Annotated in this window: 54 protein-coding genes (2 of these 54 cut by a window edge); 7 read left to right on the forward strand and 47 right to left on the reverse strand. The window is 38.8% G+C overall.

The features are described from left to right. The 4 genes from CGC63_RS13460 to CGC63_RS13475 all read right to left on the reverse strand — a co-directional run. A protein-coding gene (locus CGC63_RS13460) for an AAA family ATPase (protein ID WP_004223578.1) crosses the window boundary here: on the reverse strand, positions 1-645 show its 5' portion. 357 nt of this gene lie to the left of the window's left edge; only the first 645 of its 1,002 coding nucleotides appear in the window; its start codon is at positions 643-645; its stop codon lies beyond the left edge, outside the window. A 133-nt stretch (positions 646-778) separates the two neighbouring features. Continuing rightward, positions 779-1,141 (reverse strand): plasmid mobilization protein, encoded by a 363-nt coding sequence (locus CGC63_RS13465; protein WP_003019358.1) that lies wholly within the window; start codon positions 1,139-1,141, stop codon positions 779-781. Continuing rightward, complete coding sequence (locus tag CGC63_RS13470; RefSeq protein ID WP_089438657.1) at positions 1,134-2,219, reverse strand: site-specific integrase; 1,086 nt, start codon at positions 2,217-2,219, stop codon at positions 1,134-1,136. The genes CGC63_RS13465 and CGC63_RS13470 overlap by 8 nt, the downstream gene beginning before the upstream one ends. Positions 2,220-2,233: 14 nt before the next feature. Continuing rightward, the gene (locus tag CGC63_RS13475; protein ID WP_003019365.1) at positions 2,234-2,422 is read right to left on the reverse strand and encodes a hypothetical protein; all 189 of its coding nucleotides are present in this window, start codon (positions 2,420-2,422) and stop codon (positions 2,234-2,236) included. Positions 2,423-2,598: 176 nt separating this feature from the next. On the opposite strand from CGC63_RS13475, the gene CGC63_RS13480 reads away from it, so the two are divergent. Beyond that, a complete protein-coding gene (locus CGC63_RS13480; protein ID WP_003019367.1) occupies positions 2,599-3,030 on the forward strand; it encodes a helix-turn-helix domain-containing protein in 432 nt (143 codons plus the stop codon). 108 nt (positions 3,031-3,138) lie between these two features. On the opposite strand, the gene guaA is transcribed toward CGC63_RS13480, so the two are convergent. The 4 genes from guaA to CGC63_RS13500 all read right to left on the reverse strand — a co-directional run bounded on the left by guaA (position 3,139) and on the right by CGC63_RS13500 (position 8,978). Then, positions 3,139-4,431, reverse strand: coding sequence for a glutamine-hydrolyzing GMP synthase (gene guaA, locus CGC63_RS13485; protein WP_003019369.1), 1,293 nt, complete (start codon positions 4,429-4,431; stop codon positions 3,139-3,141). Positions 4,432-4,563: 132 nt separating this feature from the next. Further along, positions 4,564-5,004, reverse strand: coding sequence for a MarR family winged helix-turn-helix transcriptional regulator (locus CGC63_RS13490; RefSeq protein WP_003019371.1), 441 nt, complete (start codon positions 5,002-5,004; stop codon positions 4,564-4,566). A 5-nt stretch (positions 5,005-5,009) separates the two neighbouring features. After that, positions 5,010-6,815, reverse strand: coding sequence for an aminopeptidase P family protein (locus tag CGC63_RS13495; RefSeq protein ID WP_003019372.1), 1,806 nt, complete (start codon positions 6,813-6,815; stop codon positions 5,010-5,012). A gap of 18 nt (positions 6,816-6,833) precedes the next feature. Then, complete coding sequence (locus tag CGC63_RS13500; RefSeq protein ID WP_003019376.1) at positions 6,834-8,978, reverse strand: Tex family protein; 2,145 nt, start codon at positions 8,976-8,978, stop codon at positions 6,834-6,836. Between the two features lie 180 nt (positions 8,979-9,158). Here CGC63_RS13500 and CGC63_RS13505 point away from each other — a divergent pair, with 180 nt between their 5' ends. Beyond that, a complete protein-coding gene (locus CGC63_RS13505; RefSeq protein ID WP_003019378.1) occupies positions 9,159-9,716 on the forward strand; it encodes a DUF4190 domain-containing protein in 558 nt (185 codons plus the stop codon). Between the two features lie 37 nt (positions 9,717-9,753). Here CGC63_RS13505 and CGC63_RS13510 read toward each other — a convergent pair whose 3' ends face one another. Continuing rightward, positions 9,754-10,179, reverse strand: a complete 426-nt coding sequence (locus tag CGC63_RS13510; protein ID WP_003019380.1) for a DUF2752 domain-containing protein — start codon at positions 10,177-10,179, stop codon at positions 9,754-9,756. A 97-nt stretch (positions 10,180-10,276) separates the two neighbouring features. Here CGC63_RS13510 and CGC63_RS13515 point away from each other — a divergent pair, with 97 nt between their 5' ends. Then, complete coding sequence (locus CGC63_RS13515; protein WP_003019382.1) at positions 10,277-11,050, forward strand: DUF975 family protein; 774 nt, start codon at positions 10,277-10,279, stop codon at positions 11,048-11,050. A gap of 78 nt (positions 11,051-11,128) precedes the next feature. Here the strand turns inward: CGC63_RS13515 and CGC63_RS13520 are convergent, their stop codons facing one another. From CGC63_RS13520 to CGC63_RS13575, 12 genes are all read right to left on the reverse strand, one after another. After that, positions 11,129-12,325, reverse strand: a complete 1,197-nt coding sequence (locus CGC63_RS13520) for a cofactor-independent phosphoglycerate mutase (RefSeq protein ID WP_003019385.1) — start codon at positions 12,323-12,325, stop codon at positions 11,129-11,131. Positions 12,326-12,339: 14 nt separating this feature from the next. Then, positions 12,340-12,783: an ACT domain-containing protein gene (locus CGC63_RS13525; protein ID WP_009246600.1), complete on the reverse strand. Its 444-nt coding sequence runs from the start codon at positions 12,781-12,783 to the stop codon at positions 12,340-12,342. Between the two features lie 76 nt (positions 12,784-12,859). Beyond that, entirely contained in the window at positions 12,860-13,978 is a 1,119-nt protein-coding gene (gene prfB, locus CGC63_RS13530; protein WP_003019388.1) for a peptide chain release factor 2, read from the reverse strand. Positions 13,979-13,990: 12 nt separating this feature from the next. After that, the gene (locus CGC63_RS13535; protein WP_003019390.1) at positions 13,991-14,233 is read right to left on the reverse strand and encodes a hypothetical protein; all 243 of its coding nucleotides are present in this window, start codon (positions 14,231-14,233) and stop codon (positions 13,991-13,993) included. Between the two features lie 102 nt (positions 14,234-14,335). Beyond that, a complete protein-coding gene (gene secA / locus CGC63_RS13540; protein WP_003019391.1) occupies positions 14,336-16,906 on the reverse strand; it encodes a preprotein translocase subunit SecA in 2,571 nt (856 codons plus the stop codon). A 197-nt stretch (positions 16,907-17,103) separates the two neighbouring features. Further along, positions 17,104-22,707 (reverse strand): endo-beta-N-acetylglucosaminidase, encoded by a 5,604-nt coding sequence (locus CGC63_RS13545; protein WP_003019393.1) that lies wholly within the window; start codon positions 22,705-22,707, stop codon positions 17,104-17,106. A 381-nt stretch (positions 22,708-23,088) separates the two neighbouring features. Further along, entirely contained in the window at positions 23,089-23,619 is a 531-nt protein-coding gene (gene hpf, locus CGC63_RS13550; RefSeq protein WP_003019395.1) for a ribosome hibernation-promoting factor, HPF/YfiA family, read from the reverse strand. Between the two features lie 179 nt (positions 23,620-23,798). Beyond that, the gene (locus tag CGC63_RS13555) at positions 23,799-24,080 is read right to left on the reverse strand and encodes a hypothetical protein (protein ID WP_009246604.1); all 282 of its coding nucleotides are present in this window, start codon (positions 24,078-24,080) and stop codon (positions 23,799-23,801) included. 78 nt (positions 24,081-24,158) lie between these two features. Beyond that, positions 24,159-24,917 (reverse strand): 4-hydroxy-tetrahydrodipicolinate reductase, encoded by a 759-nt coding sequence (dapB, locus tag CGC63_RS13560; RefSeq protein WP_009246605.1) that lies wholly within the window; start codon positions 24,915-24,917, stop codon positions 24,159-24,161. 46 nt (positions 24,918-24,963) lie between these two features. Further along, entirely contained in the window at positions 24,964-25,854 is an 891-nt protein-coding gene (gene dapA, locus CGC63_RS13565) for a 4-hydroxy-tetrahydrodipicolinate synthase (protein ID WP_003019401.1), read from the reverse strand. A 59-nt stretch (positions 25,855-25,913) separates the two neighbouring features. Next, the gene (locus tag CGC63_RS13570; protein WP_003019403.1) at positions 25,914-26,405 is read right to left on the reverse strand and encodes a cob(I)yrinic acid a,c-diamide adenosyltransferase; all 492 of its coding nucleotides are present in this window, start codon (positions 26,403-26,405) and stop codon (positions 25,914-25,916) included. 111 nt (positions 26,406-26,516) lie between these two features. After that, positions 26,517-27,143, reverse strand: coding sequence for a single-stranded DNA-binding protein (locus CGC63_RS13575; protein ID WP_003019404.1), 627 nt, complete (start codon positions 27,141-27,143; stop codon positions 26,517-26,519). A gap of 219 nt (positions 27,144-27,362) precedes the next feature. Here CGC63_RS13575 and typA point away from each other — a divergent pair, with 219 nt between their 5' ends. Then, complete coding sequence (typA, locus tag CGC63_RS13580) at positions 27,363-29,192, forward strand: translational GTPase TypA (RefSeq protein ID WP_003019406.1); 1,830 nt, start codon at positions 27,363-27,365, stop codon at positions 29,190-29,192. Between the two features lie 184 nt (positions 29,193-29,376). On the opposite strand, the gene CGC63_RS16015 is transcribed toward typA, so the two are convergent. From CGC63_RS16015 to CGC63_RS13650, 15 genes are all read right to left on the reverse strand, one after another. Continuing rightward, positions 29,377-29,574: a TraX family protein gene (locus CGC63_RS16015; protein WP_081445585.1), complete on the reverse strand. Its 198-nt coding sequence runs from the start codon at positions 29,572-29,574 to the stop codon at positions 29,377-29,379. A 33-nt stretch (positions 29,575-29,607) separates the two neighbouring features. Beyond that, on the reverse strand, positions 29,608-30,765 hold the full coding sequence (locus CGC63_RS13590; RefSeq protein WP_040351006.1) for an IS630 family transposase: 1,158 nt from the start codon (positions 30,763-30,765) through the stop codon (positions 29,608-29,610). A 76-nt stretch (positions 30,766-30,841) separates the two neighbouring features. After that, positions 30,842-31,399, reverse strand: coding sequence for a TraX family protein (locus tag CGC63_RS13595; protein WP_003019410.1), 558 nt, complete (start codon positions 31,397-31,399; stop codon positions 30,842-30,844). Positions 31,400-31,423: 24 nt separating this feature from the next. Beyond that, positions 31,424-32,071 (reverse strand): helix-turn-helix domain-containing protein, encoded by a 648-nt coding sequence (locus tag CGC63_RS13600; protein ID WP_003019412.1) that lies wholly within the window; start codon positions 32,069-32,071, stop codon positions 31,424-31,426. A 67-nt stretch (positions 32,072-32,138) separates the two neighbouring features. Then, positions 32,139-32,996 (reverse strand): carbohydrate ABC transporter permease, encoded by an 858-nt coding sequence (locus CGC63_RS13605; protein WP_003019414.1) that lies wholly within the window; start codon positions 32,994-32,996, stop codon positions 32,139-32,141. Positions 32,997-33,010: 14 nt separating this feature from the next. Beyond that, entirely contained in the window at positions 33,011-34,027 is a 1,017-nt protein-coding gene (locus CGC63_RS13610) for an extracellular solute-binding protein (protein ID WP_003019416.1), read from the reverse strand. 8 nt (positions 34,028-34,035) lie between these two features. Then, positions 34,036-34,320 (reverse strand): hypothetical protein, encoded by a 285-nt coding sequence (locus CGC63_RS15740; RefSeq protein ID WP_003019418.1) that lies wholly within the window; start codon positions 34,318-34,320, stop codon positions 34,036-34,038. A 153-nt stretch (positions 34,321-34,473) separates the two neighbouring features. Then, a complete protein-coding gene (locus tag CGC63_RS13615) occupies positions 34,474-35,625 on the reverse strand; it encodes a polysaccharide deacetylase family protein (RefSeq protein WP_003019419.1) in 1,152 nt (383 codons plus the stop codon). A 103-nt stretch (positions 35,626-35,728) separates the two neighbouring features. Then, positions 35,729-36,772, reverse strand: a complete 1,044-nt coding sequence (locus tag CGC63_RS13620) for a galactose ABC transporter substrate-binding protein (RefSeq protein WP_003019421.1) — start codon at positions 36,770-36,772, stop codon at positions 35,729-35,731. A 13-nt stretch (positions 36,773-36,785) separates the two neighbouring features. Continuing rightward, positions 36,786-37,727, reverse strand: coding sequence for a sugar ABC transporter substrate-binding protein (locus CGC63_RS13625; RefSeq protein ID WP_003019422.1), 942 nt, complete (start codon positions 37,725-37,727; stop codon positions 36,786-36,788). Further along, complete coding sequence (locus CGC63_RS13630) at positions 37,724-39,526, reverse strand: sensor histidine kinase (protein ID WP_242970495.1); 1,803 nt, start codon at positions 39,524-39,526, stop codon at positions 37,724-37,726. The genes CGC63_RS13625 and CGC63_RS13630 overlap by 4 nt, the downstream gene beginning before the upstream one ends. A gap of 22 nt (positions 39,527-39,548) precedes the next feature. Continuing rightward, a complete protein-coding gene (locus tag CGC63_RS13635; protein ID WP_003019426.1) occupies positions 39,549-41,159 on the reverse strand; it encodes a response regulator in 1,611 nt (536 codons plus the stop codon). A 103-nt stretch (positions 41,160-41,262) separates the two neighbouring features. Next, on the reverse strand, positions 41,263-42,918 hold the full coding sequence (locus tag CGC63_RS13640) for a galactose/methyl galactoside ABC transporter permease MglC (protein WP_004220371.1): 1,656 nt from the start codon (positions 42,916-42,918) through the stop codon (positions 41,263-41,265). Positions 42,919-42,936: 18 nt separating this feature from the next. Next, positions 42,937-44,445, reverse strand: a complete 1,509-nt coding sequence (locus tag CGC63_RS13645; protein ID WP_004220373.1) for a sugar ABC transporter ATP-binding protein — start codon at positions 44,443-44,445, stop codon at positions 42,937-42,939. A 150-nt stretch (positions 44,446-44,595) separates the two neighbouring features. Next, positions 44,596-45,900 (reverse strand): substrate-binding domain-containing protein, encoded by a 1,305-nt coding sequence (locus tag CGC63_RS13650; protein WP_040351007.1) that lies wholly within the window; start codon positions 45,898-45,900, stop codon positions 44,596-44,598. A gap of 323 nt (positions 45,901-46,223) precedes the next feature. Here CGC63_RS13650 and CGC63_RS15745 point away from each other — a divergent pair, with 323 nt between their 5' ends. Further along, the gene (locus CGC63_RS15745; protein ID WP_227079051.1) at positions 46,224-46,316 is read left to right on the forward strand and encodes a putative holin-like toxin; all 93 of its coding nucleotides are present in this window, start codon (positions 46,224-46,226) and stop codon (positions 46,314-46,316) included. 145 nt (positions 46,317-46,461) lie between these two features. On the opposite strand, the gene CGC63_RS13655 is transcribed toward CGC63_RS15745, so the two are convergent. The 3 genes from CGC63_RS13655 to CGC63_RS13665 all read right to left on the reverse strand — a co-directional run bounded on the left by CGC63_RS13655 (position 46,462) and on the right by CGC63_RS13665 (position 49,600). After that, on the reverse strand, positions 46,462-48,069 hold the full coding sequence (locus CGC63_RS13655; RefSeq protein WP_004220378.1) for an MBL fold metallo-hydrolase RNA specificity domain-containing protein: 1,608 nt from the start codon (positions 48,067-48,069) through the stop codon (positions 46,462-46,464). A gap of 112 nt (positions 48,070-48,181) precedes the next feature. After that, positions 48,182-48,631 (reverse strand): DUF6147 family protein, encoded by a 450-nt coding sequence (locus CGC63_RS13660; protein ID WP_242970496.1) that lies wholly within the window; start codon positions 48,629-48,631, stop codon positions 48,182-48,184. Positions 48,632-48,682: 51 nt separating this feature from the next. Then, positions 48,683-49,600: a DUF4367 domain-containing protein gene (locus CGC63_RS13665; RefSeq protein ID WP_004220382.1), complete on the reverse strand. Its 918-nt coding sequence runs from the start codon at positions 49,598-49,600 to the stop codon at positions 48,683-48,685. Between the two features lie 86 nt (positions 49,601-49,686). Between CGC63_RS13665 and CGC63_RS13670 the strand changes: the two genes are divergently transcribed. Then, the gene (locus CGC63_RS13670) at positions 49,687-50,760 is read left to right on the forward strand and encodes an undecaprenyldiphospho-muramoylpentapeptide beta-N-acetylglucosaminyltransferase (protein WP_004220384.1); all 1,074 of its coding nucleotides are present in this window, start codon (positions 49,687-49,689) and stop codon (positions 50,758-50,760) included. Here the strand turns inward: CGC63_RS13670 and CGC63_RS13675 are convergent. Together CGC63_RS13675 and CGC63_RS13680 are read right to left on the reverse strand one after the other, a co-directional pair. After that, a complete protein-coding gene (locus CGC63_RS13675; RefSeq protein ID WP_004220386.1) occupies positions 50,755-51,315 on the reverse strand; it encodes an RNA polymerase sigma factor in 561 nt (186 codons plus the stop codon). The two genes, CGC63_RS13670 and CGC63_RS13675, sit on opposite strands and share 6 nt — an antisense overlap. A gap of 22 nt (positions 51,316-51,337) precedes the next feature. Next, positions 51,338-51,751: an HIT family protein gene (locus CGC63_RS13680; protein WP_004220389.1), complete on the reverse strand. Its 414-nt coding sequence runs from the start codon at positions 51,749-51,751 to the stop codon at positions 51,338-51,340. 140 nt (positions 51,752-51,891) lie between these two features. Between CGC63_RS13680 and CGC63_RS13685 the strand changes: the two genes are divergently transcribed. Then, positions 51,892-52,629 carry an ATP-binding protein gene (locus CGC63_RS13685; protein WP_009246618.1) on the forward strand — a complete coding sequence of 246 codons (738 nt, stop codon included), beginning with the start codon at positions 51,892-51,894 and terminating at the stop codon, positions 52,627-52,629. On the opposite strand, the gene CGC63_RS13690 is transcribed toward CGC63_RS13685, so the two are convergent. The 6 genes from CGC63_RS13690 to CGC63_RS13715 form a co-directional block, all read right to left on the reverse strand. After that, positions 52,624-53,259, reverse strand: a complete 636-nt coding sequence (locus CGC63_RS13690; protein ID WP_242970497.1) for a rhomboid family intramembrane serine protease — start codon at positions 53,257-53,259, stop codon at positions 52,624-52,626. The two genes, CGC63_RS13685 and CGC63_RS13690, sit on opposite strands and share 6 nt — an antisense overlap. Before the next feature lie 75 nt (positions 53,260-53,334). Beyond that, on the reverse strand, positions 53,335-54,600 hold the full coding sequence (locus tag CGC63_RS13695) for a DUF6382 domain-containing protein (RefSeq protein WP_154965472.1): 1,266 nt from the start codon (positions 54,598-54,600) through the stop codon (positions 53,335-53,337). Positions 54,601-54,627: 27 nt separating this feature from the next. Then, a complete protein-coding gene (locus tag CGC63_RS13700) occupies positions 54,628-55,044 on the reverse strand; it encodes a hypothetical protein (RefSeq protein WP_004220397.1) in 417 nt (138 codons plus the stop codon). Continuing rightward, the gene (locus CGC63_RS13705) at positions 55,032-55,478 is read right to left on the reverse strand and encodes an A24 family peptidase (protein ID WP_009246621.1); all 447 of its coding nucleotides are present in this window, start codon (positions 55,476-55,478) and stop codon (positions 55,032-55,034) included. The genes CGC63_RS13700 and CGC63_RS13705 overlap by 13 nt, the downstream gene beginning before the upstream one ends. Positions 55,479-55,482: 4 nt before the next feature. After that, a complete protein-coding gene (locus CGC63_RS13710) occupies positions 55,483-56,289 on the reverse strand; it encodes a TadE/TadG family type IV pilus assembly protein (RefSeq protein ID WP_004220400.1) in 807 nt (268 codons plus the stop codon). Between the two features lie 26 nt (positions 56,290-56,315). Beyond that, on the reverse strand, positions 56,316-57,671 hold the 3' portion of the coding sequence (locus CGC63_RS13715) for a DUF5702 domain-containing protein (RefSeq protein WP_004220402.1). 12 nt of this gene lie beyond the right edge of the window; 1,356 of the gene's 1,368 nt are visible here — the last part of the coding sequence; its start codon lies beyond the right edge, outside the window — the gene reads right to left on this strand; the stop codon is at positions 56,316-56,318.

Here is a 57,671-nt window from a genome sequence, read left to right on the forward strand (position 1 = left end):
TCCAACAATCAATACGCTTCTTGCTGCCGCTTGAAAGTCAATAGACCCCAATCCACGATAGGATGATTTTCCATTACTATTCTTATTCATATGACCGATCAGAATAATGGCACATTGATATTTCTCTGCTAATACAGAAATTCTTTTCATCAATGGACGAATCTCATTTGCCCTATGCATATCAACACCAGCCCCTAGAAAGCCTTGAATTGGATCTAATACTACAAGTCTTGCTTTCGTCTGAATAATCGCTTCTTCCAGCCTTGCATCTACCATTGTTAATGGCTGATCCTGGTCATCAATCACTAAGACTCTAGAACAATCTGCCCCTGCCGCTAACAATCTTGGTTTGATTGTATCGCCCAATCCATCTTCAGCTGTTTGATAAATCACATTGATTGGCTTTACACCTGTTTCTTCTTCAGTTATCTCATTTAGTATTGGTTCTCCCTTTGTTAATTTTGCAATGATCTGCAACACCACGGTGGTCTTACCCTCTCCAGGATCTCCCTGAATAATGGTGACCTTCCCGTATGGTATGAAGGGATAAAAGAGCCATTCGATTTCTTCCACTTCAACCTGATCCATGTGGATCAATTTCAGGCATGGTTCTGCCTTTTTTACTTCTCTATAATTATCTTCCATTTCCACCTCCTGCCCAACCGGACAAGTCCCTGGCAAACAGAATTTAACAATTGTTGCAACAACAATTTTGTTATATACTCAAGTTGTTAAGGTGATATATCAGTTATTCTGATGATCAGGGAACTTGCTCAGATTATTTCTGGGCTTTTTCTTTTTTCCTTCTTTCATAGTTTCTTTCTTCTGCAAATGCATTTAATATCTCCAACATTGTTCGAATAGGTGTAAACAACTCTTCATCGGCATCCTCTAATGTAGTTAACCTTTTTAGTTCCTCTTCAATCCCTCGAAGCTGTTTTCTAAACTGTACTAACATCAACGGATTTCCTACTGCTGTGACTTTTTGATGTAAAACACTTTCAATGATATATTCTTGTCTCGTCTGGTATCCACAAATCTTTACTCTTAAATCTAGCTCTTTATTTTCTTCCGGAGACATTCGAAACGCTATGGTCACATTACGCCACCGATTCTTGTTATCCCTATTTTTTTCACTCATCCAGATATTCCTCTCTTTCCTGATTTAGATTTTCCGCCATTTCTGTTTGGATTGTCGGGAATAAATGCGCATATCGATATGTGATTTCCACACTTTCATGCCCTACCCTTTCTCCAATTGCCACCGCAGAATATCCCATATTAATCAACAATGACACGTGAGAATGTCGTAAATCATGGATTCGTATTCTCTTCACTCCTGACAACTTCACACCACGATCCATTTCATGATGAAGATAGCTTTTTGAAATTTGGAATATCCTGTCATTTTCATTTAAACCATACAGCATTCCTATATACGCTTCTAATTCTTCGCTTAAAAATTCCGGCATGGTGATCATACGATTACTCTTCACAGTCTTAGGATCCGTAATAATATCCTTCCCCTCTAATCTTTGATAAGACTTATTGATCCGGATAGTACAAGCCTGAAAATCGAAATCTGCCGGTGTCAGTGCTAACAACTCTCCCATACGCACTCCACACCAATATAAGATTTCAAATGCATAAAAGGAGATTGGCTTATCCGCCACCGCTTCAATGAACTTCATATACTCTTCTTTTGTCCAGAAAAGCATCTCTTTTGTTCTTTCTTTTCCCATAGATCCTGCCTTGCGTGCAGCATTGCTTTTCAAATCATAGAAATTAACTGCATGATTCAAAATTGCACTCAGCTGATTATGGATGGTCTTTAGATAGACCTGTGAATAGCCTTCTCCTTGTTTATTTCGATAGTTCATCATGGTGTTCTGCCACTGTCGAATATCGGAAGGTTTTATTTCCTGCAACTTCTTTTTCGAAAAATATGGGAGAATCTTTTTTTCTACAATATGCTTTTTCGTCAGCCAGGTATTATATTTGATTCTGGATTTGATATCATTCAGATAAAGATCTACAAAATCTTCAAAATACATATCCAGACTCAAATTCTCCTTTAATTTAAACGCTCTTTCCCATTCCTGGGCATCACATTTGCGTTTAAATCCCCTTTTCGTCTTCTGCTTTCTTACGCCGGTCCAGTCCTTATAATAGGTTCTTACCTCGTAAGTATTTGACTTTTGGTTTTTGATTACTGTCAAAACATCACCTCCTGCTATTTCATTTCGTTCATACCGTAAACTCGTTCTTCAAAATATTTACGGCTGATTTTTCCTTTGACAACAACGAAACCTTTTTGCTCCAATTCAGCATTCAACTGACGGATCAAACGATACGCATAGGAATCAGATACTTCTAATTCTTTTGCTACTTCTTTTGCTGATATAAATAATTTACTAGCCATCTATATCCCTCCTTTCTTTTTTCAGTTCATTATCGAACGGTGTATATGCATCATAACATTTCATTTCCGTACTGTCAATAGAATAATTTCAAAAATGAACGGTTTATTTTTATATTTCATTTTTGAACTGTTTATGCTATACTTTTAAGTAACAATCAGCAAAGGAGTGTTTTCTTATGACAGTAGGTGAGAAAATAAGAAAATTCCGGATCGATCAAGGATATACACAGAAAGAATTGGCAATCATGTCCGGATTGAGCGAATCGGCAATTAGAAATTATGAACTTGGGAATCGTTTCCCATCATCAGAACAATTAGAAAAAATAGCAAACTCATTAAAGATCAGTCCATACGCCATGTCTGATCCAAACTTTGATACTTATGTTAGTGTCATGCACGCATTATTTGCTTTAGAGGATCAATATGGACTGCACGCCTACCGGGATGAATCTGGCGTACCGCAGCTCATGTTTAAAGACAAAGGACATGATTCTTTAAATATGCTGGATCATATTGGAGCATGGGCTGATATGTACCAGAAATTCAGAAATGAAGAGATTACAGAAAAAGAATATTTAGACTGGAAAAGTCAATTCCCAGCTAAATAAAAAGAAATTATTTACAATAATATTAAAAAAGTATTGTCATTTGATTGTCAACGGACATAAAAAGAGCCAAGAAAGCCCGTAAAATAGGCATTTCTTGGCTCTAATATATTATTCAAACTCTATCGTAGCCACCGGCTTCGGAGTAATTTCATAGCATACTCTGCTGACACTTGGAACTTCCGCCGTAATTCTAGCGCAAATTTTTTCCAGAATATCATAATCAATTCTTTCAATGCTTGCAGTCATGGCATCAATGGTATTAACAGCACGAATTACCACCATATATCCCATGCTTCTTGCATTATCTCTTACACCAACAGCTTTAAAATCCGGTACTACAGTAAAATACTGCCATACTTTCTTATCAAGACCTGCTTCTGCAAATTCTTCACGAAGGATAGCATCAGATTCACGAAGTGCTTCCAATCTGTCTCTTGTAATTGCACCAAGACATCTTACACCAAGTCCCGGTCCTGGGAACGGCTGACGGTAAACCATATCATGAGGCAATCCCAGTTCAATACCGCAAGCACGAACTTCATCTTTAAACAACTGTTTCAAAGGTTCTACCAATTCAAACTGTAAGTCTTCCGGCAGACCTCCTACATTATGATGAGACTTCACACATTTAGCTGTTTTTGTACCACTTTCGATAATATCAGGATAAATAGTTCCCTGTCCTAAGAAATCAATGCCTTCCAATTTTCTGGCTTCTTCTTCAAATACACGGATAAATTCACCGCCGATAATTTTACGTTTTTCTTCTGGGTCAGCTACATTTTCCAGTTTTCCTAAAAATCTTTCTGTAGCATCTACATAAATCAGATTTGCGTGAAGCTCGTCTCTAAAGATTTTCACAACGCTTTCAGACTCATTTTTACGCATTAAGCCATGATTTACATGAACACATACAAGCTGCTGTCCAATGGCTTTAATTAACATAGCTGCTACAACAGAAGAATCTACACCGCCGGATAAAGCCAGTAAAACCTTCTTATCCCCTACCTGTTTACGGATAAGTTCTACCTGATCCTCGATAAAATTCTTCATATTCCAGTTTGCTTCTGCCTTACATTCTTCAAATACAAATTGTTTTAATTCTTCCTGATTTGGAAGCTCCTTAAACTGTTTTTCACATTTTGAAGCCGGATAATCAACAGAAATCATTGGGTATCCTAAAGTGTAAAGCTCTGGTCTTATTTCCACTTCTTTTCCATCTACAACTCTGTTTTCTCCACCGTTTAAAATAATACCTTTTACATTATCCAGCGCCTGAAGTTCTTCCACAGTAATATCATGTGGATGAATTTCACTGTAAACTCCCAGCTCTCTGATTTCTCTGGCAACCACTGTATTTTCAGTGCTGCCCAAATCCAGAATTACAATCATATCCTGTTTCATGGTATTCTCTCCTTTTACATTTGAAATCTAAACGTACTTCTATTATACCTCTTAACCTGATAAAAATCATCAGAAACTTACTACTCATCCATCAAATCGTACCAATTCAGCCATATTAGCTCGAATTGATAGTTACACCAAATTTTCTATCATCTTTTTCAAAACGCCAATACAGGTCTGATAATCCTCAGAAGGTATTCCCTCCCTTAGCTTAGTCTCGACACTGCGTATATTCTCCACGACTTCCTTTTGTATCGTCAATGATTTTTCTGTGGGAATGATTTCCTTCATTCTGGCATCTTCTTTAGAACATTCTCTGCAAATAAAACCATTTTTCTCCATAAGCTTTAAAATTTCCGTTGCCGTTGATTTTCGAATATCAAATTCCTTCTCGATATCCTTTTGATATACCGGAGCTTCTAATGCTCTAAGCAGAATAAAATGAAGTACTCTGTTCTGCATATTGGTAAGTCCACATCTCTTCTCTGAAGAAAGAGTAATTTTCCGCTTTAACTGATGAGAAAGTATGTTAATCAATCTCCCTGCATCTTCCTGATGGCTTTTCATATTCATTCCCTTTACTTGATTTCAGCAGTTGCCTCTTTCAACCATTGACGTTCCTCTTCAGAAAGCATCGGTCCCACAATCTCATATACCTTCTGATGATATTCGTTCAGCCATACAAGTTCTGCCTTTGTAAGCATTTCCGGTAAAATTGCTTCTCTTTCATAAGGAACCCATGTCATGTTTTCAAATTCCATGAACTGTCCATATCCATTCTTTTCTGCTTTCTTACAAAGAAGAAGATTTTCTGTACGAATGCCATATTTTCCTTCTAAATACAGTCCCGGTTCATCTGATGTAAGCATACCTTCTTCCAGAGGTGTTGTATTTCCGCGTCTTCCATTAGCACGCATTCTCCAGTTAATATTCTGAGGGCCTTCATGAACATTCAACAAATATCCCACACCATGTCCTGTTCCATGGTTAAAATCCATTGCTCTTTCCCAGAGAGGTCCTCTCGCCAATACGTCTAAATTAGCTCCGCTGCATCCATACTGGAATTTTGCCATAGCAAGGCGAATATGTCCCTGAAGCACCAGCGTAAAGTTTTCTTTCTGTTCCTGTGTCAGCTCTCCTGCCGCAATGGTTCTTGTGATATCTGTTGTTCCCTGCCAATACTGAGCGCCGGAATCAATCAGGAAAAATCCCTTTGGCTCTACCTTTGCATACTCTGTTTCGGTAGGTGCATAATGGCACATTGCCGCATTTGCTTCATAAGCACAGATTGTCTCAAAACTTAAATCCAGACAATCCGGATCTTCTTTTCTAAATTCCAAACTCTTTTCTGCTGCACTGTACTCAGTAATTTCCCCGCTATTTACATGATTTTTAAACCAGTAGATAAATCTGCACATTGCCTTTGCATCTTTGATATGGGCAATTCGAATGTTTTCCATCTCTGTTTCATTTTTACAGCCCTTCATAATTGCTGCAGGATTGCTCTGGAAAATGACTTCTACATTTCCCGGAAGATTTTTATATAAAGTATAGTTGGTGCAGGCATCTTCCAGCATAATTTTGCTGTCATCTGCCAATTCTTTTACGTCCTCATAAATTGCAAAGTAATCATGAAGCACCACACCTGCTTTTTCTAATTCTGCTCTTACCTGTTCAGATACCGCTTCTTCCTGTACATAAAAGTGAACCTGCTCCATAGTTACCATTACATAAGACATCACTACTGGATTATAAATAATATCATTTCCACGAATATTCAAAAGCCACACAATATCATCCATACTGCTGATAATATGCACATTTGCCCCAGCCTCTTTCATGGCATCTCTTACATCCTGAATTTTATCTTCTCTGGATTTTCCCGCATATTTTACATCTAAAGTATATACAGGCTCTTTTGACATTTCCGGTCTGTCTGTCCAGATTTCTCCTGCCAAATCATCCTGATATTCAAATCTGCCTTCTTTTTCCTGTACCAGAGTTTCAAAATCTTTGCCTTCTGCCACATGAATCGTTCTTCCGTCACATCCCAGACAGCCATTCATTGGTAAATTCTCTTTAATAAATTCTTCTACTGTAGGAACTCCTTCCTCTCCCATTTTCATGAGAGTTACTCCTGTACCCTCCAGCTGTTTTGCCGCCTGAATAAAATACCTTCCATCTGTCCACAGGTAAGCATTCTCTCTTGTTACAAGGAGTGTTCCTGCGGAACCGGAAAATCCTGATAACCATGCTCTTACCTTAAAATAAGTTCCTACATACTCTGACTGGTGAAAATCTGCTGTAGGCACCAAATACATATCCATGTTTGCTGCCTGCATTTTTTCCTGCAATTTTGCAATTCGTTCCTGATTAACGTTCATGTTAAGCGCTTCCTTTCTTTATTTGATTCCCTTCATGGTCAGGGAAATTCTCTTTTTCTTCATATCAACACCCAATACCATAACGTCTACTACATCACCTACGCTTACCGCTTCCAACGGATGTTTAATGTAGCGTTCTGTCATCTGGGAAATATGTACAAGCCCATCCTGATGTACACCGATATCCACAAAAGCTCCAAAATCAATTACATTTCGAACGGTTCCTTTTAATACCATTCCTTCTTTTAAATCCTTCATATCCAAGACATCTGTACGAAGAATCGGCTTCGGCATTTCCTCACGTGGGTCACGTCCCGGTTTTGTCAGCTCCTTGACAATATCTCTTAATGTCATTTCACCAACGCCCAGCTTTTCTGCCTGTTGTGCATAGTCTTTTACAAAATATACCTGCTGTCCATTAAAAATATCTTCCGGTTTCATTCCCATACTTTCCAGAAATTTCTCTGCTGCGGGATAACTTTCCGGATGGACACTGGTGGCATCCAGAGGATTTTTGCCTCCGCGGATACGTAGAAAACCTGCACACTGTTCAAAAGCTTTTGGTCCTAATTTTGCAACTTTTAAAAGTTCTTTTCTGTCTTTAAACTCACCGTTTTCTTCTCTATATACAACGATATTTTTAGCAATGGCTTTGCTGATACCAGAGACATATTCCAACAGAGAAACAGATGCTGTATTTAAGTCTACACCGACTTTATTTACACAGTCTTCCACTACTCCAGAAAGGGCTTCGCCCAGTTTTTTCTGGTTCATATCATGCTGATACTGCCCAACTCCGATAGATTTCGGATCGATTTTAACCAACTCTGCCAATGGGTCCTGAAGTCTTCTGGCAATCGATGCCGCACTTCTCTGTCCCACGTCAAAATTCGGGAATTCTTCTGTTGCCAGCTTACTTGCAGAGTATACAGAAGCTCCTGCTTCATTTGTAATTACATACTGAACCTTCTGTGGAATTTCTTTTAAAAGCTCAACAATTACCTGCTCAGACTCTCTGCTGGCAGTTCCGTTTCCTACTGAAAACAGAGTAATGTTATACTTTTCAATCATTTCTTTTAAGGTTTCTTTTGCCGCTGCAATTTTTGCCGGTGTGGTAGGCGCAGTCGGGTAAATAACTGTGGTATCCAGCACCTTACCTGTGACATCTACTACCGCCAACTTACAGCCTGTACGGAAAGCAGGGTCCCAGCCCAATACGACCTGCCCTACGATTGGAGGCTGCATTAAAAGCTGTTCCAGATTTTTCTTAAAGACTTTAATTGCTCCGTCTTCTGCCTTTTCTGTTAAATCATTTCTGATTTCTCTTTCAATCGCCGGCGCAATCAGACGTCTGTAACTGTCTTCCACTGCTGCTTTTAAAACAGGTGTAGTATTTTCATTTTCTTTTGTAATTACCTGTTTTTCCAGATAACGGAGAATGTCTTCTTCCGGTGCAGAAATTTTCACCGTAAGGATTTTTTCCTTTTCTCCTCGGTTAATGGCTAAAACTCTGTGACCTGCCACCTTGGATACCGGCTCTTCATGGTCATAGTACATCTCGTAAACCGTTGTTTCCTCCGGTTTCTTGGCAACGGAAACAAGCATTCCCTTTTTCATTGTCATTTCACGAATACGAATACGGTAATCTGCTTCATCAGAAATACTTTCTGCCACAATATCCATAGCACCTGCAATGGCTTCTTTTACATTTTTTACTTCTTTTTCTTCAGAAACAAAAGCTTCCGCTTCTTTCTCAATGCTGTTCTCTGTCATCTGAAGAAGCACAATATTTGCCAGACCTTCCAGACCTTTTTCCTTGGCAATGGTGGCTCTTGTTCTTCTCTTTGGTCTGTATGGACGGTATAAATCTTCTACCACAACCAATGTCTGAGCTTCTAAAATCTGCTTCTTTAATTCTTCTGTTAATTTGCCCTGTTCTTCAATACTGGAAAGAACCTGTTTTTTCTTATCTTCCAGATTGCGAAGATAAGTAAGGCGTTCAAATAAAGTACGAAGCTGTTCATCATTTAAAGCTCCTGTTGCTTCTTTACGGTAACGGGAAATAAAAGGGATGGTATTCCCCTCATCTATTAAGGAAACAGCAGCTTCTACCTGCCATTTTTCTACATTTAATTCCTGAGTTATAATCTGTATAATATCCATATAACTGTCCTTTCTCTTTTCACTATTATCACCTTACAACCTTATCAATCTGTAAGGAATTTGTCAAGAAATTCATGCTTTGTCCCTTACCAAACTCTTTTTTATGTCTTTTTATTGCCTGACAAAATAATACATGATAAAATAACCCTATGATTATTCAAAAGAAACGAGGTCTAGCCCATGGAAAATCCTTACAATAACGAACAGCCTTATCAGCCTGTTCCTCCACAAGAACCAATTCCGCCCACCCCTTCCCTCTATCAGGGAAACAACGGCTTTGCCACAGCATCTTTGGTAATGGGAATTCTTTCCCTTGTATTTCTTTGCTGTGCTCCGTTTTTACTTTTTATCCTGTCAAGCTTGGGAATTCTTTTTTCCTGCCTGTCAAAGGGTGAGCGTGCCCGCTCCGGCGCTGCAAAAGCAGGTCTTGCGCTCTCTGCCAGCACATTGGCGATTGCCGGTGCCTTTTTGATTTTTTTCTGCTCTGTATTTCTGTTCTCACCGGAAGGAAGCTCTTTTTTAAGAGATTATATTCATATTCTTACAGACGATAATGTAAGTGATGAGGAATTATACAATTTCTTAGATGAATACTTAAATGGTTTTGAAGGAGATGCAGGCACAGACAGCTGGGACTATGAAAATTCTCCTGATTATTATGAGGACTTTGATGAATTTCAGCTTCCTCCTGAGTTCTTCCAGCAGCCTGAAACAGACAATGGCGGTAACTTTATATAAGCTATGTAAAATGTATTTTCACGGGGAATTTACCTGTTTATATCAGGTCAATTCCCCATATTATTTTTACACCATTCTTCAAAATCCATTGTATAAGAATAATAAAAACAGCCCCATATAAATACTTTTCTGTATAGGGTATACTGATACGAAGCCTGCCTTTTGACAAATACTCAACGGTGTGCGAAAGCATGTACCATCCATATAAAACAGCTCCATAAAGCACTACAGGATGATAGAAGAAAGAGCCTATGACATCACCTCTTAGCAGAGCTTTTACTGCTCTTGTTCCGCCGCATCCGGGGCAATAATATCCTGTCCATTTGTGAAAAACACAGGGCGGCAGCGCAAAATCAGCAGGAAAAATCCGTTTTACTGCCAGCAGAATAATGCCTACCAAAAGTAAAAGCCACCCTGCTGCATATATATTTTTTTCTAGTTTAACGTCTCTGTTTTTCTTCATAATTTTATTGTATTCTCCACCTACTATGTTATAATGAAAATATATTTGATAGAATATATTTTACCACATATTTTATCTAAGACAGGAGGTTATTTTCATGAAACATACATCATCACAATTAAAAGCCATTTCCAGAAAAGCGCTGGACGGCAACTGGGGACTTCCTATGGGAGCCAACATAATTTTAGGTGTTATTAGCTTTATAGTAATATTTTTCATCACCTTTTTCACAAACACTACCACAGTTACAGGTACAATAACCAGCGAATTTCTCACCTATGCGGTTTCCTTATTTATCTCCCTGTTTGGTGCGGGAATTACAAAAATGACTTTAAATATCAGCAGAAAACAAGCTTATTCCATGAAAGATATGTTGTATGTTTTTCATCATAATGCAGACCGTTTCTTAATTGTGGGATTAATCATTGCAGGAATTGGCTTTGTCACAGGTTTACCTGTTATGTTTATGTCCATGAACAGTGACATTCCTGTTTCCTTTATTTTGTTTTTCTCTGTGTTTGACCTTATTATCAGTGTAATTATTGACTTGTTTTTAGGTCTCAGTACTTACCTTTTATTAGACCATCCGGAGATGGGTGCTATGGACTCCATGAAAGAAAGTATTCGCCTGATGAAAGGAAATAAAGGCCGCTCCCTTTATATTACTCTCAGCTTTCTTCCTCTGGCATTCCTTTCCGTGCTCACCTGCTACATTGGAATGATATGGCTTATTCCATATATGGATATGACTATGGCAAACTTTTATCGTGATATTATCGGCGAATTAAATACACCGGATAATACACCGACAAGTGAAATTCCAACAATGACCATAGAAGAAAATCCGAATGAAAATAATTCCGGTTTTTAAGAATGACCTATAAAGAAAAGGGCTGATATAGAAAACGCAAATAAAAAGCGTTTGTCTGTATCAGCCCTTTTCTATTTCTTATTCTTCAAATAAAATCTTCAAAAGCTCATGCCCTTTTACCGGTTCGAAATGAGCTCCTGTCTCTTCACTGTAACAATTTCCTGTTTCCTCTGTTTTCCTGCTGTCGTACAACAGATATGGAACAGGATTTGCCGTGTGTGTCTTCACTTTTATAGGAGTTGGATGGTCCGGCAAAATCAAAAGACGATAATCCTCTCCCGACTTCTCCAAGCCTTCTTTTACAAGCTTAATTACCCTTTCATCCAGATATTCAATCGCCTGTATTTTCTTCTCCACACTTCCCTGATGTCCCATTTCATCCGGTGCTTCTACATGAATATAAGCAAAATCATATCCCTCTTTTAAAAGTGCATCAAGGGCAGCCTGAGCCTTTCCCTCATAATTTGTATGAAGTCCTCCGTTTGCCCCTTCCACAGAAATATTTTTCATGCCTGTACCCACAGCAATACCTTTTAACAAATCTACTGCTGATATCATAACACCTTTTTTGTGGAATTTCCCTTCAAAAGAAGACAGTGACGGTTTAGTTCCGGCTCCCCAGAACCAAAGACTGTTCGCCGGATTTAATCCCTTTTCTCTCCTCTTTTGATTGATAGGATGATTCTCTAATATTTTATAACTCTCCTTTTGCATAGCAAGCAAAAGCTCCTCATCAGGCAGATAATTCTTAATTTCCCGTTCTCTGATATCATGAGGAGGTGTCAGTGGTACAACATTTCCATGTTTCCAAATCAGACAATGACGATAACTGGTTCCGGCATAAAACTGAAACTCCTGATTTTCCAGTCCTTCTTTTACTGCCTCCAGCAAAGCAGAAGCTTCCTCTGTACTGATTTCATCTGCACTGTGGTCTAAAAGATGCCTTTCCTCATAATTTTCCTCTTTTTCCGAAAGAGTCACAAGGTTGGCACGAATTGCCACATCTCCTTCCTCCATACTGACTCCGATATTCAGTGCTTCCAAAGGAGAACGGCCTGAATAATAAATCTCCGGATTATATCCCATAATGGATAAATTGGCAGTGTCACTTCCCGGACTCATTCCCTCCGGTACAGTCCTTGCCATTCCGATATCACCTGTCTTTGCCAGTAAATCCATGGCAGGTGTTTTGGCATAAGCCAAAGGTGTCTTTCCCCCAAGCGCCTCTAAGGGTTCATCTGCCATTCCGTCGCCTAACACCACAACATATTTCATACCCTCACTCCTTCTTATTCTCTGCCTAAAATCTTCAAATAATGTACTCCGTTAATATGCTCAATATTGTCCATCATTGCAGCAGCGTCTCCCTCTACTGCGGAAATTGCCACACTCAGCGTAAGACTGGCAATTCCGTTCATGGGAATACTCTGATGTATAGTCAGAATATTTCCGTGAAATTGTGCGATTGCCCGAAGCACCGCTGACAAAAGTCCCGGTTCATCATCCATCTGAATAATAAACGTAATATTATGTCCTTTCGTCTTTTCCTTAAATGGGAAAATATCATCCTTATATTTATAAAAGGAGCTTCTGCTAATTCCCACTGCCTCCACTGCTTCCTGAACAGTATCATATTGCTGAATGTCTAAAAGCCTTTTTGCCTCTACAACCTTCAGTAGTACATCCGGTACGGCTTTTTCTGTTACCACAAAATATCTTCTGTTATCTTTCATCTTTTTCCCTTGTTCTTTCCCAAAATACATTTGTACGTCTTCAAAAGATATTATCACACTTTCAGACAGCAAGCAACTATTTTTCTGTTTTCCCCAAGGCAACCCATTTTAAGTAAGCATTGATAAAGTTATCAATATTTCCGTTCATCACCGCATCTACATTTCCTGTTTCTTCGTTTGTACGATGGTCTTTCACCATGGTATACGGCTGCATAACATAAGAACGAATTTGATTTCCCCATCCGATTTCTGTCAGCTCACCCTGAATACCGGAAAGCTTTTTCTCATTTTCCTGCTGTTTTAAAAGATACAGCTTTGCCTTCAACATCTGCATTGCTTTATCTTTATTCTGGAACTGAGAACGTTCATTCTGACACTGTACCACAATTCCTGTTGGAAGATGCGTGATACGAATAGCAGAAGAAGTTTTATTGATATGCTGACCACCTGCACCACTGGAACGGTAGGTATCAATTCGCAAATCATCGGGATTGATTTCCACATCCACGTCTTCTTCAATATCCGGCATAACATCACAGGAAACAAAAGAAGTCTGACGCTTTCCTGCTGCATTAAAAGGTGAAATTCGAACAAGACGATGTACACCCTTTTCGGACTTCAAGTAACCGTAGGCATTCTCCCCGTTTACCTGAAACGTAACAGATTTAATTCCTGCTTCATCTCCGTCCAAATAATCCAGCACTTCTGTGCTAAATCCCTGTCTGTCTGCCCAGCGCAGATACATACGATATAACATACTTGCCCAGTCGCAAGACTCTGTTCCGCCGGCTCCTGCGTGAAGGGTAACAATGGCATTATCCTTATCGTATTCCCCTGACAATAATGTCTTAATACGAATATGCTCAAAATCCTGTATAAATTCGTCTAACATTTCCTGAATATCAGGGACAATGGAAGGGTCGTTTTCTTCATATCCCATTTCAATCATCAGCTCAATTTCTTCCTTCTGGTTTTGCAGCTTATGATAAATTTCCATATCTCCCTTTAAGGCGCTGAGTTCCTTCATCATCTTCTGGGAACGCTCTGCGTTATCCCAAAATCCCGGAGCTTCCATTTCTCTTTCCAGCTCTTCTACTCTTTTTTCCTTATTCTCTAAATCAAGAGAGTCTCTGACCTCTTTTAAAGGCTCTGTATAACCATTTAATGTATATTTAAACTGATCTAATTCTACCAAAGCTTTTTCCTCCTATTCCTCATCAATTTCTACCGTAACCATATAGATACTCACCTGTGGTTCTACCTTTGCCACAGTTCCCGTCAATGCTTTTAAAGGCTTTTTCAGATTACTGGACATAGCCACCGCAGGTTTAATTGTATAATAATACATCATCCCGGACATGGTAAGGGCCTGATCTTCTTTTAATTCTACTCTATCTCCTTCTTTTACAAGCCCTTCTCTTTCCATGGTGAAATCTACCATCTGTCCCATAGCATTTTACCTCCTTTAATTGCATAGACCGCATTTTTCTATGCAAAAACACAAAGACTGCCGTGGAACTATTTTCCCACAGCAGTCTGTATCGCTGACTTATCAGATTGATTTTCTGCCGCAGCACTGTTTATATTTCTTACCGCTGCCGCATGGACAAGGATCATTTGGGTAGACCTTCTTTTCTACTCTCTGCACCGGTTTTTTCGGACCGGAGTCGTCCTTATTTGTTCCCGTTACCTGAGCAACCTGCTCACGCTCTACTTTTTGCTCAAGTCGTACATGATACAGCAGTCTTACCGTTGTTTCCTGAATTGCCGCAATCATACCGTCAAACATTTCATAAGCCTGCATCTTATATTCTACCTTCGGATCTCTCTGTCCATAAGCCTGAAGTCCAATTCCCTGACGCAGCTGATCCATATCGTCAATATGGTCCATCCATTTCTGGTCGATAACTTTCAGAAGGATAACACGCTCCAGTTCACGCAGCTGCTCTGCCTCCGGAAATTCTGCTTCTTTTTCTTCGTAAAGCTTTACAGCTTCTTCTTTCAGTTCCTGTTTCAGCTGATTTTTCTTTACGCCTTTTACTTTCTCTAAAGTTAAAGGCTTCAGAGGAATAGTCGGAAGAAGCACTGAATTAAATTCGTTTAAATCCCATTCTTCCTGATCCACATCATCAGAAAAGCACATATCTACTGCATGCTCCACTGTATCGGTAATCATTTTATAAATAGAGTCTCGCATATTCGCTCCATCCAGCACCATACGTCTCTCTTTATAAATAATTTCTCTCTGTTCATTATTTACCTGGTCATATTCCAGAAGATTTTTACGGATACCGTAGTTGTTTCCTTCAATCTTTCTCTGTGCTTTTTCAATAGCGCTTGTCAGCATTTTATGCTCAATCTGCTCATTTTCCGCAACACCTAAAGATTTGAACATCGTCATAAGCTTTTCGGAGCCAAACAGACGCATTAAATCGTCCTCCAGAGAAATATAGAAGCATGACTCACCCGGGTCACCCTGACGTCCGGAACGACCTCTTAACTGATTGTCAATACGGCGGGACTCATGACGTTCTGTACCGATAATTTTCAGACCGCCTGCTTCCTTGGAAACATCATCCAGCTTAATATCCGTACCACGACCTGCCATATTTGTAGCAATGGTTACATTTCCTGCTTCACCGGCATGCGCTACGATTTCCGCTTCTTTTTCATGGAATTTCGCATTCAATACCTGATGTTTAATTCCTTCTCTTGTAAGCATACGGCTTAAAAGCTCAGATGTTTCAATAGTAATTGTACCTACCAGTACAGGCTGTTGTTTTGCATGCGCTTCTTTTACAGCCTCTACAACTGCACGGAACTTTTCCTTCTTTGTCATATATACCACGTCTTCTTTATCAATACGTGCTACCGGTCTGTTGGTAGGAATTTCAATAACGTCCATGCCGTAAATATCTCTGAATTCCTGTTCTTCTGTAAGGGCAGTACCTGTCATACCGGATTTCTTCTTATATTTATTAAAGAAGTTCTGGAAAGTAATGGTTGCAAGAGTTTTACTTTCACGTCTTACTTTTACATGCTCTTTTGCTTCGATTGCCTGATGAAGACCATCGGAATAACGGCGTCCCGGCATAATACGTCCGGTAAATTCATCTACGATTAAAACCTCATCATCTTTTACCACATAATCCTGATCTCTGAACATCAGATTGTGAGCACGCAGAGCAAGAATAATATTATGCTGGATTTCCAGATTTTCCGGATCCGCTAAGTTTTCGATGTTGAAGAATTTTTCTACCTTTTTTACACCCTGCTCTGTAAGGTTTACGATTTTATCTTTTTCATTGACAATGAAATCACCTGTTTCTGTAATTTCCTCGCCCATAATTGCTGTCATTCTTGTAACTTCACCGCTGGCTTCACCACGCTCTAACTGTTTTGCCAAAATATCGCATACTTCATAGAGCTTTGTAGATTTTCCGCTCTGTCCTGAAATAATCAGAGGGGTACGTGCCTCGTCAATCAATACAGAGTCGACCTCATCGATGATTGCATAGTGCAAATCTCTCTGAACAAGCTGTTCTTTATAAATAACCATGTTATCACGAAGGTAATCAAATCCCAGCTCGTTGTTTGTTACGTAAGTAATATCGCAGGCATACTGTTCACGTCTTTCATCATTTTTCATGTCATTTAATACAACACCCACGGTAAGACCTAAGAACTCATGTACCTTTCCCATCCACTCAGCATCACGGTGAGCCAGATAGTCATTGACGGTTACAACATGTACGCCTTTTCCTTCCAATGCGTTTAAATATGCAGGAAGTGTGGATACCAAGGTTTTACCTTCACCGGTTCTCATTTCCGCAATACGTCCCTGATGCAGAATGATACCACCGATTAACTGTACACGGTAATGCTCCATACCAAGTACACGCTTTGCAGCTTCTCGTACTGTGGCAAACGCTTCCGGAAGAAGGTCGTCTAAAGTTGCTCCCTCCTGAAGTCTGTCTTTATACTCTTTCGTCTTTCCCCGCAGTTCTTCATCACTTAACGCCTGCATAGTAGGACGCAACGCTTCGATTTTGTCTACAAGGGAAGTAATACGTTTTAATTCTCTTTCACTATGTGTTCCAAAAACCTTTTCAATCAGCTTCATTATGATATACTCCTAAAACTCTCTACTTTTAACATTACTAATCTTTATTGTAACACTTTCCTTCTTTTAACACAAGAACAAAGCGTTTCAGAAGCGAAAAAATCCTTTAAAACAGAAGAACTGCTACTTTACGATTTTCATCATCGAAGTAACAGCTCCTCTCAATTAAGATTTAATCTCTTTTAAATTTTTGTACTTTATTCCATCTTTCCGGATGCGTCTACATAATAGCCGCCAATCCACTGACTGGTTGCCATGCTTCCGTCTGTATTCATGTAATACCAATCATTACCTACAAGTACCCAACCGGTGCACATTGCTCCCCACTGGTCCATATAGTACCAATGACCGTTTACAAATACCCAGCCGGTTGCCATTGCTCCGCTTTCGTTCATATAGTACCACTGACCGTTTACGGATACCCAGCCGGTGCACATTGCTCCCCACTGGTCCATATAATACCACTGACCGTTTACAGATACCCAACCGGTTGCCATCGCTCCGCTTTCGTTCATATAGTACCACTGACCGTTTACGGATACCCAGCCGGTCTGCATTGCTCCCCACTGGTCCATATAATACCACTGACCGTTTACAGATACCCAGCCGGTTGCCATCGCTCCGCTTTCGTTCATGTAATACCACTGGCCATTTACAGATACCCAGCCGGTGCACATTGCTCCCCACTGGTCCATATAATACCACTGATTATTTACAGATACCCAACCGGTCTGCATAATTCCTTCTTCATTAAAGTAATACCATCTTTCGGAAACGACTTTCCAACCGGTTGCTTTCTGACCGTTTTCATAGTAGAACCAACCATTTTCAGTCTCAACCCAGCCTTCTTTTTCTTCTGTCTCTTCACCTACGTTAATTGTCATAGTTGCCAGAACTGTTTCATCCTGTGACATGAATTTTGCAGTATAAGTTCCTGCTTTTTCCGGATTAAACGGATCTTCATAAACGTTTCCGTCTGCATCTGTGATTACAACCTGCATACCTTCCGGTACTTTTGTCATAGCGTCAATGTCATAATCCTCAGCAAGCCATTTCTGGTCTTTTAATGCAGAAGCTGCTGTGCCTCTTACTGTTTTTGCTTCTTTATAACATTTGTCCATGTAATCCTGAATTCTCACTGCATCGCTGCCCTGAGCAAGCTGGATTTCTGTTGGAATATCTTTATAATCAGCAGTAAGTAAAGGAGACTGTCCTGTATATTTTACTCCACTTTCTACTTCTTCCTTTGTGAAAGCTTCTAATTCCAGAATAACAGCTTCACCTTTGCCCTTATTCACAGTTGTATATCTCAAATACTGTGCTTTCACCGCTTTATCCAGAACGTTTTCTGCATTTGGCTTCTCATTGTCAGATACTGTTACCAGTTCTTTGAAATCTTTTCCGTTTTCGGAATACTCCCATTTATATTCGGAAGCAAATTCTTTTTCTTTATAAGTAACAGCTACTTTGGAGATATCTTCAACTTTTCCGAGATTAATCGTTGCAGTTCCTTTGTTATCCAAATAATATCCACCGGACAACTGTGCCTTGTTACCGTCTACCATAACCTTCGGATCTTCATGGCGTCCTGCCATCTCATCTGCAGTAATATCTTTTCCTGTTGAAACATTGTTATATTTGTATAAAGCCTTTGGAGGATTTTTCTTTAAGTTTTCCTCTACTTTATTTACAAATTTACCTTCCGGTGTTTCTTTGCTGAAATCTAATTTGTTTCCGCTTAAATCAACTGCATATACCTTTTCGTATTTACCGTCTTTAGAAACATCCAATTTCTCCAGACCTAAGGAATTCATGTACACAAGAACTAATTTCTCACATCCGCTGATATCAGCTTCTTTCAGGTTCGCAAATCCGCCTGCGCTTAAATCAATAGTTTCAAGCTCTGCACAACCTGACATATTTAATTTTTCCAAAGTTTTTGGTAAGTTCTTACCATTTACTTCTTTTACTTTTGTTCCTGTTAAAACAAGTCCTTTTAAGTTTTCCAGTTTTTCCAGACCTGTAAGGTCTTTTACCTCAAGATTTGTTAAATCAAGCTCGCCGTCATATTTTACAGCTTCTTCTAAAGAAGCAGCTCCTGTCTGTTCTTTAACTGCATTTAAAAGAGCTTCATCAGGAATAACTGTGCTGTCTAACGGTTCAATTTCAACCAACTCTCTGGCTGCTTTATCCAGTTTTACTCTCTCTGTCTGGATTGTCATTTTATCTGTCTGTGCATCGTCTTTTGCAAAAGCGCTTACACTTTCAAGTACCGGTTTAAATGTTTCCCAGCTTTCTTTTGAGTAATGGTCTTTATTTGCTTCATATTCTGCACAAACCTCTAAGATACGTAATTTATCGGCATCTCTTAAAAGTCCGCATTCTGCATCTTTTAATACTTCTCTTGCCGCATCTGCCTGGGCTTTTGTAACATCTTTTCCAATTAAAGCCGCTGCATTGCTGCGTGCTGTTTCAAATGCACCCCATGTAGAAGCAATAAAATCATTTTCATCAAAGTTGCGTTCATACATATTTACCATTTCTACAAGGTCTGACTGGTAAGCCGACAATTCTGAAACTTTTCCGTATTCCAGCGCCAAACGCTCTGTATCCGGTTTCTTTGGTGCATGAATAGTATAGAATACTTTTCCGCCTGCTTCTGTAAGAGGAACTTCTTCTAAAACAACTGTCTGATCTTCTCCTGCCGGTGCAGATGTCAAAATCGGTTTTTCTGCATTCTCATCTGCATACACTTTTACCACTGCATCTTTTGGAAGTCCTGTAATTTCCAATGCACCATAAGGATTTGTCAGATTTACACCACCTGTTCTTGCAAAAACTTTTGCCTCGCCCTGCGGAATTTTCTCACCGTCTTCCGGTGGATATGCAACACTTGTTCTCTGACTGTTTACAATTTCGCCTGTTGATGCGTCCTGTACTGAATACCACAGACGGCCGCCATTTGGATTTAACTTCACATTATCGAAAGCAGCAACACCCATTGCATACTGTTTATACACATTGTCAGGCTGTTCTGCACGAACCTGTGCAATCGGTTCTTTTGCATCCATACTGTCGTATAAGGAAACAACACCCGTTTTCTCATCTACGCTTCCGTTTGGATAAGTTCCTTCAGAATACAGCATGCTTACATTGTCAATAATCACTTTATCCTGCTCACCTTTATTGTTATAAACAGTTACGTTTCTTTCCAGCGGTGACGGAGAAACTGCAACGCTTCCTTCTCCTGCATTTTCGTATAATTGTAATTCATAAATACGAATTGCAGACCAAGGTGTGTTATCGGATTTTGTTACATGAAGCTTAATATAACGTGCTTTGATAGGCTCATTTAAGTTTCTGTCTGTTATATTCTGCTTATTTCCTTTTACTGTATCCGCTTCTTTATATTCTAAGTTTTTCACTCTTTCTGCTGCTTTTTCATCTGTCGGGTCTAAAACTTCCGCTCCGTCATCCCCTGCATAAAGGAGTTCAAAATCAACAGTATTATAGCTGACACCCTCTCCTGCACCTCGGCAGTTTGCATGGTATACAACCCAGCGGCTGATGTCCACTTCTTTTCCTAAGTCAAGGTAAGCGCTTCCGTTTGTGCTTAATCCACACCATTTACTGGAAGGAATAACGCCATCATTAATCTTATCTACCGGTCCGTCTGCCGCACAGGAAACATCTGTAACAGCCGGTGCACGAAGTGCAAGGTTTGTTCCCAAATCTGCTTCCGGTCCATAGCCGTTTGGAACTTCCTCAGGCCACTGAATTTTAATCTGTTTGGATTTACCTTCTACACCGTTTTCACTGATAGAAGTAATTTCAAAGGTAGCTTCTTTTTCTCCTTCCAGCTTTCTGTATTTTGGAATATAAAATGCGTCAGAAGGTGTAGCCCCTACAAACTCTTTTTTTCCGTCAGGTCCGACTCTATGGATAATATCAATAAAAGAGTTTTCTCCTTTTTCCCAGTAAATTCTGGCTTCTGCTGTTGTATCTGTCGGATAAATCACATCGTCTAAAGCAATTTCACCCGGTGCTTCCGGTTTTGATTTATCTGTAACAACACCTAATTTACCAATGCTGATATCATAGTCCTTGACGCCTTTTGCAGACTCCAGCTTCAGAGAAATTGCAATAGCTTTTTCTCCCGCTTTATTTGCCAGCGGAATAGATGCTTCCTGCCATTCTCCGTTTCCTTTTACCTCTACCGGATAAAATTCAAAGTTTTCTTCGTCATAAGTATCGCCAAAGCATAAGCCTACGGATAATTTCACATCTGCATTTTTCTTTGTCTTGTACACAAGTTCAAAAGCAGAATTATCCTGAATGTCAAGCTGTGTACTGTAAAGCTTAATGTGGTTTGGTTTTCCTGCTGTTAAATCTCCGCTGATTTTCATGGAAGCTCCGCCCCAGTAAGCATCTTCGTAATCAATTTTCGGCGTTACCTTAGAAGCGCCTTCTTCTGCGTCTACAATCCAACGCCATGTAGGAAGAACTTCTGTTAAGGAACGGTTGTGCCAACCGTCTTCTTTTCCTGTCACTTTTCCGTTTTCATAGAATTTATATCCATTTCCAGGGTTAAAGTGTGTGACAAAATCTGTTCCGATAATCGGTGTCTGGTCTGCTACCAGATTAGCAAAACCACAGAATTCATCTTCCGGTCTGTTGGTGGAAGATGGATCCAAATCCGGTCCTACCCAAAGTTCCTGATCCTGTACATTCATAAAGTCATCGGAATTTTTAGACTGTGTCAGTGTAGAAGTAGGAGCTAAAATACCCAAAGAAATTTTCAGTTTTCCGTCTTCATCCAGTCTTGCCTGATAATCTCCACCTTTTGCCCCGTCTTCCATCGGAATATATTCCCATGTAGAATGAATATCCCACTTATCTCTGTCAGCGCCATAAGCTACATCAATGGTGCTGTCCACATCTCCTGCACCGGACATATCCAGCCACCATTCATCGGTAATTCTGTCTTCACCGTCCTGCATCCATGACTGAATATCTCCTTGATTTAAAGTGCCTCTACCGTTATACCAACTGATACGGAAATTTTCAGGCGCTTTCTCCTGCATATAAATCAAAAATTCTTTAAATCCCGCAACCCCTGTACCGGACTCTGCATTAAAAATATATCCGTCAAATCCGTAGTACTGAGCAATCTCAATCAGCTTGTCCGCACATGGAAAATTTCCCTGTGCATCCTTTTCTGTCAGTTCACGAACAAACTGACTTCCATAGGCTTCATCTCCCCATGGAATAAAAATTGTTCCGGTTGCCATAACACCGTTTCTGTGAGCAGAGTCAATGTGCTCCGGTGAAGGAATTGCAATTGGACCTTCCGCGGAAGAACCTCCCCAGAAGTTATAAGTATCCACATACTGGAAGTTATTGAAAGCATATACGAAATCTCCGTCGCCTCCCTGTGAAGGAGCTTCACTGGCTCTTGCATTTGACATGGCAAGCGGCATAATTTTCGCATCTCTGGAAGCTAATGGATTGACATTCGGTCCCATGTAACGCTCCTGAAGCGGAATTGCGCTTCGATTATAACGTGCATCCGGGTCATTGTCCGGGCTCCAGTTCTTCAATTCTCCTACCTGAAGACATGTGCCATAAGGCTGCAAAGACTCATTTTGATAATAATATTGGTTCGGAACAGGTAAATCCTCCGGCCAATATCCAAGTCCTGCACCGGCGTAAGTTGTATCTGTGGGTATTACAACCCCTGACACCACGCAAACACCACTTAACATTGTAGCCATGGTCTTTTTCAAGATTTTTTTCTTCATTGTTGTCCCCTTTCTTTATGCTTTTAATATTGGCAACCTTTACTTAACATTTATTTTGTTACCTTTCCTATAATTATACACTTTTAATACCTTTTGGCAATATTTTTCTTTTACCGCTTATTATTTTCATTATAAATACAGAAATTTACACTCTATTTTTATATATTTTTCACAATATTTTTTTGTTTATTTTTTATCTTATGTTCATTATAATTTTTCATGATTTTTTCGCCTTCAAATGTTTCTCTTTTTTCTAGCTAACATTGTATTTTTATTACTTAACATTGTTCTTTATTGTTACCACAATAGAAAGCCTCAAAACACAAAAACCCCAATGGCATTTACTGCCATTGGGGCGTCTTCCTCACCTTATTCTATTCATCAACCAAAATCTGGTTCAATTAATCCGTAAGTATTTCCTTTTCTCTTATAAACTACATTTACTTCCTCTGTCTCTGCATTTAAGAACACGAAGAAATTATGTCCCAGCAATTCCATCTGTACACATGCATCTTCCGGATACATTGGTTTGAAACCAAATTTCTTTGTACGGATAATTTTAATTTCGTTTGTATCTTCCTCGTAATCCTTTTCAACAAATTCAGGCTGAAATCCTGCACTTTGTTTTTTATCAATAATTTTATTTTTGTACTTTCTTAACTGTCTTTCGATAATTTCCTCTACCAAATCGATGGAAACATACATATCACTGCTTACCTGCTCGGAACGGATGATATTTCCTTTTACAGGAATGGTAACCTCGATTTTCTGTCTTTCTTTTTCAACACTTAAAGTAACAATAATCTCTGTGTCAGACGTGAAGTACTTTTCCAGTTTTCCCAGCTTATCCTCTACTGCACTTCTAAGCCCCTGTGTAACCTCAATATTCTTTCCACTTATAATAAACTTCATTATGTCCAACCCCTTTTACGTATATTTTACAAGAGCTTTACCAGTTCTTGTAATGTGCTATTATTATACCAATATTTCTCTCTTTATTCAATAGTTTTTAGAAAATTTACAAAATGATTATATTTTGTATACTCTATACATACAGAAAAAGAGCCTGCTAAAAAACAGACTCTTTCTTTCTATCTTGTTGCGTTTCCGTTTCCGGTTCCCATTGCATTACTGTTCTCTGATGAATTTTCGCTTCCTGTGGCATTGTCCATATTTCGTTCAAGCGTATCTCCCACGCCCTCTACTCCGTCTCGGACATCATCTCCCAATTCTTCCGCACCGTCCTCTAAAGCCTCGCCGGTATCACCTACAACGCCCTTGTCCGTTGTATTCTTATCCGTTGTTGTATCGTTGCCACAGGCAGTTACGCAAAGCATGGTTGATAACAGCAGTCCTAATATCAGTTTTTTCATTTCATGAAACTCCTTTCTATTAAGTTCTGCTGTTAATATCTGCAAATAAAACTGTTTTATACACCATTACAAAACAATTTATTTGTTAATGACATGACTCATATTATATAAGCCTGCCGGTTTTCCGCTTAAAAATTTTGCAGCTTCCACTGCACCTTTTGCAAAGACAGTCTTAGAATAAGCAGTGTGTCGAAATTCAATTACTTCATCAGGACCTGCAAAGATTACTTCGTGGTCACCTACAATCGTTCCGCCACGAACTGCTGAAATTCCGATTTCCTTTTCATCCCTTTTTTCTCTTTTCTGACTTCTGTCATAGACATAATGATATTCATTATCCATTGCCTCATTTAAGCTGTCAGCAAGGGCAAGAGCTGTTCCACTTGGAGCATCCACCTTTAAATTATGATGACGCTCTACAATCTCCATATCAAATCCTGCTGTTGCCAGCACCTTTGCGGCATCCTGCAAAAGCTTTAACAGCGTGTTAATTCCCAAAGACATATTTGCAGAGCGAAGCACTGCTGTTTCCTTGGCTGCTTCATTCACACAGCTTAACTGTTCCTCAGACAAGCCTGTTGTGCACAGAACCAGCGGGAGCTTTTTCTCCACACAATACTTTAATACATTGTCTGTTGCCTTTGGAGAAGAAAAATCAATCATAACATCAGCTTCTTTATCACAGTCAAAAACATTTGTATAAACCGGATAATTATAAATTTTCATATCTGCAACATCAATTCCTGCTGCAATTTCTGCATTTTCGTCTTTCTCTACAAGCTCTGAAATCACACGTCCCATGTGACCGTTACAGCCGTTCATTATTATTCTGACCATCTTTTTTCCTCTTTTCTTTTGCATATTACAAAGCTCTTATGCTAATTTAAGCTAATTCTATACCAAAATCCTTCATAGCTTTCTTCAGAACTTCCTGATGAGCCTCTTCCATTTCTGTCATTGGCATACGCAGAGGACCTACTTCTTTTCCCATAAGGTTTAAAGCTGTTTTTACAGGAATTGGATTTACTTCACAGAAAAGTGCATGAATAAGAGGCAGCGCTTTTAACTGCATATCCCTGCTTTCCTCCACTTTTCCTTCCATGAATTTTGCCACAATATCATGTGTATATTGGGGCGCTACATTGGAAAGTACAGAGATTACACCTTTTCCTCCCAAAGAGAGAATTGGTACAATCTGGTCGTCATTTCCTGAATAAATATCCATCTTTCCCTGTGTCAGAGCCGCAATTTCAGCTACCTGAGAAATATTTCCGGAAGCTTCTTTAATTGCTACAATATTTTCCACATGCTCTGCCAGATAAGCCGCTGTCTTCGGCTCAATATTACATCCTGTGCGGCTTGCTACATTATATAAAATAATCGGAAGCTTTACAGAATTTGCAATTGCTGTATAATGTTCAATCAAACCTTTCTGAGTTGCTTTATTATAATATGGCGTTACTAAAAGCAGTCCGTCTGCCCCATATTTTTCAGCCTCCTGTGAAAGGTAAATCGCTGTCTGTGTACAGTTAGAGCCTGTTCCTGCAATAACAGGAATTCTTTTATTTACTTTATCAATGGTATATTTGATTGCGTCTAAATGTTCCTCATGGGTCAGGGTTGAAGACTCTCCTGTTGTTCCGCAGATAATAATTGCATCCGTTTGTCCTGCAATCTGCTCTTCGAGAATTTCTCCTAATTTCTCAAAGTTTACTTCTCCGTTTTCTTTCATTGGCGTTACAATCGCTACACCCGCACCTGTAAAAATAGACATATTCTTCCTCCTTATTGTCCTGTTCCTATTTCTTTTGTATATGTACTTTGATTTGCAGCTTATTTAATAACTTCCAGTGAAACCACTCTGTCCGCTGCATTTTTCAAAGCTTCTGTCACAACATTTCCTGTCATAATCAGCTCTGTTTCATAATCCTTTGCCTGAATAAGACTTTCGATTTCTTCTTCTGAAACAATGCCAAACTCTAAAGCCCCCAGAATTTCATCGAGAATTAGCATATCACACTCTTCTGTCAGCAATACTTTTCGTGCAAAATTTAAACCGTTTCGGATATTCAGATTTTCCTCTTTCTTTTCTTCATCTGTCAGGTCCTCATAAAACTTATCTTTTTTCTCAAATCGAAACAGACGAACCTCCGGCTCCATTGCATTTAGATAATCTAGTCGAGAAGTGGCTCTCCCTTTTAAAAACTGAATTACAATAGCCCGCTTCCCATAACCTACTGCACGAATTGCCTGACCGATTGCTACACTTGTTTTTCCTTTTCCCGGTCCGCAGTAAATCTGCGTCAATCCCTTTTCTTCATCCATAATTATACACCTCTTACAGACTGCCTTTTCCTTATTTTACTTTATTAAGAGTTGTGTATATATTACTACACCTAAGCAAATATTGCAACCTAACAATCAAACTTGACTATTTTAATCTGCATATTCTAATTTGCTCACAGAAACCTCATAAGCCACTCTCTTTTCTGTCTCATTTTCTCCTAATTTCTTAATATATTCCCTGCTCTGAATTCTGCCCCAAATCAACACATGACCGCCCACCTCAAATGCGGATGCGTAACGGGCATTTCTTCCCCAGCATATACAGGGTATGTAGTCTGATTTTCCGTAAGGACGGTTCACTGCCAATAAAAGGTCTGCGATTTCCCTTCCCAGCGGTGTTTTCCTATATACCGGAGGCTTACAGATATAACCGTCAAGAAAAATCTGATTTGTTTTAATGGAGTCGTCTGCCTCCTCTACAAAAGTCAGCTCTCTTACAAAAACAGAAAGTACCAGTCTGTTTTTCTTCTCTTCGTGGCGATTGTAGGAACGGAACTGTCCCTGCACCATAATGTATTCCCCTTCATAATCCTGTGTAACGTCTACCAGACGTTCTGAAACCATCAAAGGTATTCTGTCCTCGGAGTCGCTGAGTCGCTTCACCAATACGTCTACCAGGTAAAATCCCTCTCCGTATACCTGATGACTGAATGTAAAGCCTGACGCTACCTTTCCCATAATGGACACCTGATTGTTTTCAATAATTTTATCTGCCATGATTTGTTTCCCCTTCCTCTTTCTGGTATCTTGTCTATATCATATCTATTCACCTGCCTGCTGTTTTAGAACCACTTTTTTTAAAATTTTTAAAAAAATCTTTTTCCCCCTTTGTATTTACAGTTAAGTATGATAGAATAAAATCCGGATTTTACTGGAAATATAGGTGTTATTGATTTAAATAATACCTTGACAGCATAAAGAGAAAAGAGGTTAATTATGAAAACAGCAAGAGAAGATATCAGAAACGTGGCGATTATTGCCCATGTTGACCACGGTAAAACAACTCTGGTTGACCAGCTTCTTCGCCAGAGCGGTGTTTTCCGTGAAAATCAGGCAGTACAGGAACGTGTCATGGACTCCAACGATATTGAAAGAGAACGTGGTATTACCATTTTATCCAAAAACACTGCCGTATATTACAAGGATACAAAAATCAACATTATTGATACACCGGGACATGCGGATTTCGGCGGTGAAGTAGAACGTGTATTAAAAATGGTAGACGGCGTTATCCTTTTAGTAGATGCTTTTGAAGGCGCTATGCCTCAGACAAAATTTGTTCTGAAAAAAGCTCTGGAATTAGACCTTCATGTTATTGTATGTATTAACAAGATTGACCGTCCGGAGGCTCGTCCTGATGAAGTAATTGACGAGGTTTTAGAGCTTCTCATGGATTTAGACGCATCTGACGAACAGCTAGACTGCCCGTTCTTATATGCGTCTGCAAAAGCAGGACACGCTGTTCTGGATTTAAGCGATACACCGGAAAGCATGGAACCTTTATTTGAAACAATCTTAAAATACATTCCTGCACCTACCGGTGACCCGGATGCACCTACACAGACCTTAATCAGCACCATTGATTACAACGAATATGTGGGGCGTATCGGTGTAGGTAAAGTGGAAAACGGAAAGCTCTCCGTTAATCAAGAGGTTATGCTGGTAAACCACCATGACCCTGATAAAATGAAAAAAGTAAAAATCAGCAAGCTCTATGAATTTGAAGGCTTAAATAAGGTTGAGGTAAAGGAAGCGGGTATCGGCTCGATCGTTGCCATTTCCGGTATTGCGGACATTCATATCGGAGATACCCTTTGCTCCCCTGAAAATCCGGAGCCAATTCCGTTCCAGAAAATTTCAGAGCCTACCATTTCCATGAACTTTATTGTAAATGACAGTCCGTTCGCAGGACAGGAAGGTAAATTTATCACTTCCCGCCATTTAAGAGAACGTCTGATGCGTGAATTAAACACAGATGTCAGCCTTCGTGTAGAAGACACTGAAAGCACAGATTGCTTTAAGGTTTCCGGACGTGGAGAGCTTCATTTATCTGTTTTAATTGAAAACATGAGACGTGAAGGCTATGAATTTGCCGTAAGTAAAGCAGAAGTTATCTACCACGAGGATGAACGTGGAAGAAAATTAGAGCCTATGGAAATTGCTTATGTGGATGTTCCTGAGGAATTTTCCGGTACAATTATCCAGCGTTTAAGCGAGAGAAAAGGTGAACTTCAGGGTATGAGCCCTGCCAGTGACGGAACGACTCGTCTGGAATTTAACATTCCTTCCAGAGGGCTCATTGGTTTCCGAGGCGAATTTATGACCTCAACCAAAGGTTCCGGTATTTTAAATACTGCATTTGACGGCTATGCTCCATACAAGGGCGATTTACAGTACCGCAAACAGGGCTCTCTCATTGCTTTTGAAACAGGTGAGTCCGTAGCTTATGGTCTCTTCTCTGCACAGGACCGTGGTACACTCTTTATCGGACCGGGCGAAAAAGTATACAGCGGTATGGTTATCGGACAGAGCGGTAAGGCAGAAGATATCGAATTAAACGTATGTAAGACAAAACACCTTACCAATACCCGTTCTTCTTCCGCTGACGAAGCCTTAAAGCTGACTCCGCCTAAGATTTTAAGTCTGGAACAGGCGCTGGAATTTATTGATACAGACGAGCTTCTGGAAATCACACCGGACTCTCTGCGTATCCGTAAGAAAATTTTAGACTCCCGTTTAAGAAAAAGACAGGGCTTTAAAAAATAAATATTTTTCATAAAAGAAACTGCTATTGTGAGATTTTTCTCCATAGCAGTTTTTTATATCATTAACTATTATAATGAAATTTGCTTATAAGTGTTTTTTAGCAATTCAAAATCAAATTTACATTTTAAAAGAAAGTATACCTTTTCCGATATTGTTTAGCTTAAAATTCTCATATTTGCCAATACTATAATATTTTAGTAAGCGTTAATCTCACGAAGTAGAATATACACAAATGAGCGGGATAAAAAATATAGAAGAAATATTTCATTTTTATTCCACGCTTACCATTATACATTGAAATAAACAGTAACGATAATACAGCCGTCAACAAATATATGTCAACAAATCCACTTATTGTGAAATTCAATCCACAAATATACATAACTAGTACAGCGAATAATAAATAATTGCTATATTAAACCGATGCCGCTTCCTCTTCACTGATTTCATCCATTTTATACTTCCAGTGATAAACTACAGGCTCACGGTTTATTTCGTCAAAATACTTGTAAATTCGTTCTTCCAATTCCTGTTTGCTATTAACACGAATTCCATGAAGCATCTGTCTGGTCATCTTACTGAAGAAGCTTTCAATCATATTTAACCATGAGCCATGTTTTGGTGTAAATACAAATTTAAAACGTCCCTTTGGCATAGTATCCAGAAAGCACCGTGTTTCTTTAGAAGTATGTGCTGAATGATTATCCAGAATAATCCGAATGGTATCCTGTGATGGATATTTTTTATCCAGTATCTTTAAAAACTCAATAAAATCAGAACTCTTATGGGTTTCACTTACTAACGGGATGGCTTCTCCTGTAAGCAGATCAATGCCTGCCAGCAAAGAGAGCGTTCCAAGACGTTTGTATTCTGCATCACGATATACCTCTCCGTGTTCTGGTGTCGGGCGTAAATCTGGTGCAGTATTGGAGATTGCCTGAATACCCGGTTTCTCATCATAGGACACCGTAATCGTCAATTTATAATCGTCTGGAACAATGAGATCACCATTTTCATCAAACTGCATTTCAATCTGTTTGTAAACCAGCAGGACTTCATGCATTTTTGTTTCAAAATCAGGATCCCGCTTTTCACAGTAATATTTGATTTTAAAGGGTTTCATATCCTGTTCCCTGAGGAATTTCTGGATATAAGGTTTCGTAACGGTTGAAAGTCTTGGATATCCCGCCTCCTCTGCATGTTTCTGAATGTATTTATGGAGAGAAGCCAATGTCCACAATTCCTGCGCATAACCGAGTTCTGCCGGTCTCTGACACGCAATACTGATCATCCATGCTTTCGCATCGTCGGTGATTTCGGATGGACGTCCAGAACGCTGAACATCAAACAGTGCAGCATCCAAACCGCCTTTATGAAACTTCGAAACACATAGGCGTACCGTGGCAGTGCTGATTGCAAGTTTATCAGCAATTTGTTGGAATGTCATTCCATCGGCTTTATATAAAAGGATTCTGGCACGATCCACAACTTGAGCCTGAATCGTTCTCTTTTTTGATAATGATTTAAGGTAATTCCTGTCTTCATCTGACAGAGGAAGATATGTTTTTCTCATAGCGTTCATCCTTTCTTTGATAACACTATTTTACCATACATCATCTCAAAAATATATAGCAGAAATTTAATTTATTCTATACTAGAATAGAAGCAGTATATTTTAGTACCGGCATATCATGAAAAAGATAAAATACGCTGATTAAAGCTATTCCATAATACCAGCCATCTAAATTACAAATATATGAAATATACGCCCCTATCACTATTGTTGCACAAGAGATTACTACATTTTTATTAAATTTATTTATGGTTGTTAATACAATCAGACCTAATGACAACGTGAATAAAACATTTTGCTGTTCCAAACTGAATAAATTTCCTGTATTGGCTAAATCATAAATAGGCTCAGAAATAAACGCAAAAATTCCTAAGCTTAAAATATATTTCTTAAGACTATGCGTATGAAAAAATCCCTCTGCTAACAGAAAGCAGAAGATAGGGAATGAAATTCTACCTAAAATATGACAAATATTGACAGCGGACATTAACATATCAAATTGCTCATCTGTAAACATAGAATATGGAGCATTTAGAATAATTCCATTTTTTAACACCACTTGTCCAAAGTGGTCGATTACCATAAAAATCATTGCCAATATTTTTAATGTGCTTCCCGAAATAAATTTTTTCATTTTGTTATAACTGATGATTTGCTTTTAATTTTTTATTTCAATGTTATATTCAAGACTTATAATGTCCTCTGTATAATCATCAGCAACGATTTGAATAATATAGGAACCTTTTTCAAAATATAAAGTTTGTAAATCGTTCAGCTCTTGACCGTCTAATTGATAATAAACCTTATTGTCTTGATTTGTAATGGTAACATGAAGTTTACCATCGTCAGTATCGCCCTTTACTTGTACACTGAGTTTTTCATCTTTAGGAACCGAAAAATATCCGTTTGCAATGTTTATAGATTGTTCTTTGGTTTCATTATTTTTATAAGTTTCATGCTTTTCCATTGTAAAATTAACTGCTACACTATCTTGATATTTACCATACAATCCCCAAATAATCATTGCTCCTAAAAAGCATAAAACCAGTAATAAAATAAGATATCTCTTTTTTACCTTTTTTTCATTATCAATTTTTTCTTCGCTCTGAACATCATTTCTTAATAATTCATCAACAGAAATTTTGAAATAATCACTTATTTTTATAATCATTTCTAAGTCTGGATAACTTTTACCATTTTCCCAATTAGAAACCGTCTGTCTGGAAACATTAAATAAATTTGCAAAATCATCTTGGCTTAAACCATGTTTTTTTCGCAGATTATTTATTTGTTCTCCTATATTCATTTCAAATCTGTCCTCCTTTCAAACAGCATTATCATATTTCTTTCGCTGGAAGTCTATCAAAATCCTTTTACATCTTAGCAAAGTTTCTTTTACAAAACAGAATACTGCTTTGACATATACAAATATAGCGTATTTGCGTAAAACAAATTATAAAGCTCTTTGAAAGAAGAAGCAATAACAATCGTTGTATCATATAAATACTGTCATGCGGGTGCTTTCCCCCTAAAAGAAACGCTTCACGATAAGATTTAAAAGCATTTACAATACCCATAACTGCTGCCAGAAAAAAATGTGGAGCCATCATTGGCAATGTAATAGAAACCAGCTTTTTCAAACTTCCTGCTCCTTCCACCGCCGCCGTCTGATAAAATTCCTCCGGAATGGTATTCAGACCGGATAACAACAAAATCACACTATATCCGAAGCTTTTCCATATATACAAGCCCAGTAATACATAAAAGGCACTTGGCCCTTCCATCCATTGCACCATCGGCACTCCTATGGATATCAGCCAATGATTGATAATCCCTGTCTCTGCAAAAAATACTTGAATAACCATAACAGCACTGGCTATGGGAAGCACCAAAGGCAGCAAAAGGATGTAGCGGAAAAAGCGACTTCCCGCCAATCCTTTCTTTATCAGCAGTGCAATAAAAAAACTCAGCACAAGATTTAAGGTAACGCCAATAACCAGAAACCGCAGTGTATTTGCAGCTGCCAACTGAAACGCATAAGAAGAAAAAACCTCTTTGTAATTATCAAGCCCTACAAAGTAAGCTCCACCCACACCAAAAGTAAAAGAATACTTCACACATATAGCAAACGGCAGCAAAAAGAAAACAAAAGTTCCCAATAAAACCGGCGCTGCCAACAAAAGTCCTGTGAGCTTTTTTCTCCTTTCCAGCAAATGATATCTATTTTTCATAGAACGCCTCCCTCTTATTCATCAAAATAGAAGCGTAATTCATCTTTTAAATTATCCAGCTTTTTCTCCACAGAACTCTCTTCACTGGTCATAAAGATTGCATCAAAAATCAGAGAATTTTCATATTGACAGAAACGAGCTGTCGTAACCTGCTGTGTAATCTGAAACAGCTCCTCTGCCTTTTTGGCAGCTTCTTCCTGATATTCTTCTGTTCCTGAACTCAGCCAATACTTGTATGCCGGTACAACAGCATTATTATTCACAGGAATAGCTGTAAATCTCTTTCCATTTCCAAATTTCTCCCAACCTGTACTTCCCTGCACTTCATTGGATAATAAAAATTCTAAAAAATCTCCTGCCTGTGAAGCATAATCACTGTTTGCCCGAACTGCCGCAAACACATTGACCTGTGCGTTTACTCCCTTTTCCCCGTTTGGAAATGGAAGGAATTTAACATCTGTATCAGAAGCAAAAGACCGTTTCATAAGTTCCGTTAAAGAACTCTCTACGGAATGTCCCATTATCATCACATTGGGTAATTCCTCTGCTTCATCAAAAGAAAGCTCCTGTCTCTCTGCTAACAGTTCTGTTATATTCTGCAATTCTTTCGAAAAAGTAATTGTTTTTTCTTCATAGTCAAAAACAGACGTTCCGAAAAGTCCCGCTATATACTGTGTTAGATAAAATTCCGCCGGAAATCCTTTCACGCCTGTATGAGAAGAAACCTCTTTTAGAAATTTATCCGGCTGGTCAGATGACGGTGTCCAGTCTCCTAACATCTCCTGAGTCACAGCAATTCCCGGCAGCATATATCCCAATGGCAGAAAATACTGTTTCCCATCAACTTCCCCCGCTTTTAATACAGTTTGATTAAGCGGCATATCTGCTAATCCCTCTATTACTGTATTCAAATCTAAAAATACCCCGTTGTAACTGCTTTTTACCATATCCGGCAATACGACATTCTCTTCATCCAAAAGAAAAACATCAGGGCCTTTGCCTGCCATAATCTGCACCTGCATATCCTTCATTTCTTTCTTTATTTTTCGTTTTCCTCTGTGGGTGCATTGTTCATATGCGGAATAACTTCAACGTCAATTTCCGTCTCCGGATGAAACTGCACATACTTTGCGATTGCCATGCTATAAAACTCTTTCTGGCTTTCCGAAATCGCAATAATCATCTTGGAATGGTCTCTGGTGTCCTCTACCACCTCCGGCGTTTCCTCCTTCTTATTTCCCTCTGAAGGATTGGAAGATTTACAAGATACCAAAGAAGCTACACACAATAATCCTGCCATAATAAACGCTAATCTTTTCTTCATATACGCTACCTCCCCATTGGTTTTTCATTGAAACTTTATTAGTTTTATCATATCAGCTTTGTAGTGTTTTATCAAGGTAAATTCCCGTGGAATAAAAAATGCCCTTTCTGTATAGTAAGCCCCCAGCTTCTCTATACAAAAAGAGCATTTATTTTATTCTACTTCTTGTGTTCCTTCGCCAAAGTAATAATATACTTCGCCGTCTTTTAATTCAATTCCTTTTGCTGCTGCCAGCTCCTGTACAGTCACTAATTTGTAGCCCTTCTCTACCAATTCAGGAATTAAACGCAGGGAAGCTTCTATCGACCATTCATGAATATCGTGCATTAAAACAACAGAACCATCCTGAACATTATCTATAACTTTCTGATATGTCGTATCTGCACTTTTTGTCTTCCAGTCTTTTGTATCTAAGCTCCATTTTATAATCGGCATACCAGCCAATTCCTGTACGCTTTCATTAAAGCTTCCACCAGGAGGTCTTAAACTGTCTGCCGGAACACCTGCCGCATTTTCAATAATACTATTGGTCTTACCGATTTCCTCTGTAACTTGCTCAGATGACAAGCTTGGAAGCATCTGATGGTCGTATGTATGATTTCCCAATTCCATGCCACTGTCGTACAGTCTTTTTATAACATCAGGATATTTTTCCGCATTTTCACCTAACATGAAAAAGGTTGCCTTTGCATTATTTTCTTCCAGACAGTCTAAAAGCTTATCTGTATATTTTCCCGGTCCATCGTCATAAGTCAACGCTACCATTGGACGAACCTTACTGCTATCATAACGCCCTTCTTCGTCAAAATAGTAGTCTTTTCCGTCAAGCTCCAACCAACCGGTTTTTACATAGCCATTTTCATCAAAATAGTATTTTGCTCCGTCAATTTCCTTCCAACCCGCTTCAAAGAAGGTGCCGTCCGCATTTCGATACCATTTTCCCGTTTCATCTGTCTGCCAGCCAAAGATAGTCATATCTCCTGAGAGCTTCTGAATATCCGAAGCGCTCAGGACCGGCTGTTTTGCTGCCGGAATTTCTCCCTTTTTCGTTTCAGCCTTTACCTCTTTGCTGATTTCCGTCGGCTTTTTCTTGCCAAAGCCTGAAGTCAATGCCGTAACCCCTTTTGCAACCAGAAAGATTGCAAGCACCAACGCTCCTGCCATGACAACAATCCGCATAAGTTTTCTGCGTCTTATCTGCCTCAGACGTTCCTGTCTTCGGCGCATCATACGTGCTTGACGGCGTCGCTCATATTCTTCGTCATCAAACTCATCCCCAGACCGAAATCTTTCATCGTAATCCATAATATACTCCTCTCTTTTGTAATATACCTTTATTATACACAACCTACATCTTCTTGTATAGGGGATTTCTGACAAATTTTCCTTTTTTTATCCAGTTTCTTCCTTATTCTGACACAAGATTTCCCTGTGTAAATTTGCTTACATTTTCTGCCGTTACTTTGTAATAGGGCAAGTACACATATTTTTCATTTTGAAAGTGAATATCTTCCATGCCTTCCCTTGTAAATAACGCTGCCGCCAGCTCTGCCATAGCCTTTGCCTGTCCTTCTTTATCGTTATATACCGTTCCCCATAATTCCTGATTTTCTACGCCCTGTAAGCCTGCCTCTGTTCCGTCAATTCCCATAAAAGCCGGCAGGGCTGCGGAGGTATAATTTAACTTTTTGTAAGCGTCCACAGCTCCCAGCGCCATATCATCGTTATTCCCCAATACAAGTTCAATCTTATTCTGATATTCCCCGATAATCTGCTCCATTCTGTTCTGCGCCTGCGCTCTGTTCCAGTTTGCGATTTTACAACTGAGCTTTTCTACTTCAATCCCGTTTTCCTTTAAGGTATTCACGGCATTTTCTGTCCGAATAATGGCATCCTGATGTCCCATTTCTCCTTCCAGAACCACATACTGAATTTTCCCGTCTTTATTTTTATCAATTTGGGGATTTTCCTCTATCATCTCCACAGCCAGCTCTCCCTGCAATTTACCTGACTGCTTTGCATCTGCCCCTACATAATAAAGCTTCTCCCATTGACGCAAATCCTCTGCCACTGGTTCTCGATTAAAAAAGATAATAGGCACTTCACTTTCTCTTGCCAAATCAATAATCTCAGAAGGGTCTGCCCTGTCTACCAGATTTACGCATAAAATGTTACAGCCCTCGTCAATCAGCTCCTCGACCTGATCGTTCTGGTTTTTCTGTACTCCTGCCGCATCCCGTATGGTTACAGACACTTCCAGCTTATCGCTTTCTATCTCCTTTAAGCTTTCTTTAAAAAGCCCAATCAATTCATTCAAATAAGTATCATTTTGGTCATAATAGGTCACGCCTACACGAAGCTTTTGGGGTGCTTCTTTCTCATTACAACCGCCAAAAAGCAGAGCTGTCACACCAAGCAGAACTCCTATCCCCGCCAATTTTCTTTTTCTCATGCTCTACCTCACTTTACTGACTCATAGTAAAAATGACTTCCTGATTTTCTTTTGAAAACATATTTTCCTTTCTCATAACCGTATAAGAAATCTCTTGATTTTCATATTCATAAAATGCTTTCTCAAGCTTGTTCACCAGCTCTGTCAAGCTTTGATAGCCTACGTTGAATGTATCCGGAATTACCAGACATTCTGCTATTCCCATATCCAGATAATAAACAGACTGGGTAGAATTTCCAATTCCATAAACAATGGCACCATGAAGATTATTCGCTGCCGCCATTTCTCCCGCTGCTCTAAGACTGTTGTCATCCAGCGCAATTACAAAGTCTACATCCGGCATATTCTCTGTTATTTGGGTATCTGACCAGACAATTTCAGCTCCTGTCCCCTGCAAAGCTTCTATAAATCCCTTCTCTTTTTCTGCACTGCTTTTCAAACCTTCTTTTCCGTTTAAAATTCCCAGTGTTTTTCCTTCCAGATTTCCGCCATAATCTTTCAAAAGTTCCTCTACCAGCGTCTTCCCTATTGCATAGGCATCTGGCTGTATTACAGGAAATTTTTCTATTCCTGACAAGATATCGTCAACCAGCATAATTTCTGCCTTATTGCCGACTTTTTTTAACATCTGCTGTGTGTCTTCTCCCGATACAGGCTGTACGATCACTCCATCTGCACCATTTTTAATTTCTTCTTCTATTAACTTCTTTTCTTCTTCCTGACTAAGAGATGCACCTGTACTTACCATAACCATTTCAGCACCCTTGTCTTCTGCCGCCATCTTCAATCCATATTTAAAAGCAGACCACTGCGTATCATCTGCATTTTCTACGATTACCGATATCTGATAACTTTTATCTACGTTTTTCTCCCGCAACATAAGAAATGCCAGAAAAAGCACCATCGTGCCCAACACAGCCTCTATGAAGATAAACATTTTCTTATCCTTCTTCATTCTTTTTCCCCTGTACTCTTGATAATATGACCTTTTTCCAATATCTTGCAATTTTCCTCAGTATAAGGCACTGCCGGAATACAGATAGAAACTCTCGTTCCCTCATCTGGTTCACTCTCTACCAAAAGTCCGTATTCCTTTCCGAAAACAATCTGAATACGACTGTTGACATTGACTAATCCTACACCGGAACCATGCTTATGAACACGATTACTGTCTGTCAATACAAGTACAGCTTCTTCCTCCGGCATACCCAATCCGTTATCACAAACAGCCAAAATAATCTTGTCCTCCTGCATCCTTCCTGTCACTATAATTTTTCCACTATCTTCCATACCACTGACGCCATAATTTATGGCATTTTCCAGCAACGGTTGCAAAATCAGCTTTACCGTACAATAGGAATAGAGTTTCTCATCTACATCAAAAGTAACAGAAAAGGAATTTTTATATCGTACTTTCTGGATATTCATATAACTTTGAGCATGCTGTAATTCATCTTTGATGCTTATGACTGTGCGCCCCTTGGAAAGACTGATACGAAACAGCCTTGCAAGCTGGGAAATCATAAAAACAGCCTCATCATTTTTCTCCCCTTCAATCATCCATGTAATAGACTCCAGTGTATTGTACAGAAAATGTGGATGAATTTGGCTTTGCAGAGCATCCAATTCGCTTTTTCTTCTCTCATTTTGCTCTAATACGATTTTCTTCATTAAATCATCAATCTGCTCATAAGATTTCTGAATAGAATACCCCAAATGGCGGATTTCCTGCGAGCCTCCAATATAAATTTCCGGTTTTTCTCCTGCTTCGTACTCCCGTACAGAATGGTTCAGCTTCAAAATTGGGCTGGAAATTCTAAGGGAAACCACACGGTTAATGACTACCAGCATCATAGTCATCAGTAAGATTAACATTGCCACAAAGTAACGGATATTTACCATACCGTGATTAAACGTAGAATAAGGAATAACGCCTACCAGCTTCCACCCTGTATAGCTGATAGTATTTACCACAACTTTCCTGTTTTCTCCCTTAAAAGACTCATTGTAAACCCCATCCTTATAGACTGCCGCCTGTATATTATTCTCATCATAAATACCATCACTAATCTGTATCTGTCTGGGATGATAGATAATCTCTCCATTGCTGTCACATAAATAATAATATTGCCCGTTGTTTACCTCATTGATCTGTTTCATCATTCTGGAAATACTGGAAAAATCCATGTCTACCAACAATACGCCAGACTGGGGAATCCCCTGATTTGTCAGCTCTACAACTCTACTTAGAGAAATGACCCAATAATAACTTTTGGCTGTATCGTTAAACAGATTTTGAATATGAGGCGTGGAAAAGTGCATATTTTCCATTTCTTCTGTGGCTTTTAAATACCATTCCTGACCGGTTACATCCGGATCTTCCTTCTGTGCAACTACCGGTTCCGCTGTAATCAGACTTCCATAATCATTATACAGCGCAATACTTCTTAAGTTTTCTTTATTTGCCTCATACAAAAGGTTCATGCCGCTTTGAATTTCCTGTTTGCTGTTTTCAAAATCATTTTCTTTAATTACATTATAATAAACTGTGTCGGAAATCTGACGCATACTCATCAAATATGCCTCCATGCTTTCCCCCGTTTGCTCCATCAGCTTTTGCGTACCGTTTATGGTTTCCTCTCTTGCGGAATTGGAAAACCGCAAATACAGAATAACTCCCAAAATCAGCATGATAGAAATAGAAACAATGGAAAAAGCCAGCATAATTGTGGTCTGAATTTCTTTTGGTTTCATTTTTTTCAGTTGTCTGAAATACTTATTTTTCACTTTCCTTGTACTCCGTTCTGTACTTAGAAGGAGATACTCCAAACCTTCGTTTAAACACGTAGCTAAAATAGTTTGGATCTGTATACCCTACCTTTTTCCCGATAATATAACTTTTTTCATTGGTTTCCAGTAAAAGTCTGGAAGCTCTATCCATGCGGTAATCTGTAAGATAACCGATAAAAGATTTTCCTGTTTCCTTTTTAAATACGGTAGAGAAATAAGAATTGGATACCCCCAACGCCTCACATATACTATCCAGAGAAAGTTCTTCATTTACATAATTATTATGCACATAATCCTTGGCTTTCTCTACAAAGGATTTTCTGGAAGTATTTCGCTCACTGAGGAGTTTTTCATGTAGCGCAACACTAATATTTACAATCCATTGCTCCAGCATATCCTGCTCCATGTCTGATATTTTCCCATACAGTTCTCCCATATCTTTGGAAAGCTCATCCAGCACAATATCATTATTGGCGGCAAAACGACAGAACTCGCTGAGAAGCTCCATGACATCCAAATGATGCTGCTGCAAAGACTTTTCTTTAAAGGAAATGCTGTGAAGATAAGCATGGACAGCCTCTATAATTTCCGGTTCTTCCTTCAGACGTATCATCTTAAATAAATGGGACAGCTCTGTCTCATGACTGGAACCCGGATTATTCTTCTCGCTGGGTGCAACCTCCTGAATGTTAATTGCTCTTGAAGTCCCATAAAGGACACGATAAGAAATGGCATCTCTGGCGCTGCTGTAAGACTTGGATAAATCCAAAATATGATTGCATACCTGTCCGATACCAACAGTCACATTTGCTCCGATTATTCGGTGTACATAGCGGCAGAAACGGTCGCATTCATCTGTCAGCTCTGAGATTTCATTTTCTTTTTCCAGTTGAGCAAGCAAAACCGTCTTTCCCAGATAAGAAAAGCACTTTGCTCTCCATTTTTCTCCCAGATATTCCTTTGCCTGCTTCTCCACAGAAGCTGATAAAAGCAATGGATTAATATCCTTTGGCACTTGAGAAGATGACGTGTGAATAACCAGACAGCAGAAAAAAGGACCGGAAAGAGAAATCTGATAATCTGAAAGATATTTCTCAAGCTCCTCTTCATGAATATGACCTTCAATCAGCGTGGTATAGAAATTTGCCTGTAAAAGTGGCAGTGACTCCAGATAATATTTCTTTAAGATTTCCGCATTTCGCTTTTCACTGATTTCCTGATCCAGCTTTATCTTTAACTGGGTAAATACATTGGTAAGCTCAATGGAATTTACCGGTTTTAAAATATATTCCTCTACTTCCAGATGTACGGCTTCTTTGGCATATTCAAATTCGTCAAAACCTGTAAAAAGTAGAAGCTTTGTACCCGGATAATCTGCTTTGATATGCCCTGCCAGCTCCATTCCGTCCATATATGGCATATTGATATCTGTCATCACCACATCCGGCTGAAATTCTTCTACCATTTCCAGCGCTTTCACACCGTTATTGGCATATCCGATAACAGAAAAGCCAAGACCTTCCCAGTTGATTTTCTTCATGATTACCTGTATTACATCTTCTTCATCATCTACTAAAAGCACTGTATATGTATCCATATTTCTTCTCCGTATTTTTACTCTTATTTCGCATTATTATAACATAAAAGAGCCAGACCTGCATCTGGCTCTTTTACAAAACTGCTTATTTCATTATATACAACTATTTCTTCTGAACATATTTCAGACAGTCAAGTGTAACTGCTACAAGGATAATGATACCTGAGAATACGAACTGCAAGTTTGTATCAATACCAAGGATTGTCAGAGAATATGTAAGCGCTGTAAAGATAAATACACCAACAACTACGCCGGAGATTTTACCGATACCACCTGTAAAGGAAACACCACCTACTACACAGGCTGCAATGGCATCCATTTCCCATCCCTGTCCATAAGCTGCGGAACCGGAACCAACCATTCTGATACATTCCAGCCAAGAACCAAATCCGTAAAGAACACCTGCCATAACGAAAGCGCCTACGGTTACACCGAATACGGAAATACCGGATACAGATGCTGCTTCAGGATTTCCACCTACTGCATACAGATTTTTACCGAAAGTTGTTTTATTCCAAATAAACCATACAATAGCGATAGCTGCAACAGCCCACAGAATAATTGTTGGGAAACCATTTACTTTTGGAATAACCATGTTTGGAATTGTAGCTTCAATCGCACCAAAAGATACACCTTTTGTTGCGTAAGTAACAATACCGAAGATTACCAGCATGTTTGCCATTGTTGAAATGAATGGATGCATTTTAAATTTCGCTGTAAAGAAGCCTGCGATTGTTGTAAAGAAGGTACATAAAACAATACAGACTACCAATGCTAAAATAACTCTTGCAATAACAGGCATGCCTGTGAAGTCGAAAATATGACCAAATACACCACCTGTATTGATACCTTGGTGCATAATAATTGTTGCTGCTGTCATACCCATACCAACCATACGTCCGATGGAAAGGTCTGTACCTGCTAAAAGGATTAACGCTGCTACACCTAATGCAAGGAACATACGAGGAGATGCCTGCTGAAGGATATTCAATACGTTATTGTAAGTTAAAAGCGGTGAGCCTTTTACAATCGGTGTAATAATACACAGAGCAATGAAGATTAACAGAATTGCAATATACAAACCGTTCTGCAAAAGGAAGTTTCTGCGGTTAAATGTATATTTGTAGTTTTCCCATTTCTGTACTCTTGTTTCCATGAAAGTAAACTTGGACATACGCAGTAAGTCAATTAAGTGGAACTTATAAGAATATGCTGCATGTCTTCTGTCTTTTGCTGCCTGAAATTCTTTTTCCATTGTCATCTTGGCATCAAAGAGTCTGTTTTTATAAACATAATTTTCATCTTTGATTTCCTGATGGTCAGAAAGCTTTGCCACAGCAGCCTTGTGTTCTTTTTCCAGCTCTGCTACTTTTTGCTGATGACGTGCTTTTGCAGCTGCTTTTTCTGCTGCACAGCTTGCTTTTACAGCCTGATAGTAATCTTTATCAAAATGCTCTTTTAAATAATTTTCTGCATCGGCAATCAGTTTGGAAACTTCGTCTTTATTCTTTGCTTCTACTGCTTTTGCTTTGTCCAGCTCTGTTTTGCATTTTGCAAGTCTGTCTTCTTTTTCACCTTTTGTAAGAGTACGGTCTCTCTTAATGCTGTCCATAACATTCTGGATTTCTACGATTTTATCTGTACCGTCTACTCTTAATTCATCAATTTTTTTCTGAATTTTACCAACATAATCCTCTATCGGCTGACGCAGTTTCATTTCCTGCTCTGCAGTAAGGATATTACTATTTTCGTTTGCCATATCTATTCTTCTCCCTCATTATAGGTATTTTGCACTGAGTCTTAAAAGTTCTTCCTGATTGGTCTCTTTTGTATTTACAATTCCTGAAAGATGTCCGTTAGACATGACACCAATACGGTTTGTAATACCCAGAATTTCAGGCATTTCTGAAGAAACAACGATAATCGTTTTTCCCTGTTTTGCCATCTGAATAATCAGGTCGTAAATTTCATATTTCGCACCAACATCAATTCCTCTGGTCGGCTCGTCCATCATGAATACCTGAGGACTGCGCTCCAGCCATTTTCCAAAAATAACCTTCTGCTGATTACCGCCTGAAAGACTGGAAATCATATCATCCGGTCCCATACATTTTGTGTGCATAATTTTGATTTCGTTGGCAGTTGCTTTTATCATTTTGGAGTCTGAAAGAGCAATACCTGATTTATACTGAGGCAGGTTTGCAATGGTTGTATTGAATGTCAAGTCACATTTCAGGAACAGACCGTTTGCCTTTCTTTCCTCTGTAATCAGTGCAAAGCCGTGATCCATTGCTTCTTTTGCGCTGTTGAAATTCATCAGCTTGTTGTTGAAGTAAACACGTCCTGCCGCTCTGGTTCGGATACCAAAAATAGTCTCTAAAAGTTCTGTACGTCCCGCACCTACCAGACCGTAAAGTCCGAATATTTCTCCCTCTCTTACATCAAAGGTAATATCCTGTAAGTGAGGCTCAAATTTTGTAGACAAATGCTGAATGGATAAAATAACATCCTTTGGCTTGTTGTCTACCGGTGGGAAACGATTTTCCAGAGAACGTCCAACCATGGCTGCAATCAGTTCATTCATATCTGTATCTTTTGAACTTTTTGTCATAACCAGATTACCGTCTCTAAGAACTGAAATCTCATCACAAATTTCAAAAATCTCATCCATTTTATGAGAAATGTAAATCAGAGAAATTCCCTGTTCTTTTAACATTCTCATCATTTCAAACAATTTATCTACTTCCTGTACTGTCAGGGAAGAAGTAGGCTCGTCAAGTACGATTACTTTTGCATTATAGGAAATTGCTTTTGCAATCTCACACATTTGTCTTTGGGATACTGACATGTTACGCATAGGCTGTGTCAGGTTTACTGTCATACCCAGCTTTCTGAAAAGCTCGGAAGCTTCTTTTTTCATTCTTCCTTCGTCAACGATACCGGCGGAATTTACCGGATAACGTCCGAGGAAAAGATTATCCATAACATTTCGTTCCAGACACTGGTTCAATTCCTGATGAACCATGGCAATTCCGTTTTCCAGTGCATCCTTTGGTCCTGAAAAACTGACTTCTCTGCCGTCCAGAGTGATTTTTCCTTCATCTTTCTGATAAGTTCCAAAAAGACATTTCATCATTGTTGACTTACCTGCGCCGTTTTCGCCCATAAGTCCCATAACCGTTCCTTTTTTCAAATCCAGATTGATATGATCCAGAACTCGGTTTCGACCAAAGGACTTGCTCATATTGCGTATCGATAAGACAACTTCATCTTTCTTATCTGCCATTCTTTTCTACTCCTGTATCTCTATATTGGTATCTGACGGTATATGCCACTGTCAGATTTAAAAGAGGCTGTCGCATTAAGGGCGTATCTAAATACTGCCTTAACACGACACCCTCTATCTTTCATCTTGCCACAGGTATTACTGTTCTACTTACTGCAGTAATGCTGTATAAGAAGCTGCATTGTCTGTTTTAACCATGTTAATTGCGAATGCGTCATACTGGCTTGGGTTTCCAAGACGGTTTGTTATGTTGGACTCTGTCTGTCCGTCACCACCGATGTATTCAACATCAAGGTTCAAAAGATCATCATATTTCTCAAGCAGTGGCTGATATGTGGAGCTTAAGAAGTTATCAGAAGCGTTGTAAATGTTCAGCCATACTTTCTTTTTAGGAGCTTTGCTTTCATCTAACTGTTTGGATACAGGCTCGAATGTCTTAGTAGAGTCTGTAAATTCTTTATAGTTATCTGCTGTTACAGCTACGTTTAATGCGTAGTAAGAACGTTCGTCTTCTTTGTATACATATTCTTTATCGCTAAGAACGTTTCCTGCTTCGTCAGGTGTTCCGATACCTGTATCAATGTCAACACCGTCTAAGGAGTTACGAAGAACACGAAGTGTTAAGTAAGCCTGTACGTCTGCATGCTGGCTGATTGTTCCGCCGTATCCTTCTGCGATAGCTGCTACTGCATCACTGTTAGCATCGTATCCGAAAGTAGGAACTTTGTTTTCTTTTGACCAAGCATTGAACATAGACATTCCCATACCATCGTTGTTAGAAACAACAACATCAATCTGATCACCGAAAGAAGAAGACCATGTTCCGATTGCGTTACCTGCTGTAGCTGCATCCCATGTAGCACCTGCGGAGTTCTTCATTTCCTGAGAACCTAACTCACGAACTACAAATGTCTTTCCGCCTGCTTCTAAGGAACCATCTTTAACTGCTCCCTGTTTTCCGTCTACGTTTGTTCCTACCGGTTCACTGTTGATAGCGCCGTCTTTTTCTACGCCTGTTCCAAGAGCTTTACGAACACCTCTTGTACGTGCGATAGAGTCGTTATGTCCGATATCACCGATTGCTAAAACGTATCCGATTACACCGTCACCGTTACGGTCAATCGTATCTGCGTTTTTCTCGATGTATTCTTTAACCATCTGTCCCTGAAGCTCAGCACCCTGATTCGCATCAAAACCTACATAATATGTATCTTTGTTAAAGTTAAGAGCATTCTTGTCTAATTCGCCTGTTGAACTGTTAGATGGCTGACGGTTGAACCATACTAAAGGTTTGTCTTTGTTTGCAACGTCAGAAGCTTCTGTTTTTCCGCCTTCTTCTGTTTTTCCTGTTTCCTCTGTTTTGCTTCCTTCTTCTTTTGCTGGTTCAGAACCACATGCAACAGCAGAAAGTCCTAATACTGCTGTCATTGCTAATACTGCTAATTTTCTTTTCATTGAAATATTCTCCCTTCCGTGCACCATTTTCGTCCGTGCGTTTTATTGATATTGACACTATACACAATATTCAGAAAAGAAAACATAGAATTTTTTTTGGTTTTCATTGAAATTTTTAAGATTTTCTTGGTCATATCGCATAATATTATAGATTTTATTGTCGAAATATGTGCATTACGTATATGTTCTATATTTAAAAGCTGGTATTGCAAAGTACAAGAATGCACTATATAATAACAACATGGGAAACCACAAAGCCGGGCGGCTTACCCTCTACTTTTTGGAGGGGCTACCCTCCAATCAAAAGAAAGGAGGGCTTGCCAATGGTTACATATTCTGACTTAATTCAGTTTTGTATATTCATTGTTGCTCTTGTTGGTCTTTGCTATGAGATTTTCAAGGGTAAAAGAAAATAGCCGCCACTACTGTGAATAGTGACGGCTGACCTTATAAAAGGTTAAACTGCTTATTTATTCAAGGGTAGACCGCTTGCGTAGGTTTCCCTTTTTGTATTATCAATATAACACATTTGTATAGTGATTACAAGAATAAATATTTCTATTATCTATCCCATTTATCACATAAAGAATTAATCTGGTCTGCAAATCTTGCTAAATCTTTATTTGTACCTCCTTCATTATGGCGTATTACTGTCATTAATCTCTGTCCGGCTGCAACTAATCTTGCAAATACTCCGGCTGCCTTTCTGCTCTTGGCTTTCTGCTCTGCACGTTTAATGACAATGCCTACGGTTTCTCTGGTTATCTCATTTGTCACCAAATCAACTTCCGTTCCGCTATAAGGCGCCATCGCCTGATAACCCAGCTCATCCTCCAATCTCTTGGCGAATAAATCACAGACAGTATCATCTCCATGTGCTACAAAAACACGTTTGGGCTTTTCTTTGAAGGAGGACGCCCACCTCATAAGTCCTGCATTATCTGCGTGTCCACTAATACCCGGAAGCCTTACAATATCTGCATTAACATGAATTTCCTCGCCGAAGATATGAACGTCCTTCGCTCCTTCCACTAAAGACCTTCCCAGCGTTCCCACTGCCTGATATCCTACAAATAAAATTGTAGAGTCGCTTCTCCAGAGATTATGTTTTAAGTGGTGCTTAATACGTCCTGCATCACACATACCGCTGGCTGATAAAATTACCTTCGGCGTTTCATTAAAGTTGATTGCCCTTGACTCATCGCTTGTAATGGATAGCTTCAATCCCGGAAATGCAATAGGATTTATTCCTTTATTGATTAATTCCATTGCCTCTTCGTCATAACACTCACTGTAATGCTCTTTAAAAATACTGGTTGCCTGCACTGCAAGAGGGCTATCCACATATACCTCAAATCCCGCAAATTCCGGCAGCATATTATCTTCTTTAATCTTTCTAAGGAAGTAGAGCATTTCCTGTGTTCTTCCCACTGCAAAAGAAGGAATTACCACATTTCCGCCTCGCTTAAAGGTTTTCCTTAAAATTTCCACCAATTCTGTCACATAATCCGGTTTCTCTCCGTGACTTCTATCTCCATAGGTGGACTCCATAACCACATAATCTGCACTGTCCAGATATTCCGGATCTTTAATCAATGGCTGTTCTGTATTTCCAATATCTCCTGAAAATACGATTTTCCGCTCTTCACCATCTTCTGTAATCCACAATTCAATACTAGACGAACCTAATAAATGTCCTGCGTCTACAAAACGTACTTTAATACCTTCTGCAATTTCTATTACCTGATTATAATTACACTCTACAAATTGCTGAATAACCCCTAACGCATCTTCCATGGTATAGGCAGGCACAAATTCCGTCTGTCCGTTTCTCTTTGCTTTACGATTTCTCCATTCTGCCTCAAACATCTGAATATGTGCACTATCACGAAGCATAATATCACATAAATCACAAGTTGCCGCAGTTGCATAAATCGGACCGCGAAATCCTCTGGCGTGTATCAAAGGAAAATTACCGGAATGGTCAATATGTGCATGTGTAAGCAATGCAAAATCCAATTCTGACGCAGCTACCGGAATATCCTGATTTTCATACTGATCGGGCCCCTGTTCCATACCACAATCCACAATAAATTTCTTGCCTGCTGCTTCTAAGAAGTAACAACTTCCAGTAACCTCATGAGCAGCCCCTATAAAAGTCAGTTTCATAGAAAAACCCCCTTTTGTGGTAAAATGAATGTTGCTATATTCATTATACCCCAGTAAAGAGGGTTTTGACAGGACTTTATATATTTTTTAGGAAATTTAATAAATTGTGGGATTACTCTACAAGAATACCATTTGTAATAGGTGTTTTACTTTCTGTTACACTTCCATCTTGGGCTACACAAGCTGCCTTTACTCGATAATAGTAGCCTCTTGTTACTTGTACATTATAGCTTTTTGTCAACAATGCAGTATTGTAAGCTGTATCAGAAAATGTTCTTATATTATACCAACTTCCGTTGGAATACCTCTGCAATGTCAACTTCAAAATCATCTTATCACAGACAACACTACCTAAAACAGCTCCATATACATTAACACTTCCATTTCCATTATCTGTCACTTTAGCTGTTCCTTGATTAAGGATATTCCCTTTCACATCTGCTCTCAAGCTTATTTCTGAACAATTTTCATTCGTCAGTAAAGAACCATCTATTGTCTTACTTAAATTCCCTTCATTAGCAAATACTGCTGTATTTACAGCAAAAACTAATATAATTACCATTACATTTTTTATTATTTTTTTTATATTTCTCATTCTTCTCCTTTTATATAGCTAATATACAATATTCTCTGCTATATTCTCCATTTCTTTTTTTTCCATTTTTCCAAACAACTCATAATAGCAATTTTTATATTCCCATTTTAAAGAATACATTGGTTTCTTATCTTCTCCATCCTCAATCTTCCATAAAGTAATCTTTAGTTCTGGAATAAAATCATTCTGAAATGTTTCAACTAAAATCCCATTATCATTCTGACTTAAAAATGAAGCTTTCTTCTCATTTGGAAAAATCATTAAAAAGACAGTTTGTTCATCATAAACATATTGCAAAATACCTGTCTCGGCATTTTCATCAATTACATAGTCCTGATATCTCATTTTATCAGGCATATAAAAAAATCTAGGCGTTTTAATCCCAAAAGTATTTTCTATCTGCTCACAAGCATACTGTTCTGTCCTGTCACTTTTTATTACATCATTATTGTCTACCTGTGTATTCACATCATTTCCAAACAGCTCATTCATCTCCCTCATGATGTACGCTCTGTTTGCCTCACTGGTCATGGAAATGCCAAATACGCCGATTAGGACTGCTGCTGCAACAGAAGCCCAACGTATCACTCTTTTTCTCCCTGTATTTCCCTGTTTGGTATTGCTTTTGTTCTTATACCACTTTGCATTTTTTAATTCTTTTACTTTATTGGTGTGTTTTTCTCTATCATCTACATTTGTTACATAATTGTTTGTGTTTTCAATTGACTCGCGTCTTCTAATTTCGGCCATTAATTTTTGAAAGCCCTCTTCTGTAGGTTCACATTCTAAAGATTTTGAAATTTCTTCCGCCTCTTTTTCAATTTCTTCTGCCTCTTTCAAAAATTCCTCCAAAATTTTCTGATTTAATTCTTCATCATTCAAATTTTTAGTAAAAAAGGTTTCACATTTTTTCTCATTTTCTTCTGATTTCCCCATGAAACTCCTATCTTTCCTTGACTTTTTTTCATAACTGTATCATATTATCTTATAGTTACTATTTTGAACTAATCAGGAGGAACACCATGAAACATATCGTACTTACCGGCGGTGGAACTGCCGGACACGTTACCCCAAATATAGCTATGATTCCACGTTTAAAAGAACTGGGATACAAAATTTCTTATATCGGCTCTTACGAAGGTATGGAAAGAAAGCTCATTGAAGAACTTAACATTCCTTACTATGGAATTTCTTCCGGTAAATTACGCCGTTACTTTGATGTCAAAAATTTTACTGATCCGTTCAGAGTTATAAAAGGTTTCTTTGAAGCTAAAAAATTAATGAAGCAGTTAAAACCTGATGTTGTATTCTCTAAAGGTGGATTTGTCACAGTGCCTGTTGTAATTGCAGCAAGCAAAAAACATATACCTACCTTTATCCATGAGTCTGACATGACACCGGGACTTGCAAACAAAATATCCATTCCTTTTGCAACAAAAGTTTGCTGCAACTTTCCCGAAACGGTTTCTCATCTTCCTGAGGACAAGGCTGTTCTCACAGGAACACCTATCCGTCAAGAATTACTGGAAGGAAACCCAGAAAAAGCTCTGGAGTTTACAGGTCTTTCTAAAGATAAACCTGTTATCCTTATCATAGGTGGAAGTCTTGGTGCTGCTGCTGTCAATGATGCAGTCAGAAAAATCCTCCCTGAATTATTAAAAGACTTTCAGGTAATCCACCTCTGCGGAAAAGATAAAGTTGATGAAACTTTATCTAACGTTAAGGGATATGTACAATATGAATATATCAAACAAGAACTTGCTGATTTATTTGCTCTAGCCGATCTTGTTATCTCCCGTGCAGGTGCAAATGCAATTTGTGAACTTAGTGCTTTAAACAAGCCTAACCTCTTAATTCCACTTTCCGCACGAGCAAGTCGTGGAGATCAGATTTTAAATGCCCGTTCTTTTGAACAGCTTGGTTACAGCAAAGTTCTGGAAGAAGAAGAACTTACTAATGACATATTATTAAGCGCTGTCCGTGATTTATATGAAAACCGAGAAGCTTATATTACAGCTATGTCTTCCAGTAAGCATAAGGACTCTATTCAACAAATTGTCCAGCTCTTTGAAAACGCAGTAAACAAGACTTTATAAGTCTTCAAACTTATTTCTGTAATACTTATTAATCCAAACTTTTATCCTGTGCCTTTTGGCTCTCAGACTTTCTACTGAAATGCCAAGGGCACGGGCAGTTTCTAATGCATTTTGACCTTCTACATTCATTTTCATAACAATTTCGTACCACTGACTATTTTTCTTTTCCAAATCTTCAAAAAATTTTCCCGTAAACTCTTGCATAACAAGCTTCTTTGTTGTTTCTTCCTCCACAGATGATTGTTTTTCTGAACGATTTGAAGTCCACATAATTCCTTCCTCTGCGAAAAGTTCTTCTTCATTTGAAGCTCCTGCAGTTACTTCATGTACCTGATATGATTTTCTGCAAAAGTCAATGGCTTTTCTCTTTGCATTTACTATCAACCATTGCTTATGGTATTCTTCCTGTAAAGTATCTGCTTTTTTCAAAAACGAAATAAAAACTTCTTGGCTTACGTCTTCCGCAAAGTCAATATCACGCAAAATACTATACACTACCTTTTTCACTATTTGATAATGCTGACGATAGATTTCTCGAAATTTCTCTTCTGTCATCTCTTTATCCAACTTCTAAATTTTAGACCTGAGAAAATTTTTCTAAAATCTCATCTCTATCTTCTGGTTTAAGAGTGCCCGGTTCCCATGTAATTCCCACACCATCATTTTCATTTCTCGGAATTAAATGCATGTGGAAGTGAAATACAGTCTGCCCCGCTGCCGTTCCATTGTTCTGAACAACATTGTAACCATCGCAGTTCAACACTTTTTTCATTTTCTTTGTCACTTCTTTTGCTAATATCAAAGCTTTTCCTGCCAAATCATCAGGTAATTCATACAAATTCTCAAAATGAGCCTTTGGAAGAATTAGAGCATGTCCCTTACTGGCAGGTCCCAGGTCTAAGATTACTCTAAAATCCTGATCCTCATAAAGTGTTGCGGCTGGTATTTCTCCGTTTGCAATTTTGCAAAAAATACAGTCTTTCATTTTCATAATCTCCTTTCACTTATATATCCGAATAAAAACCTGTAAATATTACTTCTGTTTTGTCGAATTTTGGCATATAAAACTATTTGCTATTTAAAAACAGGGATGTTACACTTGTTTTTGAAAAAATAAAGAGAGGGGTAACCATGAACACTCAAATAAATCAATCCAATCAACATATTACTGCAAAGGAAGAACCTGATTATCGTCAATTATATGAGGAGCTTCAAGTACAACAACAATTTACATTATCTCATGTTTCTCACGAAATCCGTAATCCGGTAACATTAATCAACAGCTTTTTACAACTGCTGGAGTCTCATCATCCCGAATTAAAAGAAGATAAATACTGGGGAAAGATTATGGAAAATATGGATTTTCTGAAAACGCTTCTTAATGAATTTTCCAGCTTTAATAATTCCGGCAAGCTAAATATCCAGGAATTAGACCTCTCAGAGCTTCTGGAAAATCTGGCTGCTTCCAGTTTACCTACTTTAGAAAGCTACAACGTTTCTCTTGTTTTAAATATTGAGCCAAATCTGCCTGTCATTCAAGCAGATAAAACGAAAATGTCCCAGCTGATTTTAAACCTTTTAAGAAATTCTTCAGAGGCAATTAAAACAGAGGGTATTATCCATTGCTCTTTAACCTCTCAAGAGAATTATCTTGTTCTTTCTGTTAAGGACAACGGAAGCGGAATTCCTGTTCTGTATCAAGAAGACCTCTTTGAACCATTCATTACTCATAAACAGGAGGGCACAGGTCTCGGACTGCCTATCTGCAAAAGAATTGCAGAAGCCCATAATGGAAGTATTTCTTTTCAATCCGTTCCTGAAAAAGGTACTGAATTTACCGTTCTACTACCTATACGACAGCCTTTATAATCTTCTTTGATACACCCTGCGATAACAAAGGACAGCTAAAATAAATCCACTTATCAATCCACCAAAGTGTGCTGCATTATCCACACCTGTACTTGTCATTCCAAAATATAGACTTAATCCGGCCATGACAATTAACTGTCGAGTGGTAAAATTTTCAATTCGTCCTCTGTTTGCAATAACAATATAGATGAGCGCACCGATGACTGCAAAAACTGCACCGGATGCTCCTGCCGAAATAAAATATTTGCCGTTTTTTATTTCCAGATATATGGACAATACATTTGCCCCTATACCTCCGAGGAAATAGATAAGCAAATATTTTATTTTGCCTATATTTCTTTCCAGACAATCTCCCAAAAACAATAACACCAGCATGTTATTCCCCAGATGCTGAATTCCAAAATGCAAAAACATGGATGAAATCAGGCGATAATACTCATGAGACTGCAAAACTGCTGGTGTATAGCAGCCACCCCAGCGTAAAATGTGGTAGGTATCCAAAGATGAGCCGGTTACTTCTACCAGTAAAAATACCAGCAAATTAATGCCAATCAAAAGAGTATTAACCGGAACTTCTTTTCTTTTTCTCAGAAAATATTTGATTTCATTTTCCGTTTTTTTTCTTTCCATTCCTGAATAATTATTTTCTGTATTCATCACTCTTCCTTTACTTCCATAGCTATCTATCTTTTTATCATCCCTATTTTACCATATTTTTCCAAAATCAGCATTACATTTATCAATATATAAGTACCTTTTTTCTGCAAAAACAATCGTATTTTCTTCTTTTAATAAATATTCTGTCTCCGGTTGTATGATTTCTCCGTCTAATTCCGTTCCGTTTCTGGAATTTAGGTCAATTAAAAATGTCTGATTATTTCGACAGATAATTTTCGCATGAACACGACTGATGGTAGGCACACTCAGACAGATATCAACCCTTCCTCTTTGACTTCCTATAATTGTATGTTCTTTTTCCAGAAAAAATTTCTTTCCCGTTTCTATTTCTAAAAGATAAGATTTCCCTTGGACTTCTGACTGTAAAAGTACAGTTTTCCCAAAATCCTCCGACATCTCTTCCTGCCTTTCCTCTTCCCCCATTATTCCTGTTACTTCTTCCCTTTCAAAAGTCTCCAGAATATGATTTTCTAAATCTTGCTTTCTATATTTCCAAAAATAAATCAATCCGCCTACGGCAATCACAAATACTATAAGAAAAACTGCTGCAATCCCCAAATAACGTATTCCCATATTGGATAAATATCTTGCCAAAAAGATGACAACTCCTATTACCAAAAAAATTCCTACTACAAATATTTTCTTTATGGGAGGTTCTTCTTCCTCCTCTTCCTTATAAAAATCATCTAAAATTTTCTGTCTTTCTTTTTGCTCCTCCTTATTTTCTATCTCAAAATCAGTGTTTCTATTTTCTGTTTCTCCATAAAGAAGCTTACGTATATCATCCGGTTGAAGGCGATTTTCTACTGCAAGCTTGTGCATACCATATCCGAGGGTTACTGCGCCTTTATCCTTATGCTCGATTTTAGGCAGTAAATATTCTGTAAGAACACAAAACTCCTGTTCTATGGTATTTTCTTGCTCCGGAAACCAGAAAAAGGAGTAGGTATCTTTATCTAAGTTTTTGTATAAATACGCAGGATTTAGAAGCAAAAAATCTCTGTTCAGCAAATATTCATCTAATTTTTCTAAAACCGAAACTATTTGTAAAAAAAGCTCTTTTAATGTATCTTTATCAAATTTTCCTTTCTCATACAGGTTTTCAAGACTCTGACTCCCTGTAATTTCATAATAAAGATATTCTTTTCCATTTATCCGCTGCATTTTACAAGGAAGTAATCCATGCACCTGATTTTCCAGCAAAATACGAGTTTGATAATTATCCTTTAAAGGGTTTTCCAATGGTAAAACGGCGAAATTACAGCTCATATTTCTCTTAAAGGTAATCTCCAAAGTGCTCCCTCCCTTCTCTATATTTTTTCATTCTATATTTTGTGAAAATCTGCGGTATTTTTGCACTTTTTCAATAAAATCCACCGGTTTTATTACCTTGCTTTTCCACTTTTCCTTCATGCTCCAGTTCAAATTTTGGAACGGAATGTAAAACTCCTTTTGAAACCCTACCGATATTTCTTTTTTTCCTCCGCTTACCGTATAGGACTCCTGCATATCCGCTGCTTTTTGTTTTGTTTCTTTTACTGCGGTTTCTTCGCTTATCACCGATCGACCGCTTCCATACACAGAAAGCTCGCAAATTTGTGCTGTCTTCCAAACCTTTGTCTGCGTGCCCAATATCAAAAACAGAGAAGCAAAAATTACCAACAGCCATACACCGCTTATCAATGCCATTTCTACCGTATAACTTCCTTTTAGTCTTGATTTTTTTATATCATCCACATATACGCACCTGCCATCCCCATTGTTAAAAAAGGGAGAAACGGAATTTCTCTGTCTTTTCTCCCTCTGTTTCTCACAAAAATAAAAACTGCCCATAAAAAAGCGCCGAAAAGTGCCATTGATAAAATGCCCAATGTATTCCAAATTCCTACGGATAGTCCCATAAGCAAAATAATCCAGCAATCTCCGTAACCTATTGCTTCTTCGGATGCTTTACTGATTATAAAGAAAAGAATACCCGGAATACTTCCCATAAGGGCAAATACTGATTTTTCATATATATTTTCGCCTTGAAAAAGCACTTCCCCTATAAACGTTCCCATCACAAATATTCCGTAAAAACCAATTTTCCACAAAGCAACTGTCTTTTGTTTTCCATCTTCCACACTACACAGCAGAAGAATACACAAATGCACCAGCCATTTTTCTTTCACACATTTATCCTCCACACCTGTCACAAATATTCAAATGTTTTACCTGCGATTTCTTCACCAGCTTTACGTGACGTGTCAATCCGCCGCATTCCTTGTCCTTATGATAGCGGTTTCCCGTGGACGTAACGTAAACGGTTGTCGGTTTCTCTCCTATTTCCATACATCTCTCACAGCTATGATACTTTTCTCCATATATATTTTTCTTCTGTTCTGCATGAGAATAGGACATTCCCTGTACCGAAAGTCTTAAATGACTGCAAGAAGCGCTGGTATGATAAACACTTTCCCAATCCGTAACATAAACCATTTCTTCTTCCTGAAGAAGTTCCTCCTTAGGCGTATATCCAATCCATGCTCTCGCCTGCCCCTTCACCTGAAATCTCACAGGAAATGTCTGAAAAGGTGTAAAAGGAGCTTGATAGAAAAAGGAAGCTTTCAAAGAAATCCTTCCATTTTCGTATACGGACTGTGCCAGATTTATTCCGTGAACACCGCCTACGACCCCAAGCAAAGCTTCACCTGTAAGCTTTTCCTGCACTTTCCTCCTCACATAGATTTGGCAAACAGCATTACTTACTGTTCCCACCGGTGATTGTGTATCGTCCTCCTGACAATACGCATACATTCCCAGTTCTTTTGCGCTTTCGCACAAGGCGCTCTGTATCACTGTTGTTATTCTGTATAAATCTAAAATTCCTGCTAATATTACCACGGCAAAAAAGAAAAGAGGCAGAACAACCGCACACTCCACAGTCAAGCTCGCCTTTTGCCGAAGAACTCGCACCTCCTTCTTTTGTTTTCTCTGCTTCATGGTTTTCTACCTCCCCTTCTGCCATTTTACATATCATAAGAATACATTCTTTCCGCCTGCCATATCTTATTCTCCGGCCCTGCAATCTGAAAGCTGACAGCAACGGTATCGATACACGCATCAAAAGCAAACTTTTCCTTTCCCTCTTCCTGCCGAAGATTAACTTCTATCACATCCATAATTCGCATTACCAGTTCCTGTTCCGGCACACTCATCAGTAAAATCCGAAGATATTCCTCATAATCCGCTCCTTTTTCTGTGGTTATCCCCGTATCTGCCCTCAAATCAGAAAGCTGTGTCTTCCAACTGCCGCTATCCTTAACCAAAGGCACACAACCACCGGACAGCAAAGCCTTTACATCTGCAATTCCTTCTATATACGCCCATCCTGCTGCCAGTACCCCTTGCACAAAAGTCATCCCTTCAGGTATAAGCAAAAGAAACGACAACGCAGAGGCGCATGCTGCTAGTTCTCCCCTTTTCTGTGGGTTGGTATAAAGAAACGCCAGATTACTGATTTCACGAAGAAGAAGCAGCTTTTTCACAACAGAGGACAGGTTTTCTCTATCCCCCTCTTTTCCACCTAAAAGATATTCTATTTCATAAGCTAAGGGCGTTTCTGCTCCGTCTGTAAAGCTTTGAAACTTCTCAAAAGCATATTCCTGAATAAAAATCTTATCAGCAAATCCCTCTTCTGTTTCCAGCTCCGGAAAATCCCCCATTCCCTGCTGCCTTTCCCTCTTTGACAAAGTAGCCGATAAATCGATTGTTTTTTCCGATACATTTACACCGGAAGGTAAAACAAAAGATAAAAATCCATTTTCTTTAAAGCTTTTTATAATTTCTAATGGATTATTGGTCTCTGAAATTTCCGGCATAGGCGTTGTTTCTTCCGGATTTATTTCCTCCATTCCATTGTTTTTTATGTTTTCCTGTTCCTCCAACACTTGTTTTTCTTCCTCTGTTTTCTTCAGCAAAGCCTCTATGCCTGCATTGCCCAGATTTTCTTTCATATAGCGGATTATTTGCTGCTTCACCGCTGCTCCGTTCTTATCCGATGCCGCCCGAAACCCGTCTGCGGCACATATCTGTACCGCACATTTTGTCAGTCCTGAGTCTAAAACAGGTTTCATGTAGTCCTCTAAATGATTTAATACCTGAGCAATCTGTATTCTGCCGGTATTATAAGATGCGTCCAGAAAAAACAGATTATACCTTTCCAGAAGCTCTCTGTCATATTCCGAAAAAAGTGAATATAAGCCTGTATCCATACTATTAACAGCCTGCGCTCTGGCACAGGCTGTTCGAGATGACTGAATGCTGACTGTAATAAGCGATAACAAAACCAAAAGCAAAATGCTCATAGCTGCGGTCATACTTCC

This window comes from Blautia hansenii DSM 20583 (genome assembly GCF_002222595.2).
GTDB lineage: Bacteria > Bacillota > Clostridia > Lachnospirales > Lachnospiraceae > Blautia > Blautia hansenii.

Coding starts and splice junctions, on each gene's coding strand:
- CGC63_RS13465 (WP_003019358.1), bottom strand. CDS start 1,141: ATGAGTGAAAAAAATAGGGATAACAAGAATCGGTGGCGTAATGTGACC.
- CGC63_RS13475 (WP_003019365.1), bottom strand. CDS start 2,422: ATGGCTAGTAAATTATTTATATCAGCAAAAGAAGTAGCAAAAGAATTA.
- CGC63_RS13480 (WP_003019367.1), top strand. CDS start 2,599: ATGACAGTAGGTGAGAAAATAAGAAAATTCCGGATCGATCAAGGATAT.
- guaA (WP_003019369.1), bottom strand. CDS start 4,431: ATGAAACAGGATATGATTGTAATTCTGGATTTGGGCAGCACTGAAAAT.
- CGC63_RS13490 (WP_003019371.1), bottom strand. CDS start 5,004: ATGAATATGAAAAGCCATCAGGAAGATGCAGGGAGATTGATTAACATA.
- CGC63_RS13495 (WP_003019372.1), bottom strand. CDS start 6,815: ATGAACGTTAATCAGGAACGAATTGCAAAATTGCAGGAAAAAATGCAG.
- CGC63_RS13500 (WP_003019376.1), bottom strand. CDS start 8,978: ATGGATATTATACAGATTATAACTCAGGAATTAAATGTAGAAAAATGG.
- CGC63_RS13505 (WP_003019378.1), top strand. CDS start 9,159: ATGGAAAATCCTTACAATAACGAACAGCCTTATCAGCCTGTTCCTCCA.
- CGC63_RS13510 (WP_003019380.1), bottom strand. CDS start 10,179: ATGAAGAAAAACAGAGACGTTAAACTAGAAAAAAATATATATGCAGCA.
- CGC63_RS13515 (WP_003019382.1), top strand. CDS start 10,277: ATGAAACATACATCATCACAATTAAAAGCCATTTCCAGAAAAGCGCTG.
- CGC63_RS13520 (WP_003019385.1), bottom strand. CDS start 12,325: ATGAAATATGTTGTGGTGTTAGGCGACGGAATGGCAGATGAACCCTTA.
- CGC63_RS13525 (WP_009246600.1), bottom strand. CDS start 12,783: ATGAAAGATAACAGAAGATATTTTGTGGTAACAGAAAAAGCCGTACCG.
- CGC63_RS13535 (WP_003019390.1), bottom strand. CDS start 14,233: ATGGGACAGATGGTAGATTTCACCATGGAAAGAGAAGGGCTTGTAAAA.
- secA (WP_003019391.1), bottom strand. CDS start 16,906: ATGAAGCTGATTGAAAAGGTTTTTGGAACACATAGTGAAAGAGAATTA.
- CGC63_RS13545 (WP_003019393.1), bottom strand. CDS start 22,707: ATGAAGAAAAAAATCTTGAAAAAGACCATGGCTACAATGTTAAGTGGT.
- hpf (WP_003019395.1), bottom strand. CDS start 23,619: ATGAAGTTTATTATAAGTGGAAAGAATATTGAGGTTACACAGGGGCTT.
- CGC63_RS13555 (WP_009246604.1), bottom strand. CDS start 24,080: ATGAAAAAACTGATATTAGGACTGCTGTTATCAACCATGCTTTGCGTA.
- dapB (WP_009246605.1), bottom strand. CDS start 24,917: ATGGTCAGAATAATAATGAACGGCTGTAACGGTCACATGGGACGTGTG.
- dapA (WP_003019401.1), bottom strand. CDS start 25,854: ATGTCTATTTTTACAGGTGCGGGTGTAGCGATTGTAACGCCAATGAAA.
- CGC63_RS13570 (WP_003019403.1), bottom strand. CDS start 26,405: ATGGATGAAGAAAAGGGATTGACGCAGATTTACTGCGGACCGGGAAAA.
- CGC63_RS13575 (WP_003019404.1), bottom strand. CDS start 27,143: ATGGCAGATAAAATTATTGAAAACAATCAGGTGTCCATTATGGGAAAG.
- typA (WP_003019406.1), top strand. CDS start 27,363: ATGAAAACAGCAAGAGAAGATATCAGAAACGTGGCGATTATTGCCCAT.
- CGC63_RS16015 (WP_081445585.1), bottom strand. CDS start 29,574: ATGTATATTTGTGGATTGAATTTCACAATAAGTGGATTTGTTGACATA.
- CGC63_RS13590 (WP_040351006.1), bottom strand. CDS start 30,765: ATGAGAAAAACATATCTTCCTCTGTCAGATGAAGACAGGAATTACCTT.
- CGC63_RS13595 (WP_003019410.1), bottom strand. CDS start 31,399: ATGAAAAAATTTATTTCGGGAAGCACATTAAAAATATTGGCAATGATT.
- CGC63_RS13600 (WP_003019412.1), bottom strand. CDS start 32,071: ATGAATATAGGAGAACAAATAAATAATCTGCGAAAAAAACATGGTTTA.
- CGC63_RS13605 (WP_003019414.1), bottom strand. CDS start 32,996: ATGAAAAATAGATATCATTTGCTGGAAAGGAGAAAAAAGCTCACAGGA.
- CGC63_RS13610 (WP_003019416.1), bottom strand. CDS start 34,027: ATGAAGGATATGCAGGTGCAGATTATGGCAGGCAAAGGCCCTGATGTT.
- CGC63_RS15740 (WP_003019418.1), bottom strand. CDS start 34,320: ATGAAGAAAAGATTAGCGTTTATTATGGCAGGATTATTGTGTGTAGCT.
- CGC63_RS13615 (WP_003019419.1), bottom strand. CDS start 35,625: ATGGATTACGATGAAAGATTTCGGTCTGGGGATGAGTTTGATGACGAA.
- CGC63_RS13620 (WP_003019421.1), bottom strand. CDS start 36,772: ATGAGAAAAAGAAAATTGGCGGGGATAGGAGTTCTGCTTGGTGTGACA.
- CGC63_RS13625 (WP_003019422.1), bottom strand. CDS start 37,727: ATGAAGAAGGATAAGAAAATGTTTATCTTCATAGAGGCTGTGTTGGGC.
- CGC63_RS13630 (WP_242970495.1), bottom strand. CDS start 39,526: ATGAAACCAAAAGAAATTCAGACCACAATTATGCTGGCTTTTTCCATT.
- CGC63_RS13635 (WP_003019426.1), bottom strand. CDS start 41,159: ATGGATACATATACAGTGCTTTTAGTAGATGATGAAGAAGATGTAATA.
- CGC63_RS13640 (WP_004220371.1), bottom strand. CDS start 42,918: ATGGCAAACGAAAATAGTAATATCCTTACTGCAGAGCAGGAAATGAAA.
- CGC63_RS13645 (WP_004220373.1), bottom strand. CDS start 44,445: ATGGCAGATAAGAAAGATGAAGTTGTCTTATCGATACGCAATATGAGC.
- CGC63_RS13650 (WP_040351007.1), bottom strand. CDS start 45,900: ATGAAAAGAAAATTAGCAGTATTAGCAATGACAGCAGTATTAGGACTT.
- CGC63_RS15745 (WP_227079051.1), top strand. CDS start 46,224: ATGGTTACATATTCTGACTTAATTCAGTTTTGTATATTCATTGTTGCT.
- CGC63_RS13655 (WP_004220378.1), bottom strand. CDS start 48,069: ATGAAACTGACTTTTATAGGGGCTGCTCATGAGGTTACTGGAAGTTGT.
- CGC63_RS13660 (WP_242970496.1), bottom strand. CDS start 48,631: ATGGTAATTATATTAGTTTTTGCTGTAAATACAGCAGTATTTGCTAAT.
- CGC63_RS13665 (WP_004220382.1), bottom strand. CDS start 49,600: ATGGGGAAATCAGAAGAAAATGAGAAAAAATGTGAAACCTTTTTTACT.
- CGC63_RS13670 (WP_004220384.1), top strand. CDS start 49,687: ATGAAACATATCGTACTTACCGGCGGTGGAACTGCCGGACACGTTACC.
- CGC63_RS13675 (WP_004220386.1), bottom strand. CDS start 51,315: ATGACAGAAGAGAAATTTCGAGAAATCTATCGTCAGCATTATCAAATA.
- CGC63_RS13680 (WP_004220389.1), bottom strand. CDS start 51,751: ATGAAAATGAAAGACTGTATTTTTTGCAAAATTGCAAACGGAGAAATA.
- CGC63_RS13685 (WP_009246618.1), top strand. CDS start 51,892: ATGAACACTCAAATAAATCAATCCAATCAACATATTACTGCAAAGGAA.
- CGC63_RS13690 (WP_242970497.1), bottom strand. CDS start 53,259: ATGGAAAGAAAAAAAACGGAAAATGAAATCAAATATTTTCTGAGAAAA.
- CGC63_RS13710 (WP_004220400.1), bottom strand. CDS start 56,289: ATGAAGCAGAGAAAACAAAAGAAGGAGGTGCGAGTTCTTCGGCAAAAG.